The organism is Streptococcus pacificus, assembly GCF_016481305.1.
GTDB lineage: Bacteria > Bacillota > Bacilli > Lactobacillales > Streptococcaceae > Streptococcus > Streptococcus pacificus.
On record NZ_JAENBO010000004.1, the window covers coordinates 115,344 to 173,014 of the forward strand.

Consider the following 57,671-nt stretch of genomic DNA (forward strand, 5'->3'; position numbering starts at 1 on the left):
TTATTATCAATGAGATAAATAAAGCCATAGCTTGCTTTTGTTTTTGGGTTGTATTTTTCAAATGTTTTAACGTTTACTTTTTTCTCATCCGAAAAAGAATAGTGCTGTTCAGAGCCTGTTTTATCATCAATCAAGGTGAATTCACTTGGTTTTAGCACCATTTCTGAGTCATCAACTGGCTTGAGACTTATGTCGATAACATTAAATAAATGACTTTTTTCTTCCTGAGTATTCTTGTTAAAATTGTCAAAAATCTGAGACGTGTTGACATCCAAGAAAATGAATTCTTTAGTGGTTGTCGAGGGTTGTTCTTTTACTAAAGTCATTAAAACAATGAGGGCAATCACGGCTACAATGATTTCAATATAAAAGTAAAACCCTCTTGCTGCAAGCTTCATTTCCTTTATAAAGGTATGAAAGAGTCTCATATCAATTCAACCCCTTTCCTGTCACTTGAATAAAGATTTCTTCAAGAGTTGCTTCTTTTGAATGAAGGGTTTTAACCTCATAGGATGAAATAATATTGGCCAATCTTTCCTTTTCTTTCTGATCATTTGTTTTCAAGGTTTCCTTAATGAGCTCACCATTTTTATGGTATTCGACAACAACACTCTTTTGACCAAATGCTTGTTTGAGATTTTCTGGTGTATCAATCAATTTGATTTCGCCATCAATGATAAAGGCAACACGATCACACAACTCATCGGCAATGGTCATGTTATGAGTAGTTAAAAAACAAGTGGTTCCTTTTTCTTTTTCCTTTAAAATAATGTTTTTAATAGTCGCTGCAATAGCTGGGTCGAGCCCTGTTGTTGGTTCATCTAAAAACCATAATTCGGGATTATTAATCAAGGATCTGGCAAAAGTCAAACGATGCTTCATTCCTTTTGAAAAGGTGCCTGCTCGTTGATTTTTATGGTCTTCTAGCCCAACTAGTTTTAATAAGTCAAGGGGATCTCTTGTTGGCACATCAAAGAGACTGGCATAGTATTTGAGGTTTTCTAAAGCAGTGAGTTTACTATAGACATTGGATTGTTCAAAGGAAACGCCAATTTGATTAAAGCGTTCTTGATGGGATTGCTTTAAATCATAACCGTTAACACTAACATCACCAGTCTGTAGTTTTAAGAGCCCTGTTAGAATATTTTGTGTAGTTGATTTTCCTGCTCCAGAAGGGCCTAAAAAACCAAAAATTTCACCTTTTTTAACCTCAAAACTAATATTCTTAACGGCTAATTGGTCTTCGTTTGTGTAAGAGTGTGATAAATGTTTAACAGTAATCATGCTTAATTCTCCATTTCTGAGTCATAAAATAGCTCTTTTAAAACGGCTAGGTATCGATGGCTTTCTTTTAATGCTTCTTTTAAATCTATTTTTTGATTTAAAGTTGAATGCCAAAGTTTGGTACTTAGACCCTCAAAAGTCCAATTGATTATTTCCATTCCTGTTGCAAGATCAATGTCTTTTTTAAAAAGTGAAAAATCAATATTGTCACTGTAAATACGCTGAGCAAGGAGAGTAGCCTCTTCACCAGCTATTTTTAACATATCTTTTTGTGTTTTTCCTAGAAAAATTCTTTTTTGGAATTCATAGATGTAGGGATAATCCTCTACTAATTGAACTTTTAATAGCATGATTTGTTGGATACGGTTGAAAAAATCACGTTCTTTCCAATCAATATGATCACTGACATGCTCTTTAATCAGAACAATACTATAATCTACTAATTGATCATAAAGGCCTTTTTTATTACCAAAATAGTGAAAGAGAATACCTTTGGAAATGTTAGCGTGCTTGACCACTTGATTTGTCGAAGCATTGTCATAGCCATTTTTAGCAAATTCTTCAAAGGCAGCAATGGCAATACGCTTTCTTTTTTCTTTATCTATCTGTTCAAAAATTGTAGTCATAGAGCGTCCTCCTTCAAAATTGACCAATGTGGTCAATAATAGAATACCATTTTTGACCACATTGGTCAATTTTCATAAGTTTTAACGATAATAGCACTATTATGCTTTACATACTAGTTGAAAAGTGATATCATTTTATTAACTAGTAGGTAAAACATAGTAGTGGAGGAAAGTTGTGAAAGAAACACAGTTATTAAAAGGTGTTCTGGATGGTTGTGTTCTTCAAATCATCTCAAAAAAGGAAATTTATGGCTATGAATTGATTCAAGATTTGAGAGAATCAGGTTTTGATACAATGACTGGTGGGACTGTTTATCCCTTGTTACAAAAATTGGAAAAAAAAGAATTAATTAAAGGTCAATTAAAAACATCTTTAGATGGGCCTGATAGAAAATATTTTTCGTTAACTCCTAAAGGGGAACAATATTTAGAGGCATTTTGGAAGCAGTGGCAGGATTTAACGATAAAGGTAGGAAGATTAAACGAAATGACTAATAAAGGAGGAAAAAATGACATCTAAAGTAGACAACTATATCAGAAAAACAGAAGCCATTATTGCCCAAATGACTGAAGAAAACAAAGCATATTTTTCTGATTTACAATCCTATATGCTATTATCATCTCTTATTGTAGATGAAAATGAAATTCGTGAACAAATTTATAGTATGGCTCTTGATTTGTTGGAAGCAGAAAAAAATAAGATGACTGCTGAGTCTTATTTTGGGAAAAATCCTAAGGAGCTAGCAGATGATTTAATAAAACAAGCAAAGCCTGAATCAGTTTGGAAAATTTTAGGTCTAATCGTGATTATAACTTTCTATGGCTTTGGTTCTTTTTCCTTATATCAGTTTTCTAATGCTGGTTCGTTAGATATCAATGTTTTATCTTTCTTTATCTTTGGAATCTTGGGGTTTCTTTATATCTTTTTCTTGTTTTATTTATTGAAAAAAAGTATTTATACCCAATTTAAAAAATTTTTAACGTACGTGGTCACTGGTAGTATTTTTGTTATTTTCATAGTATTAGCGTTTATCTTAAAAATTGTAAATCAATTTTCCTATATTATCACTATTCCTAGGCCTTATGATTTATTACTACTGTCTGGTTTTCTTTTTGTGATATTATTTTCTTCATTCAAAATATCTTTTTTTAGACCAGTTTTTGTTGTTGCTTTATCCTTATTTTGTAGTGGAGTGATTAAAAAATATTATCTTTTAGGAGTCTTACAAGGAGAGCTATGGCAAAGATGGATTCCTTTAGCCTTACTGGTGATTAGTATGATAGTTTTTTATCTTTGGTTAAGGCTAATACTAAAGAAAAATTCGCAGGGAGAATAACAAAAGAGACACTAATAACAATTATATTTCAATCAAGTACTTTTGACAGCTTAATTAAACGAATACTATAAAGGAATTTATAAAAAGATAACTAGTAAACACAACAAATCCTTAGAGAATACAAGTTCTTTAGGGATTTTTTAATACCCAAAGCATTACTATGTTTTTAAAATCACTTTTGAATGAAAATAGTAAAAATTGATAAACTAAGGCGAAAACGATATAATGAAAGCGAATACATATGGTTTTTTCAGAAAACAGAAGGGAATATCAATGTTCAAAAAAAACAAACTAATAACCTTTATAGTAATCCTTTTAGTATTATCTCTTGGGATATTCTTCTTGTTTCAAAAACTGTTTGACCCGTCAAAATCATTTGCCGTGTCATCAGATGTAGATTTTTATATCGTTGGCTATAACAATATAGAAGGCTATCAACTTGGCAATAATGACGCTCAAAAAGTATCTGATGAGGAGGTTGAAATTGTAAAAGGACAAATCAATCAAGTGATTATGCGTGCTGAACTGTCAAATCGCTACCTAGTGTTTTCGGAAGAAGGTCGCCCTTTAGGTACTGTTGGAAGAATTATAGCAATTGATTTCAAGAATGGAACAATCAAATATAATAAAACCCCTGATTACGCCTATACTTCTTCTGGTGTATCATCAGATTATTATTTTTCTTCTGAGGCAAACACAGAGGATTCCTTTATTGCCGTTTTTGATGAAAATTTAGAAGAAATCGATAAATACACTTTTGAAAATGGTGTTTTAGCTAGTGATTTTTCTATTGATAATAATGATAACATTTACTTCATAGGAGTAGATGTTGCTGGTGATGAAACGTTTCCAGCCTATTTGTACACATTTTCTTTTAAAGATAAGACATTAAAACTGGAAAATAAAGAACTTCTATATGAAAATCCCGATGTTAGTTATTCTTTCATTGATAGTATTGTAAAAAATAATCACCTATACGCTATATCACCTGGGTATAGGATAAATGCCACCAAAGAAAGAGTAGTGTTAGGACAGATTTTTCATTATGATATGAATACAGGTCAAAAAGAAATGATAGATTTACCTGAAATTGCTCCTTATAATATTTTTGATTTAAGCTCAAATCTGTTAGCCATAGAACATGAGCCAAATGATTCTGGAAAAATTGGATTTAGTCTCTTTCATTTAAACGATAGGGCATCAACCTTTATTGATTTATCTCCGTTTGGTCTATCAATTGAAGGTGGTACGGATTACTTAAAAGATGTCAAACAAATTGATGACAACACATTACTCATTCTAGCAGGTGACAAATTGATTGGATACAATATTAGTGACAATACTGTTATTTTTGAACAACAAACGACAGATGATAGCTTCCATATCTGGGTAAATTAATTGTCTGTATGACAACTAATAAAAAAGGAAAACTGACAATAGTTCAGTTTTCCTTTTTTATTAATTTCATTTTTATTTAGTTAGGGTGCGATATTTGTTTTTAAGGTTTGAAAGATAATATCTTCTAAACAATCGGTACTATCATCGCAGATTCTGACAAATCAACAGTTAAGGTGTAATCACTGTTATCTCTGATAGTGTGCTCAAAGTCTGTTGTGTAAAGAATCACTCGAATGCTGTCTCCTTTTTTAAGGCGATAAATAGTGGGTTGTAAACTAAAGCTAAAGGTCATCCATTCCTCTGGTGTTACACTTTCAACGGTTAGAAGATTGGTACGGTTTTGCAAGTTGAGAACGCCTTTAGTCACCACACGGTAGGGACTTTCAGCAAATGGTAGTTCCATTAAGTGTTCTCTTGCAAAATCAATGCCATTATCAATACTCTTACCATCAATAATTCTAGGATTGTCGCCATGTCTTTTTGCCTTACCAAAATCCAAGACTTGTGCAGAGATTAGTCCCTTATTAATGCTTGATTTCACTTTTAAATCAAGTGTGATTTCACCATTAATATGGAGGTCTTTGTCTAATGTCATATCTATGACAATTTCATTAGCTTTATTATCAAATAAGTCAGACTTAAAGTTTCTAAACTGTTTGCTGTATCGACTAAAAGTGTCGTCATCATAGTAATTTTGAACAATAGCTTCTTTATCACCCAATGGCATACTTTCTTTTTTCTTTGAACCAAAAGTTTCAAGGGTTTCCCAACTTTGTGCTTCTTGGTTATTTTGCCAGATAACACTTGGTAGCGTATAGCCATTATCATGACCTAATAATTTTTGGCTCAAAAGGGCATTCATGCTTTCTCTAAAGTCAATGGACTGCCAGTTATTCATATAAACATGGGCACCGTGATGAAGAAAGACGTGTTTTTTGACCTGTTCAGGGAGGGCCTTTAGGATATTATAAACGTGGCGTGGTTTCACATTCCAGTCTTGGAGTCCATGAGTGTAAACCACTTCAGCAGTAACTTTATCAGCATGAATCACGTAGTTACGATTGTGCCAGAATTGGTTGTAATCGCCACTTTCTCTATCAAGTTCTTGAGATTGCTCTTTAAGAAATGCTTGATAACGGTCATTGTTTCTTAAGTAGTCACCGGCAACTAGATTACGTGAGTAGGTTAATTCTGTTAAGACATCCAAGTCTTCACCAGGATAGCCTCCAGGGCTACATACCAACCCATTTTCACGGTAATAGTCATACCAAGAAGAAATACCAGCTTCAGCGATGATCACTTTTAAGCCATCCACACCTGTTGTGGCAAGACCTGTAGAGAGGGTTCCTAGATAAGAAATCCCTGTTGTTGCAACAAGTCCATTTGCCCAAGAGGCTTTCACTTGTTTATCACGTCTATGGCTAGTATAGGCGTTAGCACGGCCATTAAGCCAATCGACAACGGCTTTAAAGGATGCAATTTGCTGATAATCACCACTCGTCATTAGTCCCGTTGAGTCTAGAGTTCCCACACCAGAAACATAGATATTCGCAAAACCTCTTGCAAGCAGGTAATCATTAAGGCTGTACGTTTTTGTAAAACTAAAGCTTTCCTCTGCATTTCCCTCCTCAAGGGGAGAAGGAGTTGTTTCTTTGAGAGTAATTTCTTCATTGGTTACTGAAATGCTATGAGGGTCTTTAACACTTAAGTCACCTTCCATCTTGTATAACTTTTTATTAGATGCAGGATCGTTAATGCCTTGATGATAAGGGCTTTGCATCATCATTGTTGGTAAAAGATGAGTTGTTGTTGGGCGAATAATTGTTGTTTTAATCAAATCTAGTTGCCCGTCTTGGTCGGTATCAACCGGCGCTTCTACATAAACAATCTCACGAATTAATTGTGTTGTATCAAACGTTGGCAAACTCTTTCCATTGAAAAAGAGATAGTCATTGGTTGATTTGATTAGTCCTTGACTAATCAAGTGATCAATAAGCGTCATCCCATTTTTACCACGTGTGTTTAAGAGGTGATAGAGGTTGTCAATCACATTTTCTTCATTATAAGTGACAGGGAAATCTATTTTTTTGATAAAGGTCATCGTGTCATCAAAGTCAACATTTGGAATAAAACCAAGTAATTGTAAAGCGACCGTATAAAAAACTTCATTAGTGAGAGGACTATCTCCTTTAAAAAAATGTAACAAATCAGTTTTTTTATCTGCGATAAGACGACTTAGGGCAAATTCCTTATCAGAGTAATGTAAAAAGGTCGTTTTCACAAAGTTTTTAACGTTTTCTTTTGGGGATAAATTAGTAGCAATATTAAATCCCAAGGCTTGTAATTCTTGTAATTGCTGCTCGTTAGTGGACTCAATATAGCTATATTGATTATATTTCATGGCTTCTTTCAAACTCCTTTTCATGTAAGCGTTTTAAATAATTATTATATCTTTACATTCTCTATTATACTTGATAGAATGTTACTTGTCTAAAAAAAGTTAAATAGCGAAAGGAATAAAAATAAAATGGATGTCACATGGACTGTGAAATACCTAACGGAGTTTATCGCAACTGCTCTTTTAATGATTTTGGGGAATGGTGCTGTTGCAAATGTTGATTTAAAGGGAACTAAAGGAAATAATAGTGGCTGGCTTGTCATTGCTTTTGGATATGGTTTAGGGGTAATGATGCCTGCATTAATGTTTGGGAACGTTTCTGGTAATCATATCAATCCCGCTTTCACTATTGGTTTAGCAGTATCTGGGCTATTTCCTTGGGAACATGTTCTTCCTTATATTATCGCACAATTACTAGGTGCCATGGTTGGCCAACTTATTGTTGTTGGGGTGTATCAACCTTATTATAAAAAGACAGAAAATCCTAATCATATTTTAGGCTCATTTTCAACCATATCAGCTTTGGATGATGGGACTAAAGAAAGTCAAAAAGCATCACTATTTAATGGTGTGGCTAATGAATTTGTTGGTTCTTTCATCTTATTCTTTGGTGCTCTAGCTCTTACCAAAAACTACTTTGGTGCTGAAGCCATTTCAAAAATTGTTGACCAGTATGGCGGAGCCGTTTCTAGCAAAGAGGCATTTGATTCTATTTCTCATATCCTTGGTGGTAGTTTATCGGTAGCTCATGTTGGCGTTGGTTTTCTTGTTTTAGTACTTGTTGTTAGTCTCGGTGGACCAACTGGTCCAGCTCTAAACCCTGCTCGTGACCTTGGTCCAAGAATTGTTCATCATTTCTTACCTAAATCAATTTTAGGAGAAGCAAAATCTGATTCGAAATGGTGGTACGCCTGGGTACCAGTTATTGTTCCTATCTTAGCAGGAGTTTTAGCGGTAATGGCTTTTAAATTATTGTACATGAACTAACAAGAAAAGAGGTTAACACCTCTTTTTCTATGTTATTGAAAATTAAAAGGTCATATTGATTGCAATTTTAGTGAAATAACGATACTGTAAGAGTATATCATTAACACATGAAAATAAACAAAAGAATTGAATAGAAAGAGAGAGTCATGGCTTTATTTGACCATATTAAATTTAAAACTCCTGTTTTACGAGTGAATAATCGTGATGAAAACATCAAGTTTTACCAAGAACATTTAGGATTAAGACTATTATCAGAAGAAAATGCCCTTGCTTTTTTTGGCAGTTTAGAACGTGCTGAAACTATTTTTACGATTGAAGAATCGCCGGCTATGCGAACCAGAGCTGTTAATGGTCCCAAAAAATTGCACAAAGTGGTATTAAAGGTCAAAAAGAAAGAAGACATAGACGCTCTTCTTGCTAATGGTGCTGATGCGAAGCGTGTGTATCAAGGAAATAATGGCTATGCTTTTGAGATTTTCTCACCCGAAAATGATTTAATCTTAATTCATGCTGAAGATGATCTATCTAGTCTAAAATTAGTTGATCGCCCAGCATTCGAGCAAGATAAAACCTTTACGGGATTACTTGATTATACTATTGAGGAAATCATTTTAAATGTTCCTGATCTTAAAAAGGCCAAAACTTTCTATCAAGAAATTCTAGCTAATGAATTGCCTCTTAAAATTGACTTTGTCCAAAATGAGGGTAAGGATTTAACCATTGAACCCCACATCGCCTGGGATATTGAAATTTTAGAGTTTAGTGTTCCTAGTGACTATGATTTGTCGTTTTTGAGTAATCATTTGAAAGAAAACGGCTTATCGATCTTTCTTGATAAGAAACAAAAAGTCTTAGTGGTTTCAGACCACAGCAATATCGAAATCTGGTTTGTAAAAGAATGAGTCATGATACTATCATTGAAAAAATCACAGAACAAATAAGTGATAATCTTTATCTCGGGGCTAGTTTAGCCATCTACGATAAGGAGTGGAAAGAATATTATCTAGGAGAAACAGTCCCTGGTGTTTTAACCAAGGAGGATCTTTCCTATGATTTAGCGAGCGTTTCAAAGGTTGTTGGTGTTGGGACCTTAATGATTTATCTTATTAATGAGGGTACCTTTAAGCTAGATGTGCCTTTTAAGACTTACTATCCTTTTTTCAACAATGATCAGGTGACGATTAGACAATTATTAACACATACCTCTGGTATTGATCCTTTTATCGCTAATCGTGATAAGCTGGGAGCAGAAGCATTAAAAGAAGCGATTCATCAGATAAAGGTGACTGACAACAAGGATTTTCTATACACCGATATCAATTTTCTTCTTCTTGGTTTTTTACTGGAGTATTACTATCAAGAATCTTTAGATAAGTTGTTTAATCAGAAACTTTTTCAACCTCTTGGAATGACCAAGACAGGTTTTTCTCCCAAAACGCAAAGTGTGCCAACGTCAAAAACTGCTCCAAAAGGACTTGTTCACGACCCTAAAGCGCGTGTTTTAGGAGTCCATTCTGGGTCTGCCGGATTATTTTCAACCCTAAAAGATTTGGAAATTTTTATGATGCATAATCTGACAGGTGATTTTGCTAAACACCTGACCAAGGGTTATGCTTTGGCTAACAAAGAACGTTCCCTTGCCTGGAATTTAAATGGCTATTGGCTAGACCACACTGGCTATACAGGTCCATTTATCATGTTTAATCGTGAAACGCAACAAGCGGTAATCTTTTTAACCAATAGAACCTATCTTTATGATGATAGGCCTTTATGGATTGCCAAACGAAGAGAACTAAGAGATGTGATGATCTCGTCCTTAGCAGCTTGTGATTCATTGTGATGATAAGTTAAAAACAATAATAAAATTAATAACACCAGTAGCTTTTGCTACTGGTGTTTTTGGTTTGTTAATAAAAAATCATATTATTGGCGACTGAATCTCTATAAAAAAAGATGATATAGGAAAGCCTTGTAAATGATATAATACTAGTGATACAAACAAATTTGAATTTGCAGAGGTGAAAAATGAATATACAAGACATACTTGCTCTATTTTTTAAAGCAGAAAATGAACGTGATTGGGAGTCTTATCAACAATTTCTTTCTCCTGATGTTGTTTGGGAACTTCATTCTAATGACATCACCAAAATTGAAGGGAAAGAAAAATATCTAGACACCATTAAATCTGCTTACGAGGGTAACACCAATTCTTTTGTTGTCGAATCGTTTTTCATGGGTCAGGATCCATCAAAGATTGTAGCAATTTTGAGGAATAATCTTGGTGAAAGATCCTGTGATATTTTCGAGTTTAAAGAAGGGTTAATTGTAAGAGAATATGAATTTATCTTGTGATAATCTAACAACTATTACTAGTTTGGTGAATTAAGAGATTAAACAATGAATTTAAAGAAAACAGTAGTTCAGATTACTGTTTTTATTTTTTCAAAACTTGAAGAGATATTAAGAGTGTCATAAAAACTGAAGGAAAATTAGAATGGTAGAAAAATCAGAAAAAAGATACCTGAAATAAAAATACTTATATATCTCACCAAAACAGATTATTTTCTATCTCGTCAGATATTTGTTATACTGTCTCTATCTTAGCAAACGGTTGTTTTTGCAAACAACGATTAATTTGTTAGAGGAGGACAGATGATGACAAAAAGAAAGCTTTTTATTCCTATTATTCTAATTTTAGCCTTGTTTTTAGTTGCTTGCACTAGTACTAATAAAACATCAACCCCATCAACAAAAGAAAATATGGAGGTTAGTGAAATGACAACTGATGTAGAGCCGAATCAACGTCCTGAAGTTAATGATGATCCGTCTGCACAAATTTTTAATACAGCTTATGAGAACAACCAATTTATAACAGCGACAACAAATGAATTGGGCAATCCAGAACCAACCACGCCTGCGGACTTAAAAGAACGCTTGGCTAAAGGGGGACTTGTTATTATTCATCGCTACACCGGATCTGGAGGTAGTGGAGGTGAGTCTATCCCTGGTTCTATTGATGACGGACAACGTATTTCTGAGAGCAGTATTGAGGCGATGACTCAACTTGGCAATGTTTACAAAACGTTGGAAGCTCCTGTTAGCTCTGTCTGGTCTAGTCAATACTATTTTGTCTACCAACATGCTGTGGCTGCTATGGGGGAACCAGTAATGATGAATCGTGATTTGACAGGCTCACTCAATTTTAGTGATACTGACGAATTAGAACGTTCTCTTCAAGGGTTAAGGAATTGGACAGTAACACCACCACCAGCCGGTGAGAATATTGTTCTTTTCACCCATCAAGGAAAGTTTGAGAAAGCTTATGGTTACTACTTAAATGCTGGTCAAACGATTATTTTTGAGCCAGATACCTCAGGAGTGCCAAATGTTATTGCTAGTCTTAGTTTAGAGCAATGGCTTGATTTAGCTTCTTAAGCTTATCAGAAGTATTAATCGAAGAACTGAAATGAAAAAACCTATCACTTTTAATGTGATAGGTTTTTTTTCATTGAGATGTGCTTAATGCCGGCTTCCTCAAAAATCTCACCAAAGGCTGTGAAGCCTAATTTTTGGTAAAATGCCTTGGCTGTTAATTGGGCATGCAAAATCATCTCTTGATAGTGTTGTTGACTAGCTATTTCAAGCATCTGTTTCAAGAGAATTTGCCCCCAATGTTGTCCTCTGAAGGCTTTTAGAACTGCCATTCTTTGTAAAATGACTTGGTGATTAGCGTTAGGGAATAAACGTGCTGTGGCAACAGCTTTTTGATCATCATTATAGAGAACAAAGTGGAGGCATTTATCTTCCTTATCATCAATTTCAATGGTTTCTGAGACTCCTTGTTCTTTGACAAAAACTTCCCTTCGAATCCTTAGAGCATCTTGATAAATGGTATTGTTTGTTTGTAAAGTATATTTTATTTCCATAGTGTCATTGTAACGAAAAAAACAACTTTGTCAAGACTGACAAAGTTGTTTGAGGAGTAAGGCTTAACCTTGCAAGGCATCATCCATTGAAAGAACTTCATGGAAGACACGTTGTGTTAATTCTGTTTTTTGTTCTGGTGTGAGGTATTTAGTGTTAACACAGTATCCTGAGATACGAACGATAACATCTTCACCAGCCATGATTTTATCATAGACATCGTTAAGGTCCATAACGTTTAGGTTAACGTGTTGACCACCATTTTCAAAATAACCATCAAGTACTGTGACAAGGTTTTCAACTTGTTCATCATAAGTTTTACCAAGTGCACGAGGTGATACTTGTGTTGTAAGTGAGATACCATCAGCAGCATAACTAAAGTCAAGACTAGCTAGTGAGTTAAGGTTTTGTAACCAACCACCTTTAGCTTTGTTTGATGGGTTAGCACCTGGTGAGAAGAATTCAAGTTTAGAAAGGTTTACTGAACCATCTTCATTTAAGTAAACACCTTTATGAACTGGAGAGTTACCAGTTTGTTTAGAGTAAGCAACGTTAGAAGTGATTGTAAGAAGTGACACAGTTGCTTCAGCATCTTTATAAAGTTTGTGGCTTCTTAAACGAGTTGTATAAGCTTCAATCAACCATTCTGCAAGTTCATTTGAACGAGGGTCATCTTCACCCCAACGAGGGAATTCACCAATTGTTTCATAGTCGTAGATGTAACCATCTTCGTCACGGATTGGTTTAACAGTAGCGTATTTGATTGCTGAAAGTGTATCAACTGTGTTTGCAAATCCACAGATACCAAATCCCATGTTAGCACGTTGATGTGATGGTAAGAAGGCCATTTGAACGGCTTCGTAGTTGTATTTATCAGTCATGTAGTGGATGATGTTAAGAGCATCTACATAAGTGTCTGTCAACCAGTCAAGAGATTTTTCAAAGTTAGCTTTTACTTCATCAAAGTCAAGGACATCTGATGTAACTGGTTCGATATCAAAGACTTTGTAGTCTTTATGAACATCGTCATAACCACCATTAAGACCAGTAAGAAGAGCCTTAAGGACGTTTACACGAGCACCAAAGTATTGGATGTTGTGACGTTTTTCTTCATTTTCAGGGTCAAGTGGTGATACACAACAAGAGATACATGACATTTCACCATAACCATCTTTAGCCATTGTTGTTACCCCTTCGTATTGGATAGAAGAGTGTTTGTGGCTCATGCTCATACAGTAGCGACGGAATGAGTATGGTAATTTGTCTGTCCAAAGAACGGTTAAGTTAGGTTCTGGAGAGTTACCAATGTTATCAAGAGTGTTTAGGAAACGGTAGTCCATCTTAGTGACACGGTGACGACCATCGTTACCCATACCAGCCATAGATGTTGTGATGAAAGTAGGGTCACCTGAGTATAATTGGTCATAAGCTTTAGTACGTGCAAATTTAACAGTACGAAGTTTCATAACGAAATCATCAACAAATTCTTGGATTTCTGATTCAGTAAATGTACCACGAGCAAGGTCACGTTCTGCAAAAACATCAAGAACGATTGGCACACGTCCAAGAGAAGTTGCGGCACCATTGATGACACGACAAACTGCCATGAATGCAATGTTTACCCATTGGATAGCTTCTTTAACGTTCATTGCTGGACGACGAACATCAACACCATAAAGATCACCAAGTTTAACAACATCACCAAGAGCTTGGTATTGAAGGTTGATTTCTTCACGAAGACGAATAGTTTCTTCATCGATTTCAGTGATAGCATTCCAGTCGTTAACTTTTTCTTGCATCAAGAAGTCAGCACCGTAAAGGGCTAGACGTGCATAAACACCAATGATACGTCCACGAGAATAAGCGTCTGGTAAACCAGTAACAGTGTGCGCGTGACGAGCACGACGGATATTTGAAGTGTAAGCACGGAAAATACCGTCATTAACTGTTGTGACATGTTTAGTAAAGATTTCATGAACTGCTGGATCTGGTTCATAACCATTTTCTTTCAAAGTGGTTTCTGCCATACGAATACCACCCTTTGGCATGAAGTTTAGTTTAAACAATTCATCATTTTGAATACCAAAAATAAGTTCATTTTCTTTATCGATAAATCCTGCTGGAATATCAGCAATAGAAGTTGGACGGTTATCGTATGGGAAACGAGTTGCTTCATAATGTGCTTTTGTTTCTTCAACAATTTTTTTGATGTGAAGCGAACGTTCAGTTGGACCAGCTAAGAAGCTCTCGTCACCATCATAAGGGGTGTAGTTAGCTTGGACGAATCTAGAAACACTTGCTTTTTCTTTCCAGTCAGTGCCTTTAAAGCCTTCCCAAGCTTTTTCAAAAATATCAGTATTTGTTTTTACAGTTGCCATAAGAATTCTCCTTATTATGTTTTAGCTAATCTGTTATATTTTACATCTTCATTTTATCATATAGTAATCGCTACCAACAAGAGAAAATGGCATAATAAAGGGATTTCTTTTATAATACAGTTGGATGAAACAGTAAATCTGTATTATAAGTTTAATGTTTTTCAGAAAATGAAATAAGCGGTATAATGGTGTAGGAGGTTTGTTATGTTAATTTACCCTTTGGTCAACGATTTATCACGGAAAATTATCCATATCGACATGGATGCTTTTTTTGCGTCCGTTGAAGAAAGAGATAATCCAAAATTAAAGGGTAAACCAGTTGTGATTGGTAGTGATCCCAGACAAACAGGTGGTAGAGGTGTGGTTGCAACAGCAAACTACGAAGCAAGAAAATATGGTATTCATTCAGCAATGAGTTCAAAAGAAGCTTATGAATTATGTCCAACGGCGATTTTTATTTCAGGAAATCATGAAAAATATAGAGTGATTGCCAAGCAGATTAGAAGCATCTTTAAACGTTACACAGATATTTTTGAACCCGTCAGTATTGATGAAGCCTACCTTGATGTGACCGAAAATAAACTGGGTATCTCTTCTGCGATAAAAATTGCAAAACTCATTCAATATGACATTTGGAAAGAATTACAACTCACCTGTTCGGCAGGTGTTTCCTACAATAAATTTTTAGCTAAACTGGCTAGTGATTACCAAAAACCAAAAGGTTTAACTGTCATTCTGCCAGAGGATGCCCAACGTTTTTTAGCTGATTTACCGATTGAAAAATTTCATGGTGTCGGGGTGAAATCCGTTGCGCAATTACAAAAAATGGGTATCAAAAAAGGGTCAGATCTCCTAGTCTACTCAGAACAAGAACTCATGGATACTTTTGGTCGTTTTGGCTATGAGCTTTTTCGCAAGGCCAGAGGAATCAGTAATAGCCCTGTCAAAACAGATAGGATTAGAAAATCCATTGGTAAAGAAAAAACCTATGCTAAACGCTTATATGCTGAAGAAGATATTCAGGCAGAGTTAACAAAGTTAGTTGTTCGAGTGGTTAAGGTCTTAGAAGAAATGAATAATTTTGGAAAAATCATTATTCTAAAAATTCGTTATTCTGATTTTGAAACCAAAACAAAAAGACGTAGCCTAGAAGAGGCTACGCAAGACAAAACGACTATAGAACAAGAAGTCTATCAATTATTTGAAAGCTTACCTGAAAATAAAACAGGTGTCCGACTATTGGGCGTGACAGTTAGTGGTTTTGAAGACACTAGTCATGATATTTTACTTGATTTGTGAGGGTCATTCACTGTGTTTCTCAACTGAAAGGTCACTTACAGGTTCATTTGTAATGGGCGAAGTCTTGTCTGTTTTGTTATTATTTTCTTCTTTTAATTTAAATGACTCTTCAACCAATTCATTGTATTGAGATGCTTTAAATAAAAAATAAAGATAAAGATTGGTCAATAACGATAACTTTAACAAAAGCGTAGCCAGTATAGCTACGCTTTTAGTATGTTTAAATCTCTTGTGTCTCTTCTTGAGTAGTATTATTTTCTAATTCAGTGACTTTATATAGAGTGAAAGAATAGAGAGCTATTAAAACAAATTGAACAATAAGACTTGGCATTGACATTTGGTTAGCTGATAACATAAAAACTAAAGAAGCTGCAATGTTTATTAGGTAATAACCAATTCCAATGTAGTATGGGAGTTTTTTTACCATTTCATTTTGCTTCAAACGTTTGAGATTCTGGAAACAAAGAAAAGAAATGACAATTAAGACAATAATTGCAATTATTATTGAAATAAAAAAGGTGGGTGTAGCACTTCCTTTAATGGTATCAGCGAGAACAGGGTCAGTAAGAGCAATTTGATCAATGTTATTCAAAGAGACAATCATGCCCCACGTGGTCAAAACAGATACAACCATTGCAAAAATATTAATACATATAATTGCGATTGTGCTAGTACGAATAGCTTGGCGAATTTTTGTTAACGATTTCATTTTTTCTCCTCATAATAAAATTAAACACGTTACATTATACCATATTTATTCAAAAAGACAATAGTGGAATGTAGCTAGGGAACGAGTTTTAGATGATTTTTATGGTTTATAAAATGTTATTGTCTATTTAAAAAATGTCTAAATGAACTGTATGAAATAAATTAAGAAACCTGTATGAGCTACTTAGTGACTTCTAAATTGATGCGGTAAGAGTAGTTTTGGTAAATCCAACGAGTTGCAATTCTGGTTTGATAGTGGTCAGCTAATAATTGTGAGATATTATTAGTATTTAAATAGTTAAGAGCTGCTTTATAATTGGCTTCGTTTGAAAAAGCTAATTCAATGACAGTTTTACCACTATCAATTTGATTGATAATATAATTATTAAATTGATTACTATCAAAAGTGTCAAGGGTTTGTCCCTGTCTTTTATAATAATCAAGAGAAGAGTCAGTAAATTGTGGGAATTGCCAAATGCCTTGAGACGTTTCAATGTGGTAATTAAAATAACTATCGAGATTGTTATCAAGTTGTCGTGAGCGATTGATAACGTCATCCGTCACACAAAGATAGCTGTAATCAATAGGATTTTCAGAGAATTTTATTTCAGGATGATCCATTGCTGTATCTCCCCAGGTTGTATCAACCCAATAGTAGTTGCCATTAATTTTAACACCATTCCAAGCATGGAAATCAAAACCTGAGCTTTCCATATCGCTTTGCAATGTTGAGTTTGTAAATTTTCCAACAGCTAAAAAGCTTTCAATTCCTGCTTTATCTGCTAAATATTCAAATGATAGAGAGTAACCCATACAAACAGAGGATTGAGTTAGAAAAACGCTTCTAATGTCTTGATTGTTACTGGCTTGTTCATTATATTCAGTATTAGTAATGACATATTCATAGAGGTATTTGACTTTATCATAGTCAGAACCATTTGGCATATTCTTGATCACATTATCAGCAATTGACTCAATTTCTTCTTTAGTGTCTTTGGCATTGTTTGGAATATCATAAACCATTTCCAAATATTCATTATCCAAAGTCTTGATTTGTTTTAAATTTCTACTCCAAAAATATTTGGGATTGTCAAGAGTTAATGCTTGACGAACTTTTAGGATACTTTCGTCACTAACTTTATTGATTTTAATGTTTGATTGATAGTTTTCAAATCCTTCTACTATCTGGATATAAGCATATTTTTCCTTATCATTTAATTGTTGAAAGTAAAACTTTTTTGTTAGCCCTAATTCCTGGCTTTTTTGCATAATAATAACAGGATTGGCATAATTCAAATCGAATTCATCGTCGTTTATCTGATTTGCTAGGTAACTATTAGATGAAATATCTTGTTTATTATAAAAGGGATTAGTATTAGAGCATCCTGATAGAACAATGGCTAGACACAATAATAAAACATATCTTAATTTCCTCATTTTGTTCTCCTTATTATCTTGTCATCACTCTTAATATAGCACAAGTTTAAGATAGAGTCTATTTATTGTCTAATCATAAATTTATAAGAACAATAAAAATTTTTTAAGTATTAAAATAAAAAAATAATATATTAACTTTAGACTATTATTTGATAATAAAAACATTTTATTCTTTGAATCTTTGTGAAAATCAACGTTTAACTGCTTTATTTAGTTTCTTCAAACACAATACAATCATTTACGAATTTACTTGATAGACAATGATTTTTCCATTTAATCTATTAATATACGAATTCGAAATAAATTGTGAATTAGGAGTGTTTTCTTATGTGTACAAATGTTTATTATCGTGTTAAAATATTTCCTGTAAACGTTTTCTAAAAAACTGATTAAAACAAAGGGAGATACAAAATGAAAAATTTTTCTTACTATAAAAGATTAAAATTTTCAATTAGACGTTTGTCTGTAGGTGTTGCTTCTGTTGCTATAGGAGCATCACTATTTGGTGTTAGTCCTGTTTTGGCTGATCAAATAGAAACAACAACAGTGACTACAGAAACAGTGACTAATGATGTCCAATCATCAGAGCAAGATAATGCTAATACAGAAAATATTAGTGAATCATCACAAGCTGTAGACAAAGCTGTTAACCTTGCTGAAAAACCTCAAGAGACGGCTGAAACTTTAGTGGTTGATACGGATAATTCAGGTGAAACAACTGCTGAAACAGTAGCAGATGTCCCTGTGTTCGCAACAGCACTTGAGGAGAATGAAGAAGCAGAAGTGACTGAAGTTTTTGAAAAACCACTCAATGCGGTTGGTGCTATTGATTCATTAACCTTTGAAAATGGTGTGGCTAACATTGTTTATCATACTGGTGAGAAAGCTAGAGTTAGCTTATATAATGACCATGTCTTTAGATACTATATTGATAAGACCGGTGAATTTGTAGAAGATCCAGCACCAAGCAGAGAAGATAGACCAGCAAAAATTGCGATTAAGACATTAGAAAACTACCGAGACACAAACAGTGCTTTGGGGAGTATGACTGAAGATGAGACTAGCTATAAGATAGCAACTGACAAGGTAGAACTAGTCTTTGATAAGCAAACGGCAAGAATGTCTATTTTTGACAAGATTTCTAACAATCTTATCACCAAAGAGGTTCTTCCAGTTCAAATCACTTCTAATAAGACAACGCAAACCCTATCTCAAGCTGATAATGAGTATTTCTTTGGTGGTGGGATGCAAAATGGTCGTTTTACTCATAAGGGTAACAAGATTAATATTGTGAATGAAAACAATTGGGTAGATGGTGGTGTGGCCTCACCAAATCCATTTTATTGGTCAACTAAAGGCTACGGTGTTCTTAGAAATACCTTTAAGCGTGGACAGTATGATTTTGGTACAGAAGAGCCATCACTTATGACAACCGCTCATGACGAAGATCGTTTTGATGCTTATTTCTTTGTTAATAACACCCCTGCCAATCTTTTAAAAGACTACTATGAATTAACTGGTTCACCTGCTGTTCTACCAGAATATGCCCTTTATCTAGGTCATTTAAATGCCTACAACAGAGATTATTGGTTAGAAGTGCCTAGCAATACCAGAGGCGCTATTTTATTAGATGGGAAGTATTACAAAGAATATCAACCCAACCAATTGCCTGAAGCTGACCGTCCAAATGCGATCAAAGAAACCTTAAATGGTGAAGGAAATAGTTATAAATTCTCAGCTCGTGCAGTGATTGATCGCTATAAAGCAATGGATATGCCTTTATCATGGTTCTTACCAAATGATGGTTATGGCGCAGGCTATGGTCAAACAGATAGCCTAGATGGTAACATTCAAAACTTAAAATCATTCGTTGATTATGCCAAAGAAAATGGTGTTAAGGTAGGATTGTGGACGCAATCTGACTTATATGATACTGATCCTAGTAAAGATGTGGTTCTTCATAGAGATATCGACAAAGAAGTCGGTGAAGCCGGCATTCGAGTGATTAAAACCGACGTGGCTTGGGTAGGACCAGGTTATTCCTTTGGTTTAAATGGTGTGGATAAGGGTGCTGAACTCATTACTGAAAAGAGTGAAGAACGTGCAAGACCATTTATCATCTCACTTGATGGCTGGGGAGGAACCCAACGTAGCGCGGCCATCTGGAGTGGTGACCAAACAGGAGGAGAATGGGAATACATTCGTTTCCACATCCCAACTTATATTGGTTTAGGTTTGTCAGGAAATCCTAATATGGGTTCTGATATGGATGGTATTTTTGGTGGTGCTAATCCGATTATCAATGCTAGAGAATATCAATGGAAGACTTTCACTTCAATCATGATGAATATGGATGGTTGGGGAGCAAAACCTAAGACGCCATTCTCATTTGATGATAAGACAACAGACTTAAACAGAATTTCATTAAAACGCAAATCTACTTTAGTGCCTTACGCCTATTCAACTGGTCATCAAGCAAGCACTGAAGGAAAACCAATTGTAAGAGCCATGCTCATTGATTTCCCAGATGAAGCTATCAATTATTCTAAATCTGTTCAATATCAATATATGTATGGTGATAACTTATTAGTGGCACCAATCTATCAAGACACTGCCATGCAAGAAAATGGTGATGATATTCGCAATAACATCTTCTTGCCAGATGCTTCTATTGAGTGGATTGATTTTTACACTGGTGAAAAATACCAAGGTGGTCAAGTCTTGAATGGTTTTGAAGCACCTCTTTGGAAAATTCCTGTATTTGTTAAAAACGGGGCAATTATCCCGATGACAAATCCTAATAACAATCCCACTGAGATTGATCGTACTAATCGTCTCATTACTTTCTACCCTCATAAGGACTCAAGCTTTACCCTCGTTGAAGATGATGGTTTAACCGTTGATTACAAATCAGGTAATGTTGCAAAAACACTGATTGAGAGTCATGCTGGTGACTCTAATGAAACAGGGACAGCTGTTTTAACCATCAATGCTACTGAGGGCAGTTTTGAAGGATTCAACAAAAACAAAACCACTGAACTTCATGTTAATGTTTCTGAAGATGTTGATAGGGTGACCGCAACAATCAATGGTGAAGCCATTACACTAACACGTGTCAATAGTTTAGAAGCCTATCAAAATGGTAGTAACGTTTTCTTCTATCATGAAGATCCAATTATGGAAACTTATAATCCTAAGAGTACAGAAGTTCAAGGATTACGTGTAACTCAAAATAGTCTTGTCAAGATTAAATTGGCAGCAAGCGATGTAACAGCCTCTAAAATTGTCGTAACAATTAATGGTTTCATTAATAAAGCCACAGACAAAGAAGTTCCAGAAGATTTAGCTGAACCAACTGTTCCAACTCAAGTGGAAGCACCAGAAGAACTCATTTCTGCCACTTCTATCACAGTTGTTTGGCAACCAGTGGATGATGCTGATACCTATGATGTTAAGAGAGATGGTGTTATCTATACAGACATTAAAGGCAACTCTTTCTTGTTTGAAGACTTAAACTATGGTAGTTCACACGAGTTTGCCGTTAGAGCAGTTAATGCTAAAGGCGTTTCTGCTTGGTCAGATGTGATTACTGCTAAAACTAGTGAAGACCCATTGATGAATGCTATTGAAGGAATTAGTGCCACTTCAAGTATGACTGCACAACCAGGTCAGGGTCTTGAAAAATTGTTTAACAAACAATTGGGAGATCAATTCCATAGTCAATGGCGTCAACCAGTAACCTTCCCAGCAACCATTACTATGGATCTTGGTGGGGTTTATCAAGTCGATTATCTAGAGTATCATCCAAGAACTGATGGTGGTTCAAACGGTATTATTACTAGACTCTTCTTTGAAACGAGTGAAGACGGTAAAAACTGGACAAGAGATGAGTATTACACCAATTGGAACAGAGATAAGCAAGTCAAAACATATCGCTTTACAGCTCCTAAAGCCCGTTACGTTCGTGCTAATATTGCTGCAGGATATAACAATTTTGTTTCCGGTGAAGAAATTTTAATCTTCAAAAAACCTGGAACAAGAATGGAAGTTGTGGGTGATATTAATCGCGATGGAAAAATCTCTGAAGATGATAAGACATCCTTCTTAAATTATACTGGTCTTCGCAAGGAAGATAGCGACTTTGATTATATCAAGCATGTTGATGTTAATAATAATGGTCTGATTGATGCTCAAGATATTAGTGTCATTGCTGTTCAACTAGAAGGTGGTGTGCAAACACCATCCACTCAAGCGCCTTCTGGCCGTGTCTTCCTAGAAGCTGATAAGTTAGAATTAACGGCTGGTGAACAAGTTAAGGTGAGATTGATTGCGGATAATTTAGACAATACCAATGCGCTTACTTCTGTCTTCCAATTTGATAATACAAAATATCGTTTGGTAAGCAATTCAGTGATACCAACTGACGTTATCAAGCAAGCAGAAAATTTCTCTCGTGTTCGTGCGCGTGATGAAAAAACAGATGTCGTATTCAGTTTTGTCAACTTTGGTCAAAAAGAAGCGATGACAGGTTCAGGAGAGATTGCTTATATCACTTTGGAAGCATTGAAAGATGTTATCGTAGATGAAAGCTCACTTGATACTATTTTAGTGGCCAATAATTTAAGAACGCAAACAATTTCAGCTATGCCAATTCGTCAAACCATTAATTACGAAGATAAGGCAGTTGTTCCAACTGAGGTTAAAGTAAGTAGAACAACTCAAGGTGGTGTTACACTTTCATGGCATAAAGATCCAAAAACAATGTGGTACATTGTTGAACAAGAAGTATCACAAGGTGGTCAAACACAGTTTGTTGAAGTTGATCGAACAGAAAACACCGTTCTTAATGTTTACAATCTTTTGCCAGGAACAAGTTATCGTTTCAGAGTGATTGGTAATAATCCAATTGGAAATTCAGAGCCGTCTGAAAATATTTTAGTACAAACAGTGACGAAAGATCTTTCTCATAAGATTGATGGTATTACTGCAACTGCAGAAGCTCCTGAACAACCTAATCAACCGTTGACATTATTATTTGATGGTGATGAATCAACGCAATATCACAGCCAGTGGTTTAATGACAAGGCTGTGCCATCATCAATGCTACTTGATATGGGTAGTGTAAAAGCTGTTGATCATATCATTTATGTGCCACGTAGAGATGCTGGAAACGGGACATTGACTAGCTTGACAATAGATACTAGTCTTGATGGTGAAAACTGGTCTAGTACTGGGGAAGTGATTAATTGGGTGAGAAGTAGTGGTGATAAAGTAGCTTACCTACCTCAGAATCATAAAGCACAATTTATCAGATTAAACTTCAAAGCTAGTGTTGGAGGTTTTATTTCAGGGCAAGAACTTTATGTTATCTCTGGTTCAGGTAATGATGGTCAAGTAGCTGTACCAGATACAGCACCAACAGCTGAAGACAAACCATCCATTGTGTTTACCAATGGAAAAGGGGTAGTCAACGAAGTGCCTGAATTAACCTTCTCAACAGAAAAACGAGAACTAAAAGATGACACATCAGGTGTCATGGTTCAATTAGAAGTTGGCGAAATCGCAGCTATCGAAGGCATCAGTGTTGGGCATAAAGAAACCAAAGACCCAAGCACACCAAATGTGCTTAAAGGCCAAGACTATGATCTCTTTGATATCTCATTAGTTGATGCTAATGGTAAAGCCATCAGTCCATTAAAAGACACACTTGTCATCATGCCAGTAGACGAAGGCAAAACCGTATCAAAAGTGGTTTACCTCCCAAATACAGATCAAGAAGAAGAGCTTGACTTTACGATGACAAGTTATGTGGATGCTAATGGTAAAACACAACAAGGCGTTGTGTTTGTGGCAAAACACTTCAGTGAATATGGTATTGTTTATCAGGCGAGAGAAACAAAAGTGCCATCAGACGCACCAACAGCACAAGATAAACCGGTCTTCGAAGGGAAACTTGAAAGTAAGGTGCCATCAGAAGCTCCAAGCTATCAGTTACCAGAATCAGATTTTGTTCCTGAAACTTCTGTACCAAAAGTGGCACCTAAAGCACAAGACAAGCCAATCTTTGAAGGAAGACTTGAAAGTAAGGTACCATCAGACGCGCCAAGCCATCAATTACTAGCCTTTGATGGCAAACCAGAGCCAATGAGTAAAGAAGATAAGCAAACAAAAGACAAAGTAGAGCAAAAAGAAGTGAAAAGCACTTCAGCTAATACTTTACCAAACACTGGTGATGCGACAAACTCAGCAGTGTTAGGCACCATGTTAGCTTTATCATCACTCGCTTTATATGGTTATGGCAGAAAAAAAGGTGAGCAAGAGTGATAATTATTAATCCAAGTGTTCACTAAACAAAAAGACAAATCAGTTAACTGATTTGTCTTTTTCGTTTAATAAGATAATTTCCCTCTTGACTTGTTAAAATAGTTTCATTATCAAAATACTTTAAGAAGATTTGTATTTCGGAAAGTATTTATTTTTGAGGTAGGATTACTAAAAGATAAAATACTTATTTTTGTTGTGTTTTATGGGATTTACATTGAATTAATAAATTAAATATGTTAATATATTCTTTGTAAAAACGCTTACAAATATAATGTTACTTTTTTAAATTTTAGGAGGGATTTATGAATCGACGTAAGGACTCAAATTGGAATAAACTTTTTCACTATTCCATTAGAAAAACAACACTTGGTGTAGGATCTGTTGTTGTTGGTGTTTTCTTATTTGGAGTCAATCCAGTAACAGCAATGGCTGATGCAACCGAATCAGCAACACCAGAGGTAACGGCAGTGCCAGAGGTGACTTCAAAAGAAACGCAGCCAGAAGTTTCAGAATCTGAAATCGTTCAAGCTTCTCCTGTAGAAGTTGAAATATCGCCTGAAGAATCAACTACCCCAGTTGCTGAAGCTGAAAATCTTATTCAACCAGCCGCAGAGGACGTTTCAGAAGAAATTACAGAAGAAACTCCAGCAACACCAACTAAAGAGGATAGCGCAGATAGTAACAATCAAGACGATTCTCAATCTACTAAAGGTGTCAGCACATCTCCTGAAGCGTGGCATAAATTCAATCACTTTACTAAAACAGATCAAACTGTTAATTTTGACAACGATTGGAAATTCCATCTAGGAGAAGTGGCTGGAGCATCGGGTAAAGAATTTGATGATTCTAGCTGGTTAATGCTTAATTTACCTCATGATTTTAGTTTAACACAAGATTATACTACAAATGGAGAAGCAGAAAGTGGTTATAAACCTGGTGGAACAGGCTGGTATCGGAAATCCTTCTCTGTCAATGAAGAGGTAGCTAATGGTCGTGTTAGTATTCAGTTTGATGGCTCATATATGGAGACAGAAGTTTTCATCAATGGCACATCACTTGGAGTTCATCCATATGGCTATAATGCCTTTAGTTTTGATTTGACACCGTATCTTAACGTAAATGAAGAAAACACATTAGCTGTTAAAGTTGTTAATAAAGTACCAAGTTCACGTTTTTATTCAGGAAGTGGGATTTACCGTTCGGTTCATTTAAATCTTGAACCTAAAGTGCATCTAGCAGAATATGGTATTTCTGTTAAGACACCTGATCTTGCGACGACTTATGAGTCTTCAGAAGGTGCAACAGTTGCTATTGCTGCTGAAGTTCTCAATGAAGATAGCAATTCAACCAATATTCAAATTAAAACGATTTTATTTGAACGTAATGAAGATGGTAGCTTGGGAACAAAAGTCCATGAAACATCATTGACTGATGAAGTGACTATCCAAGCGAATCAAACAGGTACAGTTAATAACACCTTTAAATTAGTTAATCCTAAACTTTGGTCTGTTGACAATCCAAATCTTTATGTTCTTCAAACAGAAGTTTATAAAGAAGGTCAAAAAATACAAACCAATCAACAAGAAATTGGTTTTAGATATATGTCATTTGATGCTGAAACTGGCTTCAAATTAAACGGTCAAGCTATGAAACTAAAAGGTGTCAGCATGCACCATGACCAAGGAAGTTTAGGAGCATCTGCATATTATGATGCCGTTGAAAGACAGTTTGAGCTCTTAAAAGATATGGGTGTTAATACCGTTCGTGTGACTCATAATCCTTCTGCGCGTGTCATGAAAGATATTGCTAATCGCAAAGGAATGATGCTAATTGACGAAGCCTTTGATACTTGGATTCATGCAAAAAATGGGAACACCTATGACTATGCTCGCTGGTTTAATCAACAATTAGGAACAACAGCGCAGCATTTAAATGGTGCTAAATCAGAAAATCAAACATGGGCGGAATACCATATTAAACAAATGGTTAAGAGTGGTCTTAATGACCCATCAATCATTATGTGGTCAACTGGTAATGAGGTCCTTGAAGGGCACAGTGGTAATCCTGCAAGTTACCCGCAAATCATTTCTAATTTGATGCAATGGGTTGATGAAGTGGATGGCACTCGACCAGCTACTTTAGGTGATAATAAACTTAAAAACAAACATCAAACCTCTATTAGTATGGCCAATGCTTTAACCAATAAATCTGAAGGACTACAAGGTATTGTTGGATACAACTATGCTAGCGGCAGTCAGTATGATGAAGGACATAGAACAAATCCAAACTGGATTATTTATGGTTCTGAAACAGCATCTGCTATTAATAGCCGTGGTATTTACAATGTTAAAGGCACAGAACGTCGCTCAGATAAACAATTGACAGCCTATGATCAAAGTACTGTTAACTGGGGTAAAGTAGCTAGTGAGGCTTGGTATGATGTTATTACTCGTGACTTTGTCGCTGGAGAGTTTGTCTGGACTGGTTTTGATTACTTAGGCGAACCAACACCTTGGAATAACACTGCTTCTGGAGCAGCATTTACAAATCCTCTACCGAAGAGCTCTTACTTTGGTATCATTGATACAGCAGGACTACCAAAAGATTCCTACTATTTCTACCGTAGCCAATGGAATACCAAGGATACAACGTTACATGTCTTACCAGCTTGGAAAGAATCAGTTGTTCAAAAAGATCATCAAAACAATGTTGAAGTAGTTGTTTATTCTAATGCTGCTGAAGTTGAATTACAATATATCAACAATGATGGTCAAGTCACTTCTCTTGGTAAGAAGAAGTTTACTAAGGAAACAACAAGAGCTGGCTATACCTACCAAATTTATAAAGGACAAGGTAAACAAGGAGCAGAGCATAGAAATCTTTATCTCACATTTACTGTTCCTTATGCTGATGGTACACTAAAAGCAATTGCTTACGATGAAAATGGTCAAATAATTAATGATACCATCGGAAATAAAGAAGTTAAAACATTTGGTACTGCTCATCAATTAGTAACAACAGTTACTAAACATTCTGAAAAAGTGACTGATCATTCTCTTGCTTATGTTGAAGTTACCGTTCAAGATGATCAAGGAAACTTTGTTGCTGATGCCAACAATGTGATATCAATTGCCGTTGAAGGACCAGCAGAATTGGTCGCTATGGATAATGGTGATGCTACTGACCACCAATCATATCAAGATAATAATCGTAAAGCCTTCTCAGGTAAAGTTGTTGCTATTTTAAGGATGACTGGTAAGAGTGGTACAGTTAAAATAGCTGCTTCTTCTGCAGGTTTAAGAGCTTCAAGTGCAAGCTTTACTGTAACTGGTCAGGAAAATACTGGTGATAGAAAAATTGATAGCTATTACCTTTCTAAGACTATGTACATTAAAAAAGGCACACCACTCTCTCTTCCAAAGAAAGTAACCGTTCGCTATACAGATGGTAGTGAAGAAGAAAAAGCAATAAGCTTTGATCAAGAGGCTATTAATCAATCTCTAGAAGCTGGAACCACTTTTGTTGCTAAAGGTATAATAGAAAATCTTGATGTAAATGCAGAAATTGTAGTTTCTGTTATTGATCAGGTTGCGGCTATTAAAAATATAAGCTTCGCTTCAGAAGTTGGTCAAAATCCTCAACTTCCAACTCAAGTTCAAGCCTATTTAGCAGATGGTACCCTATTAAGTGCTCAATTCCCAGTCACTTGGATAGTTTCTCAAGATATGACATTTGATAGAGAAGGTCTTGTAACAATTAATGGGACTGCTGATGTCTTGGGGGATAAATTACCTGTTACAGCAACGATTCGTGTGGCTAGAAAAACAGAACAGATTGATCAAAATGTTGCTCCAACAGTAGTTGAGTTGACAGAAGATACTCAAGGGAAAAAATCAGATAATCTACAGGCCATTAAAGATGGTAGTTTAATCGTTTCTGCTAACCCTAAAGGAGGACCAAATCAAACTATTTGGTCAAACTATGCTTCCGCACAAAATGGAGATAAGGACTCTACTTTAACCTTTAGATACGATACTGCCCAAAACATTTCACAAGTGGTAGCTTATTACCATCAAGATAGTGCTTCGCTTCGCCCTCCTAAAGCTGTTACTTTTTCTTGGAGTAGTGGTCCGGGTGCAGCAAATGTAGCTGTTAATGCTGATATTCTTAAAACAGAAACTGTTAATGGTCTAACTAAGATTACTTATCAGTTGGAAAAAATTACACCAGCCGTTATCTTTAATGTTCATATTGAAAACGCTGATGAGGCATTAGCTAATAATCGTAAACCATCAACTGGTATTGCAGAACTTCAGTTAATGACTGCGATTGAAACTTTCACTCAAAATTCAGACGCAAGTATCAATAGTCTAAAAATTGGTAACTATACTGTTCCTACAAATCAAATTTCTCAAAATATGGCTATTAAAGCAGAACCAGGAACAATTCTTGCAAGTAATACGGATAAAAATGTGGCGGTTACTATTCTTCCAATCAAAAATAATCAGTTTAGACTCTTTACTGAATCAGAAGATAAGTCGCGTCAATTGGTTTATGATTTAACTCTTATTACTGAAAGTCCAGCAACAGATTCAGATAGTCGCTATTTACCAAGAAATAGTATTACTTTAACAGCAGGTTCAACAGAACAAAGAAACGGTAATCAAGTTGAAAATGCAAAAGACTTTAATTTAAATAGTATTTGGCATAGTGCTTGGGCAGGAACGGCCAAAGAAAACTTGTGGATTCAATTAGATGCTGGTAGTGTCCAAAAAGTAAATGGTTTTGCTTACATGGCACGTCAAGATAATAGTAACAATGGTAAGGTGACTGATTATGAAATTCTAGTTAGCAGCGACAATTCAACTTGGACTAAAGTCAAAGAAGGTCGCTTTACTGATGCCAAGTCTTGGCAAGAAGTCACTTTTGAAGGTGTTGATGCACGTTATGTGAGATTAAAAGCTATCCACACTCTCGGAGACTCACAAGCACAAGCAGATCGCTTTATGTCTGCTAGCGAAGTTCGTCTTAGAGTCGTTTCAGATGGCACAACGCCTCCACCAGTAGATCAAGAAACACCACCAACTACTAATCCAGAATCGCTCAAAGCACAACGCATTAACCTTGCAATTGGAGCTACTGCATCTGCTAGTGATACAGAACGAGACTTCTGGGGTGCAGACAAAGCAATAGATGGCATTGTTAACCGTCAAGAAAGCAATAAACCATCTCAATCACGCTGGTCAACAAACCGTGGTGAAACACCTCGTATTCTTAATATTGATTTGGGTGCTCAAAAAGCGATTGATTCCTTTGTTATCAATTGGGAAAGAACCAATATTAAAGGTTTCCATATTGAGTACTCTACAGATGGGGCTAGCTATCAAACGGCTTATCGTAAGACTGACGATTCATACAATGAATTAGATACTACTATTAGTCTAGCGACACCAATTACTGCTCAACATGTTCGTCTCACTGTTGATCGCTTTGACGGTGGTGCTAACAACTGGCCTTCTGTCTCACTTTATGAATTCCAAATTATTGGTAGTGAAAATATTGAGGATTTGGCTCATCAAAAAGTAGCGACTTCAAATGGTGATGAAGTTGCAAGCTTTAGTGCAGATAAGGCAGTTGATGGCGATTCAAGTACTCGTTGGGCAAGTAGTGTTGGCCAAGGAACTAAATCCATTCAAGTTGACTTAGGAGCCGTTAAAGAAGTGGCTTCGGTGGTTCTCAATTGGGAACGTCAAAATGCTAGTCAATACAAGATTCAAATTTCACATGATGGCCAAGATTGGACAACGGTTAAAACGTTAACAAGAAAACCAAGTGAATTGAAAGAAATCATTAACTTGGATGCTCCACAAGAAGCTCGTCATGTTAAAGTGTTGATTGAAGCATTTGATTCACGTGCAGAAGATCGTTCAGGTCAAATGGTTGATTGGGCAACGGTTTCTCTTTATGACTTTGAGGTTTATGCTAAACCACTTGTGACTAAGGCTGTGAAGTCATTAAGAGACATAGCGTCTGCCTTAGAAATTCCAGAACTCTCTAAAGGAATGACGAAATGGAGTTTACCAGCTGTTCCATTCGATGTTGAGATTAGCTTTATCGGTGCTGACTTCGAACAAATCATTGATCATGACTTAAGTGTTTATCAACCTCTTGTTGACACCACTGTTCAGGTTAACTACAAGTTGACTAGAGGTGATGAGACATACGAAACACCGGCTTACTCTATTCTTGTCAAAGGGCAATACGAAGTAACTGACGAAGACAATGCCGTGCTTCCAGTTGTTCCAGGTATTGCCGAGTGGAAAGGCCATACAGGTCACTTTGCAGTAACTGATGGTGCTCGCATTGTTGTTCAACCAAAAGACCAAGAAGCCCTTCGTTATGCCGTTGAGAGCTTCAAAGAGGACTATGAAGCAATCACTGGTAAGAAGATCACTATTGTTTATGACACTACACCAGTTGCAGGAGACTTCTACTTTGAATTAAATGATAGCCATCCAGGTCTTAAAGAAGAAGGCTACTTAATGACCATCGATGATGTTGTTAAGGTAGAGGCTAGTCATAAGACAGGTGCCTTCTGGTCAACACAAACCCTTCTTCAAGTCTTAAAACAAGACTCAAGCCAAATTGCCAAGGGTATGGCTAGAGATTACCCTAAATACGCTCGTCGTGGCTTTATGCTTGATGTTGGCCGTAAACCAGTTCAATTATCAACGCTTAAAGACATGATTAAGACTTTGTCATGGTACAAGTATAACGATTTCCAACTACACTTGAATGATAACTACATCTGGGTAGAAGAGTATCAAAATACAGATAACCCTTATGGTGCTTACTCTGCTTTCCGTCTAGAATCAGATATTAAGGCAGGTGGAAATAATGGCCTCAATAAGGCTGACTTGACAGCTAAAGATTTGTATTATACTAAAGCGGAATTTAAAGAATTAATGGCTTTTGCCAAGAATCGTGGTATTCAAATAGTTCCAGAATTTGATGCTCCAGCACATGCTTTGGCCTTTACTAAGGTAAGACCAGACCTAACAATGACTGATAAGAGTGTTAGACGTTGGGTTGACCATTTAGAAGTAAGTAATCCAGAAGCATTAGAATTTATCAAGAGTGTTTGGGACGAATATCTTGATGGAGAAGATTCGGTCTTTGGAGACACTAATGTCATTCATATGGGTGTCGATGAATTTGAAGGAAATAACGAAGCCTTCCGTGCTTTCACAGATAGCCTTTTGAAATATGCTATCAGTAAAGGGAAAACACCTCGCTTCTGGGGAAGTCTAACGGCTAAACCAGGTAAGACTCCTGTTCATGTGGACGGTGTTGAGATGAACATCTGGAGTTTAGGATGGGCCAAACCAACGGATATGTATCAGGCAGGTTATAAGCTGATTAATACGTTAGATTCCTCACTTTATTGGGTTCCTGGGGCAAATTATTATCAAAACTTATTAAATAGTGAAGCTCTTTATAATAACTGGGAAGCTAATAAGATGGGTAATACCGTTATCCCAGCCGGTTCTAAACAAATGCTTGGGGCAGCCTTTGCCATTTGGAATGACATGATTGGCAACCGAGCTAATGGTTTCCAAGATTATGACATCTATAAAGGCTTTGAGCAATCCCTTCCAGCCTTAGCAGCTAAGATGTGGGGTAATCGGGCAGTCGGAAATTACCGTGATTTAACTGCTAGAGTGGAAGCTATTGGTAAACCAGCCAAACAAAATCCATACAAAGAAGTTACTTCAGAATCATCCGTAATCACTCGTTATCGCTTTGATTTAAGTAACTTAGAAGACCTATCTGGAAACAACAATGATGGTGTAACAGCCAAGAATGTTGACTATGAAGCAGGTAAGAACAAGACTGCAGTTCGTTTCAATGGTGGGGAAAGCTATATTGAAACACCAATCACATCAGTTGGACCAAATAATAGTTTTTCTGTCTTAGTAAAATTAGATGCCGATGCAGATGGGGAACAAATCCTAGCTGAAAATGGGCATACAGCTCTTAAACTAGTTCAGAAAGAAACTGGTAAAGTAGGCTTCTCAGCTGAAAACTATGATTATTCATTCAACTACACCTTACCAAAAGATGAATGGGTACAATTAACCTTTAGAGGTTATGAAGGTCGTACAGAATTGTATGTGAATAACCAATTAGTTGATACTCTTTCTCAATCACAAACAGGTCGCCTCTTAGCTACCTTAGTCTTACCAACACAATACATTGGTAGTCAAACAAAAGCCTTTAAAGGGATGCTTGATGACCTTGTGATTAGTCAGTACCAAGAAGAAGAGAATTATCTAGATAGAACTAATTGGCAAGTGGCAAGTGATAATGAAAATGCTGATGGTACTGCAGATAAAGCTTTTGATGGTGATTTATCAACCATTTGGCATACAAAGTGGTCACCAAGAAAGCAAGAACTACCAGCAAGTGTGACGATTGATATGACTGCATCTCACTTTGTGGATAAATTAATTTATGTGCCAAGAAAAGGTGTTAAAAATGGTAATATTACCGAATACAAACTTTACGGTAAGCTAGCTGAAAATGATGAGTATCATTTACTTAAAGAAGGTAGTCTTTCAGATGATGCCTCAACTAAGATTATTGGCTTTACAGCAGAAGCACTACGTTATCTGAAATTAGATGTTCTTTCTGGTTTTGGAGGTTTTGGTTCTGCAGCGGAGATTATGGTGAGTCAAAGTGATCTTAAAAAACCATTAAGAGAACTGGCTCTAGAGGGACAAGCTCATCAAGAATTGGCAAGTCACTATAAGACAGACTCTGTGACCGCTCTCGTACAAGCTTTAGAAGAGGCTCAAACGATTTTAGCAGATTCAGAAAATAATCCACAAGCAGTTAAAGAGGCTATGACAAATCTTCAAGCAGCTATTGATGCACTTGAGATTCGTCAAGATGAGAGACTTTCTAAGGTGCCAAGTACAGCACCGACAGCCGAAGACAAACCATCCATTGTGTTTACCAATGGAAAAGGGGTAATCAACGAAGTGCCTGAATTAACCTTCTCAACAGAAAAACGAGAATTAAAAGATGACACATCAGGTGTCATGGTTCAACTAGAAGTTGGTGAAATCGCAGCTATCGAAGGCATTAGTGTTGGCCATAAAGAAACCAAAGATCCAAGTACACCAAATGTGCTTAAAGATAAAGACTATGACCTCTTTGATATCTCATTAGTTGATGCTAATGGTCAAGCCATCAGTCCATTAAAAGACACACTCGTTATCATGCCAGTAGACGAAGGCAAAACCGTAGGAAAAGTGGTTTACCTCCCAAATACTGACCAAGAAGAAGAACTTGACTTTACGATGACAAGTTATGTGGATGCTAATGGTAAAACACAACAAGGCGTTGTCTTTGTGGCAAAACACTTTAGTGAATATGGTATTGTTTATCAGGTGAGAGAAACAAAAGTGCCATCTGATGCGCCAACAGCGAAAGACAAACCGGTCTTTGAAGGAACACTTGAAAGTAAGGTACCATCTGATGCTCCAAACTATGAGTTACCGGAATCAGATTTTGTTCCTGAAACATCTGTACCAAAAGTGGCACCAAAAGCACAAGACAAACCAGTCTTTGAAGGAACACTAGAAAGTAAGGTACCATCAGACGCGCCAAGCCATCAATTACTAGCCTTTGAAGGCAAACTAGAGCCAATGAGTAAAGAGGATAAGCAAGTTGAGAAGAAAGCAGACCAAGCCTCTTCAACAACACAAGCTAAAGCCTTACCAAACACTGGTGATACGACAAATTCAGCAGTGTTAGGCACCATGTTAGCTTTATCATCATTAGCTTTATATGGTTATGGCAGAAAAAAAGGTGAGCAAGAGTGATAATTTATAATCCAAGTGTTCACTAAACAAAAAGACAAATCAGTTAACTGATTTGTCTTTTTTTATTTGCTTGCTGTTGTCAAGAAATTAAGTTTTAAAACCTAAAAAAAAAGGACAATAATTAGCCTTTAAAATGCTTAAAATCATTGACAAAATAAGGTAATCAATATATTATTATATTGAGTATAAAAACGCTTACAAAGAGCGGTTATTTTTAAGTTGCTTTTTATATACTATGAATTTATAGTACATAAAGGTTATTGTTTTTAATAATAGGAGGGATTTATGAAGCGACATGAGGACTCAAATTGGAATAAACTTTTTCATTATTCCATTAGAAAAACAACACTTGGTGTAGGATCTGTTGTTGTTGGTGTTTTTTTATTTGGTGTCAACCCAATCATAGCTCAAGCTGATGAAACAGCTGACACAACAACAGTAGTAGAAACCAATAGTCTTGAGAAAGTAGCCGAACAACCACAAGTACAGGCGAACTCTTCAGATGAAAGACTTTCTAGTACTGAAGAGAATACACTTGATCAAGAGACGTTTAGTGACTCAGTGACAGCAGATGATGCATCAGATATCGTAACAACTGATACTAATCTGGCTCTTAATAAGACATACACCAGTTCAGGCGTTGAAGCAAGTACTGATTACACAGAAAATCTCGCATTTGATGGTAATCTTGATACTCGTTTTTCTTCTGCAAAAATGAAAACAGGTCAATCAGAGACTGCCGAACAAACGCCCCAGTGGTTGCAAATTGACTTAGGCAAAAAAGCTGAAATTAAATCAATTGAAGTTGATTTCTTTAAAAAAGTTTATGCGACCGATTATGTGATTGAAAGTTCAGCTGATGGTCAAAATGATTGGCAAACCATTAGTCATCGAACAGATTTAAAACCAAATGCCACCCTACAAGATCCTAAAGATAACATCACTTTTACACAACCTGTCATTAGTAATCGTTATTTAAGATTCTACTTTAATAAAGTTAATCACTTTGCAGGTGGTAATGCCGTTTCTGTCAAAGAGATTGCTATTATGGGGAAACTTTTAGAAAAAGAACCTGCCACCAATCTAGCACTTAACAAAACTTATAGCAGCTCAGGAATCGAAGCGAATACTCCTTATACTGAAAATCTAGCCTTTGATGGTGATTTTGACACCCGTTATTCTTCAGCCAGAATGAAGACCGATCGTACAGCAACGTCACAACAAACACCACAATGGCTACAAATTGATTTGGGTAGAAATGCTGAAATCGAGTCAATAACTGTTGATTTCTTTAAAAAAGTTTACGCGACTGATTATGTGATTGAAAGTTCAGCAGATGGTCAAAACAATTGGCAAACCATCAGCCATAGAACAGACTTGGTAGCTAATGAGAATCTTGAAGAACCACAAGATTTAATTATTTTTGACACACCAGTTACAAGCCAACGCTATCTAAGATTCCATTTCAATAAAATTAATCATTTTGCAGGTGGTAACGCAGTTTCTGTGAAAGACATTGCGATAATGGGCCGATTACTAAAAGAGGCACCTGTGACAAATCCTGCTACTAATTTAGCCCCAAATAAAACTTATAGTAGTTCTGGTATTGAAGCGGGAACAAGCTATACAGCAGACCTTGCGTTTGATGAAAATACAGGTACTCGTTATTCTTCAGCTAGAATGAAGACAGATCGTACAGCAACGTCACCACAAACACCACAATGGTTACAAATTGATTTGGGTAGAAATGCTGAAATTGAATCGATTACACTTGACTTCTTTAAAAAAGTTTATGCCACTGATTATGTGATTGAAAGCTCAGCGGACGGTCAAAACAATTGGCAAGAAATTAGTCATCGAACCACTTTAGCACCAGATGCTAACCTAGAAGACCCTAAAGATGTGGTTACTTTTTCTAGTCCTGTTAAGAGTCACCGTTTCTTGAGATTCCGTTTCAATAAAATTAATCATTTTGCAGGTGGTAATGCCGTTTCAGTTAATGAGATTACCATTATGGGAAGATTGACTGGTGAAGCACCAGTTATTATTAATCCACAAGAAAAGTTAGAACAAGCCACTCTTGCTATTGATGGCAACCGAGTAGTCTTGGCTAATATTTCTGAAGATGATGTCTATAGCTATGAAATTATCGGATCAAATAACCAATACCTTGTTGATAATCAAGGCAATATCTCTTCTTATCGCTTAAATGATCAAACGGTAACTCTTTTAGTTGCTGCAAGAAATAAAGCAACCTCAGAATTAGTGACAACCACTAAGCTAAATAAAACTATTGCGATTTCGGCTCACCATCAAGAAACAGTTGTTGGTAGCAATCAAAAACCACAGTTAGCGATTGATATTCAAGAATTTTTAGCAGGAGAAGGACTTCTTTCTATCGCAAAAGGTGACACAGTTTATGTTGACCCTAGTTTCCAAAAACAAGTGGATTTATTTAACGAAGACCTTGAAAACATTCTTGGCTTTAAATTGACTGCTGGCACACAAGAAAATGCAAAAATTAAATTTATTTTAACCAATGACTATAATTTGAAAGAAGAAGGCTATCTTCTTCGTGTCCTAGACGATACTATCGAGGTTTATGCTCATGAGGCTAAAGCCTTTAACTATGCTGCTGTTACTATGGCACAAATGTTGCAAAAAGATCAGGCCTTAACGCGAGGCGTTTATCGAGATTATCCTAATTATGAAATTAGAGGAATGGTGCTTGATGTTGCTAGAGTTCCAATGCGCATGGACTTCCTTCAAAAAGTGTCTAAACTCTTTAGATGGTATAAATTAAATGAATTGCATCTTCATTTCAATGATAACCAATGGCCATCAGGGTCTAGAGCCAATCCAGAAAATTGGAAGGTTACTGAAACAGCTCATCGTCTTGAAAGCCCAGCTTTCCCGTCGTTAAACAAGCAAGAATTCAAACACGATCGCTATGAGGGAGAGTATGACTTCTATCGTAATGTCTATGGCAATCCTGCCTATAGTATCGAAGACTTTAAAGCATTCCAAGAAGAAATCAAGTCTTATGGTGCTCATATCTTGGCAGAATTCGATAATCCTGGACACTCAGCGCACTACAGTTTATATGCTTTAAATAATCCAGATAATATTGATTATCTTGGTAAACCAATTCATCACCCATCTGACCTAGAGGCTTTAGCCATCAATGAACAGGCTTATCCAGAACAAACGAAACGTGCTAAACGCTTTATAAAAGATTTGATTGATAGCTACTTAGACAATGATATTTTAAGCTATTCACAAATCCATCTTGGTGTCGATGAATATTGGGAGAAAAATGGGAATATTGAAAGCTTCAGAAACTACTTAAATGAGTTAAATCAATTGGCCAAATCACATGGTAAAACGCTGAGAACTTGGGGTGCTCTAACACAATTTAATGGTCAGACACCAGTTGACAAGGATATTATCTTTGATGAATGGGCTCAGTATGAATCTCTCACTGTTGATCGTATTAATGAAGGCTATCGTGTGGTCAATGTTCCTCAACCATTTACCTACGTGACACCAGGACGTTACCACAAAGATATTATCAACGAGCAATATGTTTTTGAACACTGGAATCCTAGAGTCTTTAATCTTGCCAATAATATTCCAGTTAATAAGCGTGTTGCCCTAGAAGCAGAGCCATTAATCTTAGGAGCAAAAGGCGCACTCTGGGGAGATGAACACCGTGAAGGGATTGAAGAGAGTGATTTATACGACCGTTTAGAAAAATCACTTGCCATGATTGGGTTTAAGACATGGTCAGGAAATGCTAATAGAAGCTTTATTGATTATCAAAGAGCGCTAGAAGCAACCAAACTAAAAAATAACTATCTCCCATTAAAAACGTCATCAGAAGTTCTAGTTAATATTGATGCAAGCCGTGTCGCAGATAATACTGTTTATGATTTGAGTAATAACAGTCACACTTTCCAAAACGTTAACAATGTCGAAGTGGTTGAATTAGAAGATAATGACAAGTGGTTTGCCTTTAATGGGGATAATTATCTTGAAAGTGATATTGAAACCATTTCATTGCCATACACTTTAGAGATGACTATTCGTCCTACTGACAGTAATAGTGGTAGTTTACTGGCCAGTCGTGATGGTGCTATTTTCCTCAATAAAAAAGGACGTCGTCAGTCTGGTGAAGTTGTGGATGGCTTCATGTTGAATCGTTATTTCTACAGTCAAAACATCACTAATCCACTTGAAGCTGGTAAGGATTATAAGCTAACCTTCACTGCAACAAGAGAAACCCTTATTGTCTATATCAATGGTCAAGAAGTAGCAAGTTTTGCCCACCAAGATGAAACAGCAAGAAATTCAAACACTGAAGGGAACTTTAGAACCAGCTTTAATTTACCATTCAATAAAATTGGTGAAGGCTTTAAAGGTTATATCAAAGACATTAAAGTTTATAATCGCTTTAGCGAGTCTGATGAAATAGGTAAAGAAACCCTTGAAAAAGTTAACATCGCACTTCATAAGCCAGTCTACTCTCAAAGAAACAATTCTGCTTTCTTTGAACAAGGCATTCGTTCATACAGTCGCTTCAAATTAACTGATGGTGATCTTGTTGCTGGAGATGGTCGTTGGAATTCAAGTAATACCGATAGCGATTTCTTCATTGTTGATTTAGAAAACCCACAAGAATTTTCAAGTGCAGAAGTTATTTTTGATAGTAGTCGTATCGCAGATTCCTTTAGAATTTTAGTTTCTGATGATTTGACCAAATTTACAGAATTAAAAACGGTGAGAGGTAATCAATCTGATCGTGTCGCTGTTGATTTCACCAACCAAACAGCACGCTATGTTAAGTTTGAAACTCTCAAGCGTCAAGCAGGTAAAAATGAAATTGGTGTCAGAGAATTCAGAGTTTATCAAACAAGAGACTCTAAAGAAGAATTAGCAACAGCCTTCAAACAAAAAGCAGTGGCTTTGACTGATAGCAAGTGGTTAGCCATCAACAATGTCTTAAACAATAAGTATGCTAGCAATCAAGCTATTCTGGATGCAAAAAAACAATTAGGTATTAATTCTGATACTAATGATAACCCTGATATAGAAGATGATGTTAACGAAGAAACAGTTATTGAAAACTTTGGTGCTGTTCCATCTCAATCTCAACTAGATTATCATAAACAAGAATTAGCAGCCTTTATCCATTTTGGCATGAATACCTATACAAACCGTGAATGGGGAAATGGTAAAGAAGATGTTAATCTATTTAATCCAACTGAACTGGATACGGATCAGTGGATTAAAACATTAAAAGACACTGGCTTTAAACGTACAATTATGGTTGTTAAACATCATGATGGTTTTGTTCTTTATCCAACCGAATATTCTAATCATAGTGTTGCTTCAAGTCCATGGAAAAATGGGAAAGGCGATGTTTTATTAGAACTTTCAGAATCAGCAACAAAATATGATATGGATTTAGGTGTCTACCTTTCTCCGTGGGATGCTAACCATCCTAAATACTCTGTTGCAACACAAGATGAGTATAATGCTTATTATCTCAATCAATTAAAAGAAATTTTAGGAAATAATAAATATGGAAACAACGGTAAATTCGTTGAGGTCTGGATGGATGGTGCTAGAGGTAGTGGTGCTCAAAATGTGACCTATACATTTGAAGAATGGTTTAATTACATACGTGAGCAAGAAGGTGATATCACAATCTTCTCAAACCAACCAACAAATGTTCGCTGGATTGGTAATGAAAGAGGCATCGCAGGTGATCCAATTTGGCATAAAGTGACTGCCGAAGCTATTAAAAATGGTCCAACAAATGCTTATCTTAACACTGGCGACCCTAATGGTGATTTGTATTCAGTAGGTGAAGCAGATGTTTCCATCAGACCAGGATGGTTCTATCATGCTAATCAACAACCAAAATCATTACGAGATTTAATGAGCATTTATTTCAAATCAGTAGGTAGAGGAACTCCGTTACTACTGAATATTCCACCGGATCAACGTGGTAAATTTGCTGATGCTGATATTGAAAGATTGCATGAGTTCCATAATACGATTGAAGAGATGTATGCAACTGACTATGCTAGAAACGCTTCAGTGACTGCGTCCTCAACTAGAAAAAATACAAAATATAGTACAACTCATCTCACTGATGGTGATGATAATACCACTTGGGCTTTATCAAATGATGCAACCACTGGTTCATTTATCGTTGATCTTGGTCAAGAACAAACCTTTGATGTTGTAGAATTAAAAGAATTTATTCAACAAGGACAAAGGATTGCAGGTTTTAGAGTTGATGTTGAAGTTGGCGGTCAATGGGTTGAATATGGCAAAGGTAGCACAGTTGGTTATCGTCGTTTAATTCAAGGAAAACCTGTAACCACAAGTAAAGTCAGAGTGACTATTACGGATGCACTAGCTACCCCAATTTTAAGTAATTTCTCACTTTATAAAGTACCAACCAGTATTGAAGTAACAGATGGCTACCCACTTGGTCTTGAGTATAAGTCTAATGATATAGCAGACACTAAGAATTCAACATGGCATAAAGAAACAGAAGGTGTTCGTGGAACATCTATGTGGACTAATCAACAAGGTGCGAGTGCTGAGTATACTTTTAGTGGTACAAAAGCTTACGTTGTTTCTACAGTAGATCCTAATCACGGTATTATGGAAATCTATATCGATGGTCAAAAAGTTGATGAAGTCAATACACAAAGTTCTGTGAGAAAGAGAAGTCAACTAGTTTATGAAACATCTGATTTAACTAATGGTGAGCATACCATCAAGTTAGTTGCTAAAACAAATCGTGCTATCGCAACAGAAGGTATCTTTGTTTTAAATAATGATGGTAATGGTATTTTTGAAATTGAACAAGCGACTTACCATGTTGCGAAAGGTGAAAACGTTAGCCTTGTTGTCAAGAGAAATGGTTCATCTGATAAAACATCTTCCATCAAGGTGATAACAGAACCAGGAACAGGTGTCCATGGTAAGGTTTATCAAGATACTACTCAAACCCTGACTTTTGCTCCAGGTGAAACAAGTAAAACAATTGACATACCAACGATTAAGTATCCAGACTCAGATGGTAACTTATTTGATTTCTTTGTTAAATTAGTGACTCCTTCAGAAAAATCACTTTTAGGTTTCACAACAACAGCTACCATCAATGTTGTACCAGAAACAGGTTTACCAGATTATCGTAGAGAAGTAGCTGATGATGCTAGTGAAATCATCTACCATGGAACATGGTTTAATAAAACTGGAACTAACAAATGGAGTAACTTCCCTAAAAATACTGACGAAGACAAACAAGATATTAGTCTAAGTATGTTCTTTGAAGGTGAAGGTATCGAAGTTATTGGGCATGTCGATCCAGGTCATGGTATTTATATCGTTGAGTTAGATGGAAAACCTCTTGAATTTAAAGAAGGTTACGGTCATTCTACTATTGTAGATGGTGTAGCATATTTTAGTGGTAAAGCTAACCAAAGACAAGGCAATCAAAAACTAGTCAATTTAGCTAATCTTTCAAAAGGTGTTCATTCCCTAACAATTCGCTTAGATCCAAATAAAAATGATAAAACACAAAATATTGGTATTCAAGTTGATAAATTTATTACCTTGGGTAGACAGTCACGTATTTTATCTAAAGTAGATGCCTTGAAAGATAAACAAGCAGCCTATGACGAATTGCTTGGATATACTCATCTAGCCAGTGATAAAGAGTTGTATCAAGAAAAGCTAAATACAATGAAATTAGAGCTAGAAGCAATTCTTCCTCGACTAGCTGTTATAGATGAGTTAACTCAAGATTTGATAAAATTGCTTGGAAATGATTCATCAAGCGATGACAAAGAAACACGCATTCCAAATGACTTCCCAAGCTATGAGTTACCAGAATCAGATTTTGTTCCTGAAACGAAGGTACCAAGTAAAGCACCGACAGCTGAAGATAAACCATCCATTGTGTTTACCAATGGAAAAGGGGTAGTCAACGAAGTGCCTGAATTAACCTTCTCAACAGAAAAACGAGAACTAAAAGATGACACATCAGGTGTCATGGTTCAACTAGAAGTTGGCGAAATCGCAGCTATCGAAGGCATCAGTGTTGGTCATAAAGAAACTAAAGACCCAAGCACACCAAATGTGCTTAAAGATCAAGACTATGACCTCTTTGATATCTCATTAGTTGATGCTAATGGTGAAGCTATTAGTCCATTAAAAGACACACTTGTCATCATGCCAGTAGACGAAGGTAAAACCGTAGGAAAAGTGGTTTACCTCCCAAATACTGACCAAGAAGAAGAGCTTGACTTTACGATGACAAGTTATGTGGACGCTAATGGTAAAACCCAACAAGGCGTTGTGTTTGTGGCAAAACACTTCAGTGAATATGGTATTGTTTATCAAGTGAGAGAAACAAAAATGCCATCAGACGCACCAACAGCACAAGATAAACCAGTCTTTGAAGGAACACTTGAAAGTAAGGTACCATCAGACGCGCCAAGTTATCAATTACTAGCCTTTGAAGGCAAAGTAGAGCCAATGAGTAAAGGGGATAAGCAAACAAAAGACAAAGTAGAGCAAAAAGAAGTGAAGAGTGCTTCAGCTACTACTTTACCAAACACTGGTGATGCGACAAACTCAGCAGTGTTAGGCACCATGTTAGCTTTATCATCACTAGCTTTATATGGTTATGGCAGAAAAAAAGGTGAGCAAGAGTGATAATTATTAATCCAAGTGTTCACTAAACAAAAAGACAAATCAGTTAACTGATTTGTCTTTTTTTTATGATTTAAAAAAATAATCGAAATCTGCTTGTGTCAAGCCAATCATAGGGTCAATGCTCATTAAATTTTCTTGTGTCAATCTTGTTGACTGAGTTTCATCAGTCTCAACACTAGTTTCTACAGTTGTATCAGATAGAGATTGCTTGAAATCGGTTAGTTGCTCAGTAGTCTTTTCAGGTTTAAAGCGTTCAATCAAAAAAGTATTCCTTTGGCTACCAATATGTTGTGTGGCATATTGAAAGGCACTGTAATCGCCCAACATGACAAGTTTATGTTTAGCTCTTGTTATAGCCGTATAAAGAAGATTTCTTTGCAACATGCGACCACTTTGTTGTGTTATCGGCAGAATCACAACTGGGAACTCACTTCCTTGCGCCTTATGGATGCTCATGGCATAAGCAAGGGTCAATTTATTCCAGTCATTACGCGCATAAGTCACCTCGACACCATCAAAATTAATAGTCATTTCGTCTTGTTTAGAGTCAGTGTACTTAGCAGGCATCAATTCAGTAATGTAGCCGATATCACCATTAAAGACACTAGCTTCTGGGTCATTCACCAAATGAAGGACCTTATCTTTCACTCGAAAACGAGTGTCATTAAATAAAAACTCTAATTGGTCATTCAAAGGATTCACTAATTCTTGCAGTAACTGATTAAGATGGGTAATCCCAGCTTGTCCTCGATACATTGGTGCAAGAATTTGGATATCTTTGGCAGCAATACCACTTTTAAGAGCAGCAGAAACAATTTTTGCCACGCTCTCAGGAATAAATGGCGTCTGACATTCAAAATAACTACGATCTGCTTTTTTTGTGGTGAAGTCACTAGGTAAAAGGCCTTCTCTAATTTGGCTAGCTAAGTCAACAATAGTGGATTGATTGGATTGTCTAAAAATCTTCTTTAATCTTACTTTAGAAAAGTCATCAATCTTTAGTAAGTCAGCTAAGACTTGACCTGGACCGACAGAAGGAAGTTGATCACTATCACCAACAATGATGACCTGAGTTGATGAGGCAATCGCAGAAAATAATTGATTGGCTAGCCAAGTATCAACCATCGAAAACTCATCAATAATAATCAGATGGGCATCTAGATAATCATCAAGGATTTGATAGTCGTTATCGCTATTTAAACCAAGATGTCTATGAATCGTGGCACTAGGTAATCCTGTTAACTCATTCATTCGCCTAGCAGCTCTACCTGTTGGTGCTGCTAGAATAATTGGAGAGTTATTATCAGTCAGAGATAGCTCATGCAAGTTAGCAAAACTTTGAATAATGCCATTAATGATGGTTGTCTTTCCTGTTCCAGGGCCACCAGTCAAAAAGAAAACTTTACTGGTCAGAGCTTTTTCAATTGCTTCTTTTTGACTGTCATCATAAGTCATATGATGGCTTAATTCAACTTTTTTAATTTCCTCTTTAATCGCTTCTACACTTGGAAAAGGTAATGAAGGAGGATTATCTAAAATCCTTTCTAAATGCTTTTTGATACCTGATTCAGCAAAAAATAAACTGTTATCAAAAATTTTGGTATCACTATTTTGAATTTTACCCGAGATAATCAACTGCCTTAACTCATCGGCAACAGCTTGATCAGAAATGGGAGTTTTTCTGGCTTCTTCTAAAAGAAGCAAACTTTTTTCCAATAATGTTTTGGCTTCAACGTAAGTATCACCTGTTTCAAGAGAAGTTTCAAGTAAGGTATGTAAAATGGCCGCCTGAAAACGTTCAGAAGCATCATCAAGAATACCAAGTTGCTGAGCGAGTTGGTCTGCCATTTTAAAGCCGATACCTTTAACATCTTCTACCAATTGGTAGGGATTTTTTGCGATAATATCCAAGGTTTGTTCTTTGTAAGCATCAAAAACTTGAAAAGCCATCTGGTTTTTTAGTCCATACTCAGCTAATTTGGCTAAAATTTGTTCTGTGCCATAGTTGATTTTTAACTTGGCTAGAAAGGCTTCTTTATTAACCTTTGACAGGCCACTGATTGTGTCAAGATGAGAAGGATCTTTTAAAATACTATCAATAGGATCATCTCCATAAAGGTCGATAATCTTTTCTGCTGTTTTTTTACCAATGCCTTTAAAGTGTTGACTAGAAAAATAGTTAATAAGACCAGCTTTTGATGGTTTTTCACGTTCATAACGTGACATTTTCAACTGCTCACCGTATTTAGGGTGCTTTGTCAGCTCTCCCCAGAAGGTATAGTTTTCTTCTTCAAAAATATCCGCCATAACACCTGTGACGATGATTTCAAAGTCATCAAACTCGCTATCTGTGTCCTCTATTTCAAGAAGAATGATTTTAAAAAAATTATTGGGATTGTCATAAATAATCCGTGTGACTGTGCCAGAAAAAAAGTATGTCATTGCTACCTCAACTAATTCGTTATTTGATGATAGAGAAAAACACGGCTTCCCGTGTTTTAATCATTATTGAATGTTCCAATCCTAGAAAATGGCCAATAGCGGAATTTCACCTCACCAATAATGGACTCTTTTGAAAAAGTGCCCACTTCACGACTATCTTTAGAGACAATCCTATCATCACCAAGGAGATAGTACTGGCCTTCAGGAACCGTAATGCTAAAGCTTGGGTTACCAGCGTTATTAGTAGTAAAGGCTTTAGAATTTAAAGCAAGTTCCTTAAAGAGTGCACTGTAGGAATATATTTTTTGTAACTTATCCTTTTTAAACGCTTCTTGATAATCTTCAAGATATGGTTCTTCAACGACCTCACCGTTAACGGTTAATACATCATTATCGTAGCTAATAGTATCTCCTGGGACACCAATGACCCGTTTAACAATTTTTTTATCGCCTTCTTCTTTAGCCACTACAATATCAAAACGATCAATTTTAGCCACTTTAACAACAAAGAGCCGCTCACCATTTGATAGAGTAGGATCCATCGAGTGCCCATCTACCAAAACATTGGCCCATAAAAATAGCCAAGAGAGAAAAAATAGTGTCATAAAGAGGATAAATCCTCCCCATTCTTTTATAAAACGTTTCATTGATATGCCTTTCTTTATCAAAAGTTAAGTAACTTTTTAGCTTTTTCGGTATTTTTAAAATGTAGTTTTGCTAGTTTCGCTAGAGTAGTTAGGCCATGTTTTTTGATAATCTGACTGGCGACGTCATCCGCTTTTGAACCTGCACCACTTGGCAAGCTAAAACCAACCGTCTGACCTAGTTCATCTAGATTCTTTAAAAACAGGTATCTTGCGATAATGGAACTAACGGCAACTGCTAGGAATTTTCCTTCAGCTTTTTCCTCAAAAGTTAAGGGATTAGAGAAATGGTTTTTTTCCTTTTTGACATAGCTCTCATAATTTTTTTGACTGGTAAAAGCATCGATAACAATCTTTTTTGGGCTCACGCCTTGCTGTAAAAGAAGGTAAATTGCTTGGTTGTGAAGAGCTACCTTGACAGAAACTGCATTGTGTTTTAAGCCTTTGCCGACCACCTCATTATATTTACTAGGAGGTAGCAGTAAAGATTTATGTGCTATCTTCTCTTGTAGAAGCGGTGCTATTTCTCTGATTTTACGATCTGTCAACGTTTTTGAATCATTGACTCCCAATTCTTTTAAAAAAGGATGATCTTTTGGGTCAACAAAACTTGCAACAACAGTAATGCCTCCAAAATAAGAGCCGTTTCCAACTTCGTCTGAACCAATCATGGCAAGGTTTTGATTGCTAATGGACGATGTTTTTTCTTCATTCTTTACCACTGAAAAGCCTAAAGTTTTAACTAATGGCTGTGGGTTTTTACCTTGAAAAACTACCTTACCAGAGGTGTAGATGAGAACACTAACGCCTTCTTTTTTAGCAGCAAATACAACATAAGGGTTAGAACTACTCATTTGATAGCTAGCTAATTCTTTTTTAATTCTTGTAAGTTGTTTTGTTTCATCAACTTGAATGACAATAGTATCCATATAAGATATTTTATCATAAAAAAGCTTTTTTAGGTCTTAGAGACTTTCAAAAACAGTAAATTCATCAGCAATAAGTAAAAAACATCACCCATTGATAGATGATGTTGAAGTAATATAATTTTGAAGTTTATTTAAATAAGTTGTTTAACATTAAAAAGATGCAACCACTTTTTCTTAAAAATAACAGTGAATGTGATGATCTAGAAAAATCTGCTGATAATCTACTAAATCCTCTGGGTGATAGTTGGCAATACCTGTCATTTCATAGGAGCGCCCTAATAATTCATACTTTTTCTCTCCAAATTGATGAAAAGGAAGTAATTGCACTTCGTTTATTTGTAACTTTTGAAATAATTCAGAAAAAGCTTTGGCATCCTCTAAGGAATCGTTGAAATTTGGTATTACTGGAATTCTAAGAACAATTTGTTTATTGTGTTGAAAAGCATAGGTGATATTTTTAATGATGATATTATTCTTCACGCCAGTTGTCATAGCATGCTTTAAAGAATCATAATGTTTCAAATCTGTATAGATAAAATCGACATATTGTATCAAGTCAACAAAGTTTTCATGCTTTGCAAAAGCAGTTGTTTCTATAGCTGTATGGATTCCTTTTTCTTTTGCAGCCTTTAAAATCGCTTTAGCAAATTGAAATTGAGCAAAAATTTCACCACCAGAAAGTGTTAAACCGCCACCTGATTCTTCATAGAAATCCTTATCTTTTAAAACTTCATCAATGATATCAGAGACACTTTTTTTCTCACCAATAATTTCTGGTAGCTTGGTAGTAGCGTTTAAAATTGTCTCGGGAGTTTTTCTTTGAGATTCGGGATTAGAGCACCATGGACATCTTAAAGGGCAGCCTTTCAAGAAAACAGTTGTTCTGATTCCTGGGCCATCATGTAAACTAAAATGTTGAATGTTAAAAATAATGCCAGCTTCTGTCATGATAATATCTCCTTCCTAGACCATTATATCATTCGAAAGAAGAAAAAACAATTACGAACGAAACAAAAGTGTTTCTTTATTTTTAACCCAAAAACTGTTAAAATGTAACTTGAGGTGAAAAAATGAAACGGTTAGATAAAATAGTTGATTTGGTTTCAAAGCATCAAAAAATTGATGTTAATACTCTTTCAGAAACATTGGGAGTTTCCAAGGTAACCATTCGTAAAGACTTAGACAAGTTAGAAAACAAAGGATTATTACATAGAGAACATGGATTTGCTGTTTTAAATAGTGGTGACAACTTAAATGTGCGTTTATCATATCACTATAATATTAAAAAAAGAATTGCTCAAAAGGCTGTTGAACTGATTCATGATAATGATACTATCATGATTGAATCTGGTTCTACTTGTGCTTTACTAGCTGAACAAATTTGTCAAACAAGACGAAATGTAAAAATTATCACCAATTCATACTTTATTGCTAACTTTATCAAGCAGTATGATAATTGCCAAATTCTTTTGCTGGGGGGAGATTATCAAACTGACTCAGAAGTTACAGTTGGTCCACTATTAAAAGAAATGATTTCTTATTTTCATGTTGACAGAGTTTTTGTTGGGACTGACGGCTTTGACATAAAAAGTGGTTTTATGGGTAAAAATATGATGCGATCTGAAGGGGTTAGGTGTATGGCTGATCATTCTGAAGAGCTGATTATTCTAACGGATTCCAGTAAATTTTCAAAGCATAGTTTGGTTCACCAATTCTCTTTAGAACGTGTTAATCGTGTTATTACGGATAACAATATTGACACTAATATCGCTAATTTGTTACTTTCTAGTGATATTATTCTAGAAAGGGTTTGAGAAAAATGAGTAGGTTAAATCCAGAAAGAAAAAGGTTATTAGCCAAAGTAGCCTATCTTCACTTTGTTGAAGGCAAAAATCAAACAGAGATTGCTAAAGAATTAAATATTTATCGTACAACGATTAGCCGAATGATCGCAAGAGCAAAAACTGAAGGTATCGTAAAAATAGAAATCGCCGATTATGATTCAAATTTATTTGCCCTAGAAGAATATGTAAGAAAAAAATATCATTTAAAAAAAATAGAAATTGTTGATAGTAGTAAAGAAGATGATTTTGTAGACACTCTAGTCCGCGTGGGACAAGTGGCTTCAGAAGTTGTTAGAAGCAGTATCAAAGACAATCATCGTATTGGTATTTCATGGGGAAAATCATTGAGTTATATGATTAGTTCAATAACGCCAAGAGCTGTTAATGATATCACTGTATTTCCTCTGGCAGGTGGTCCAAGTTATATTAATGTTGAATATCATGTTAATACCTTAGTTCATCAGCTGGCACAAGCTTTTCACGGAAAAAGTATTTTTATCAATGCAACTGTCATTCAAGAAAATAAAGAACTGGCACAGGGTATTTTAAAATCAAAATATTTTGAAGCGATTAGATCAGATTGGAAGTGTCTTGATGTCGCTATTGTTGGTATTGGAGGAGCACCAAATAAGGATCTTGAGAGTCAATGGAGAGATCTTCTTTCTGAAAAAGATTATAAAATCCTAAAAAAAGAAAAGGCAGTCGGAGAAGTTTGTTGCCGCTTCTTTAATGAAAAGGGAGAACCAGTTTATGAACAGCTGCAAGAAAGAACAATCGGTATCAGTCTTGAACAATTGAGACAAGTCCCTTTGACGATTGCTATTGCCTGTGGAGAGTACAAGTCACAAGCTATATTAGCTGCCATCAAAGCCAAATTTATTGATTATTTAATTACCGATAAACAAACTATTTTAGCCTTATTAGCTAATGATGGCGATAATAATAATCAACGATTTTAATAAAAAAGATTCCTGAGATAATCTCAGGAATCTTTTTTATTTGCACAATCGTGCAATAATAAATAAACAAGCACAATTGTATTGACGCCAAAAAAATAAAATGGTAAATTTAATTTAAGATAATGAAACCGGTTACATATACAAAGCATTAAAGAAAGGATTGCCAATGGAACTTATTGTTGCAGATCAAATAATCATGGGGTTGATTTTAAATGCTGGAGATGCTAAACAACACATTTACCAAGCTTTGAAATTAGCGAAAGAAGGAGCGTTCGAAGATAGTCAAAAAGAAGTAGAATTAGCTGACAATGCCCTATTAGAAGCTCATAATTTACAGACACAATTTTTGGCACAAGAAGCAAGAGGAACAAAAACCGATATCACAGCCTTGTTTGTTCACTCTCAAGATCACCTAATGACCACTATTACGGAAATCAATTTAATCAAGGAAATCATTGAATTACGTCAAGAGTTACAAATGAAAGGAGCAAAAAAATGATAAAAATTGGATTATTTTGTGCAGCTGGTTTTTCAACAGGAATGTTGGTAAACAATATGAGAATTGTTGCAGAAAAAAAAGGTATTGAGGCAGAAATTGAAGCTTATTCTCAAGCAAAGTTAGCTGATTATGCGTCTCATTTAGATGTTGCTTTATTAGGGCCACAAGTCGCTTATACTTTGGATAAATCACAAAAGATTTGTGAAGATTGCCATATTCCGATTGCAGTCATTCCAATGGCTGACTACGGTATGTTAGATGGTGAAAAAGTTCTTAACTTAGCTCTTGGTATTTTACATACAAAAGCATCATAAGGAGTTTAAAATGGCTAAAGTAAACTTTGAAAAAATTATTACGCCTATTATGCGTTTTGTTAATATGCGAGGGATTATTGCTCTTAAAGATGGTATGTTAGCTATTTTACCTTTAACAGTAGTAGGTAGTTTATTTTTGATTGCCGGACAAATTCCTTTTGAAAGTGTTAACCAATCTATAGCTAACATTTTTGGTCCTAACTGGACAGAACCTTTTATGCAAGTTTATTCAGGAACGTTTGCAATCATGGGACTAATATCTTGCTTTTCAATTGGCTACTCTTACGCTAAAAATTCTGGTGTAGAACCATTACCTGCTGGAGTACTCTCGCTATCATCTTTCTTCATTCTACTAAAATCATCTTATATCCCAGAAAATGGAGAAGCTATTGGAGATGCTATCAGTAAAGTTTGGTTTGGCGGACAAGGTATTATAGGAGCTATTATCATCGGTCTGGTCGTTGGTGCTATTTATACAACTTTTATTCAACGACATATCGTTATTAAAATGCCTGAACAAGTCCCTCAAGCTATCGCCAAACAATTTGAGGCCATGGTTCCAGCCTTTGTCATTTTTGTTCTATCAATGCTGATTTACATTATTTCTAATGCAGTGACAAAAGGTGGCACTTTTATTGAAATGATTTATGATGTTATCCAAGTCCCATTACAAGGATTAACTGGTTCTTTATATGGTGCTATTGGAATAGCTTTCTTCATTTCATTTTTATGGTGGTTTGGTGTCCATGGTCAATCGGTGGTCAATGGTATTGTGACAGCTTTATTACTGTCTAATTTGGATGCCAACAAGGCTTTACAACAAGCTGGTAATTTATCACTTGATCAGGGAGCACACATTGTTACCCAACAATTTTTAGATAGTTTTTTAATCATTTCAGGTTCAGGAATAACCTTTGGTTTAGTGATTGCCATGTTATTTGCTGCAAAATCAAAACAATATCAAGCCCTAGGAAAAGTTGCTGCTTTTCCAGCTATTTTCAACGTCAATGAACCAGTTGTTTTTGGGTTTCCAGTTGTTATGAATCCTGTAATGTTCATACCATTTGTCCTGGTGCCTGTCCTTTCTGCCATTATTGTTTATGGTGCAATCGCTATAGGTTTCATGCAACCTTTTGCTGGTGTCACATTACCTTGGAGCACTCCAGCAATTATTTCAGGATTTATGGTTGGTGGCTGGCAGGGAGCTGTTATCCAAATATTGATATTAACTTTATCAACAATCATTTATTTCCCTTTCTTTAAGTTTCAAGATAAGTTGGCCTATGAAAAAGAAGAAACAACGGAGTAACACTTGCTTGCACATTCGTGCAATTCTATTTCATTTTAAAATTCTCACTGCCTTTCGTGATTAATACTGCTTTTTGTGATAAAATAGTTACGAAAGAATATAAAATGATTACGAAAGAAACAAAATGGAGGAAGAATCATGGAAAAAGGACAAACATCTTATTTTGGTCAACTTACTGAAAGAATGCAAAAATATCGTGAAGCTGTCTTGGATAAAAAGCCATATATTGATGCTGAACGTGCTATTCTTGTCACCCAATCGTATCAAAAACATTTAAATAAACCCTCTAATTTAAAGCGAGCCTACATGCTTCAAAATATTCTAGAAAATATGACTATTTATATTGAGGATGAAAGTTTGATTGCTGGAAATCAAGCATCATCCAATAAAGATGCACCGATTTTCCCAGAATATACTTTGGAATTTGTTTTAAATGAACTTGATCTATTTGAAAAACGTGACGGGGATGTCTTCTACATTACTGAAGAAACCAAAGAACAATTGCGTTCTATAGCTCCGTTTTGGGAAAATAATAATCTTCGAGCAAGATGTGGTGTCTTGTTACCAGAAGAAGTACAAGTTTATATGGAAACAGGCTTCTTTGGTATGGAAGGTAAAATGAATTCAGGTGATGCTCATTTAGCTGTCAACTATGACAAATTATTGAAGTACGGTCTTAAAGGATTTGAAGAAAAGGCTCGTGCTGCTAAAGCTTCTCTTGATTTAACCGTCCCTGAAAATATTGATAAGTATCATTTCTATGATTCTGTTTTCATTGTTATTGATGCTGTTAAAACCTATGCCAAACGTTACGCTGATTTAGCTAGAGAATTGGCAAAAACAGCGAATTCAAAACGTAAGGAAGAATTGCTTGAAATAGCAAGAATTTGTGATAAGGTGCCTTATGAACCAGCAGAAACTTTTGCTGAAGCCGTTCAATCCGTGTGGTTTATCCAATGTATTCTTCAAATAGAATCAAATGGTCATTCTTTATCATATGGACGATTCGATCAATATATGTATCCTTATGTTAAAGCTGATTTGGAATCTGGACGTGAAACAGAAGATTCCATTGTTGAGCGTTTAACGAATTTATGGATTAAGACACTAACCATTAATAAAGTTCGTAGCCAAGCACATACGTTTTCATCTGCAGGTAGTCCACTATATCAAAATGTCACAATAGGTGGACAAACTCGTGATCAAAAAGATGCTGTTAATCCACTCTCTTATTTAGTTCTTCGCAGTGTCGCACAAACAAAGCTACCCCAACCTAATTTAACTGTTCGCTATCACCAAGGGTTAGATAATCGCTTTATGAATGAGTGTATTGAGGTTATGAAACTTGGTTTTGGTATGCCAGCGATGAACAATGATGAAATCATTATTCCATCTTTCATCAAAAAAGGGGTTGCCAAAGAAGACGCCTATGATTATTCAGCTATTGGCTGTGTAGAAACAGCAGTTCCTGGTAAATGGGGATACCGTTGTACAGGTATGAGTTATATTAACTTCCCTAAAATTTTATTAATTACTATGAATGATGGCATTGATCCAGCCTCTGGTAAACGTTTTGCCACAGGGCATGGACATTTCAATGACATGAAGAGTTATGAGCAATTTAAAAAAGCCTTAGATGAGACACTTCGAGAAATTACACGTATGAGTGTTATTGTAGAAAATGCTATTGACCTTGGTTTAGAGCGTGAAGTACCAGATATTTTATGTTCGGCGCTAACAGATGATTGTATTGGCCGTGGTAAGACGATTAAAGAAGGTGGAGCAGTTTATGACTACATTTCTGGTCTTCAAGTTGGTATTGCGAATTTATCTGATTCATTAGCAGCAATGAAAAAATTAGTCTTTGAAGAAGAACGTCTAACAACCAAAGAACTTTGGCACGCTCTTGAAACAGACTTTGCTGGTGATAGAGGAGAAGCTATTCGTCAAATGCTAATCAATGATGCTCCAAAATATGGAAATGATGATGATTATGCTGATAACTTAGTTGTCGAAATTTATAACACTTATATTGATGAAATTGCTAAATACCCTAACACACGTTACGGTAGAGGACCAATTGGAGGCATTCGCTATTCAGGAACCTCATCTATTTCAGCAAATGTGGGACAAGGTAGAGGCACATTAGCAACTCCAGATGGACGTCATGCAGGCACACCTTTAGCAGAAGGATGTTCCCCAGAACACAGTATGGATAAAAAAGGGCCAACTTCTGTTTTGAAATCAGTGTCTAAATTACCGACAGAAGAAATTGTTGGTGGTGTGTTACTAAACCAAAAAGTTAATCCACAAACACTAGCAAAAGAAGAAGATAAAATGAAATTGATGGCTTTGTTGAGAACATTTTTCAATCGTCTACACGGCTATCATATCCAATATAATGTTGTCTCTCGTGAAACATTGATAGATGCCCAAAAACATCCTGAAAAACATCGTGATTTAATTGTCCGCGTTGCAGGGTATTCAGCCTTCTTCAATGTACTGTCAAAAGCAACTCAAGATGACATTATAGAACGTACAGAACATACCTTATAAATATCAGAGGAAATAAAAACATGGAATTTATGTTAGATAGTTTAAACTTAGATGCTATTAAAAAATGGAATCGCATTTTACCGCTTGCAGGAGTAACTTCCAATCCCTCGATTGCCAAAAAAGAGGGAAAAATAGATTTCTTTCAACGGATTAAGGACGTTCGGTCCATTATTGGTGATAAAGCATCTATTCATGTGCAAGTCATTGCCCAAGATTATGAAGGGATTTTAAAAGACGCTGCTGAGATTCGTAAGCAGTGTGGCGAAAATATTTTTGTTAAGGTTCCTGTAACAACAGAAGGTCTTGCTGCCATCAAAACCTTAAAAGCCAAAGGTTATCATATTACAGCAACAGCTATTTATACCACCTTTCAAGGATTGTTGGCTATTGAGGCTAGAGCCGATTACTTAGCACCTTATTATAATCGAATGGAGAACCTTAATATTAATCCAGAAGCAGTGATTGGACAATTAGCAGAAGCTATTGACAGGGAATGTTCAGAAAGTAAAATTTTAGCGGCTAGTTTTAAAAATGTCAGTCAAGTCAATAAGTCATTGGCTTTAGGTGCGCAGGCTATTACCGCAGGGCCAGATGTTTTTGAATCAGGTTTTGCTATGCCATCTATTCAAAAAGCAGTAGATGATTTTTCTAAGGATTGGGAATCTATATACCAAACAAATAGTATTTAAAAACGTCATATCATTATTATTTAGCTTTTCAAGACATAATAAATAATAAAGGAGAACCATTATGAGAATATTTGCTAGTCCGTCACGTTATATTCAGGGTAAGAATGCTTTGTTTGAAAACGATAAAGCAATTTTAGAATTAGGGTCAAGTCCAATTTTATTATGTGATGAGTTTGTTTATGATATTATTGGTCATGATTTTGAAACTTACCTACACCAATATGGTTTGTCAGTGACTCGTGTCAATTTTCAAGGCGAGGCTTCAGATAATGAAATTAATCGTGTTGTTGAAATTGGTCTTGAGAAAAAAAGTGATTTAGTCATTGGTCTAGGTGGGGGTAAAACGATAGATAGTGCTAAATCTATAGCTGACATACTAAATGTTCCTGTTGTGATTGCTCCAACTATTGCTTCAACAGATGCTCCTACATCTGCTTTGTCAGTTATCTATACTGATGATGGTGCTTTTGAAAAATATATTTTCTATTCAAAAAACCCAGAATTAGTTTTAGTGGATACTAAGGTGATTAGTCAATCACCAAAAAGATTGTTAGCATCAGGCATAGCAGACGGATTAGCAACCTGGGTAGAAGCACGCGCCGTTTCTCAAAAAAATGGTGCCACCATGCTCGGTTCAGGACAGACCTTGACAGGACTAGCTATTGCACAAATGTGTGAGAAAATCTTGTTTGAAGATGGTGTTAAAGCCTTACTGAGTTGTGAGCAAAAAGTGGTTACAAAACCACTAGAAAATATTATCGAAGCAAACACCTTACTCAGTGGATTAGGTTTTGAAAGTGCAGGACTCGCTGCTGCTCACGCTATACATAATGGCTTTACCGCTTTGTCTGGAGATATTCATCATCTGACTCATGGAGAAAAAGTAGCTTATGGGACTTTGACACAATTATTCTTAGAAAATAGACCAAAAGAAGAATTTGATAAATATGTCCGCTTTTATCGCGAAATTGGCATGCCAACCACATTGAAAGAAATGCATTTAGATAATGCTGATTATAAAGAACTTTTAAAGGTTGGTAAACAAGCTACCGCTAAAGGAGAAACAATTCATCAAATGCCGTTTGAAATAACTGCAGAAGATGTGGCAAATGCTCTTTTAGCTGTTGATGCTTATGTTAAAGCATTACCTTAAAGTGATTATCCGTCTAAACAAGATAGTTTAGGCGGTTTTTTAGCTTTATCATATCTGAAAAGACAAAAGTACTAATAGATATGATAGAGCTTTTTTGTTGATAAAAAATCATTTATAGTAAAAAGAAATCACATTAATAGTGACAAATGATAAGCTGTCAAACACAAAAAATTAAAAATAATGCACAATATCGATTGCCTCGCTTTAATTTCCTAGTTGAAAACGTTATAATAGAGATATGAATAAATCAAAAAAAATTAAGTGGCTAGTTGGTCTTATTGTCAGTGTTCTAGCAATTCTGTTTTTTGTATTACTTTTACCTCAAATCAATTCTCAAAAAGAAAATGTTTCAAAAGAATTGCCAGACAAAACGGCAGTAACCACAAAAGACAAAGCAGTAGAAAAAACAAAAGCCAAAGTCACTTACAAACTATCTGACGCAGAAAAAGAACAGTTAAAACAACGCTTTGCTCCCTTAAAAGCAGTGAATGAAGAAGTTATCGCTTATATCTATGCGCCAGGAACGCAACTTGATGAGCCGGTACTTCATACGGGAGATAATCATAAATACTTGGAGCAGACTATTACTGGTGAGTACTCACCTTATATGGGTGCGGTGTTTATGGATATGGACAATCATCCAAATTTTCAAGATCGTTTGACTTGGCTGTTTGGTCATGCTAGAGGAAGTACTGTTCCTGATCATAGGATGTTTAATGATGTCAATTTCTACGATGATAAAACCTATTTTGATGAGCATCCTTATCTAGTGATTGAAACGCCTGAGCGCTATTATTATTATGAAGTTGCCTTTATGATTATTGTGCCAGAAACAACTGCCTTTTATAGAACGAGTTTTGAAAATGACCAAGTCTTTTTAGAACAATTAAGAGAGGTTCAAAAAGAGGCTATTGTCAAAAATGACGCCATTAAAATTAAGGCTTCAGATCGCTATTTAGTACTTTCAACTTGTCGAGAGGAAGATGAAACGATTAGATCTAATCTCTATTTAAGACAAATACCTGATGCTGAACTACCTGAATTTTTAGAAAAAAATAAAGAAAAACTAACCTATGTGCCAACAAGATGAACTCATCTGGTAGAAAATAGCTCTGAGATTGTCAAATTTGAAAAATTCGATATAATAAAATGTAAGAGGTGACGTATGGATAATAAAAATCGTTATAAATTTACTTTTGGAGACAAATCATTAACTCTAACAACAGATAAAGATAATCTATTTATGGAAGAAGTTGAACGTGTTGCGAGAGAAAAATATGAGGCCATTAAAGAAAAATTACCACAAGCTGACAATGAAACCGTGGCTATTTTGATGGCTATCAACACCTTATCAAAACAGTTGGTCAGAGAAATTGAGTTTGACAAAAAAGAAAGAGAATTAGAAGAATTACGTGGCAAATACATGGGTGACTTGCAAGAAAAAATCAACGCCAGTGAAGTAGGTGAAGACTACTAATGTTATCACTTATCATTTTATTAATACTAGCGTGGCATTTCTACATTGGCTACTCGCGCGGAATTATTCTTCAAGGCTATTATTTTTTGGCAACTATTGTGTCACTTATTATTAGTAGTTTGTA

At 35.8% G+C, this 57,671-nt stretch carries 35 protein-coding genes and 2 pseudogenes (2 of these 37 cut by a window edge); 25 read left to right on the forward strand and 12 right to left on the reverse strand.

Annotation, left to right across the window (positions count from 1 at the left end):
- The 3 genes in view from JHK62_RS06090 to JHK62_RS06100 are tightly spaced (at most 2 nt apart) and all read right to left on the reverse strand, a layout consistent with a single transcriptional unit that may run on beyond the window.
- On the reverse strand, nt 1–428 hold the 5' portion of the coding sequence (locus JHK62_RS06090; RefSeq protein ID WP_199575876.1) for an ABC transporter permease. The gene continues 793 nt to the left of window position 1, outside the view; 428 of the gene's 1,221 nt are visible here — the first part of the coding sequence; the start codon lies at nt 426–428; its stop codon lies beyond the left edge, outside the window.
- Nucleotide 429: 1 nt separating this feature from the next.
- Entirely contained in the window at nt 430–1,284 is an 855-nt protein-coding gene (locus JHK62_RS06095; RefSeq protein WP_199575877.1) for an ABC transporter ATP-binding protein, read from the reverse strand.
- A gap of 2 nt (nt 1,285–1,286) precedes the next feature.
- A complete protein-coding gene (locus JHK62_RS06100) occupies nt 1,287–1,910 on the reverse strand; it encodes a TetR/AcrR family transcriptional regulator (protein WP_199575878.1) in 624 nt (207 codons plus the stop codon).
- 175 nt (nt 1,911–2,085) lie between these two features.
- Here JHK62_RS06100 and JHK62_RS06105 point away from each other — a divergent pair, with 175 nt between their 5' ends.
- The 3 genes from JHK62_RS06105 (at nt 2,086) to JHK62_RS06115 (ending at nt 4,645) form a co-directional block, all read left to right on the forward strand.
- Nucleotides 2,086–2,430 (forward strand): helix-turn-helix transcriptional regulator, encoded by a 345-nt coding sequence (locus JHK62_RS06105; protein ID WP_199575879.1) that lies wholly within the window; start codon nt 2,086–2,088, stop codon nt 2,428–2,430.
- A complete protein-coding gene (locus JHK62_RS06110) occupies nt 2,420–3,247 on the forward strand; it encodes a DUF1129 domain-containing protein (RefSeq protein ID WP_199575880.1) in 828 nt (275 codons plus the stop codon). The genes JHK62_RS06105 and JHK62_RS06110 overlap by 11 nt, the downstream gene beginning before the upstream one ends.
- A gap of 273 nt (nt 3,248–3,520) precedes the next feature.
- Nucleotides 3,521–4,645, forward strand: coding sequence for a hypothetical protein (locus JHK62_RS06115; RefSeq protein ID WP_199575881.1), 1,125 nt, complete (start codon nt 3,521–3,523; stop codon nt 4,643–4,645).
- A gap of 124 nt (nt 4,646–4,769) precedes the next feature.
- Here JHK62_RS06115 and JHK62_RS06120 read toward each other — a convergent pair whose 3' ends face one another.
- Nucleotides 4,770–7,046, reverse strand: a complete 2,277-nt coding sequence (locus JHK62_RS06120) for a Xaa-Pro dipeptidyl-peptidase (RefSeq protein ID WP_199575882.1) — start codon at nt 7,044–7,046, stop codon at nt 4,770–4,772.
- Nucleotides 7,047–7,172: 126 nt separating this feature from the next.
- Between JHK62_RS06120 and gla the strand changes: the two genes are divergently transcribed.
- The 5 genes from gla to JHK62_RS06145 all read left to right on the forward strand — a co-directional run bounded on the left by gla (nt 7,173) and on the right by JHK62_RS06145 (nt 11,465).
- On the forward strand, nt 7,173–8,030 hold the full coding sequence (gla, locus tag JHK62_RS06125; RefSeq protein WP_199575883.1) for an aquaglyceroporin Gla: 858 nt from the start codon (nt 7,173–7,175) through the stop codon (nt 8,028–8,030).
- 146 nt (nt 8,031–8,176) lie between these two features.
- Nucleotides 8,177–8,932, forward strand: coding sequence for a CppA family protein (locus tag JHK62_RS06130; RefSeq protein ID WP_199575884.1), 756 nt, complete (start codon nt 8,177–8,179; stop codon nt 8,930–8,932).
- Complete coding sequence (locus JHK62_RS06135; protein WP_199575885.1) at nt 8,929–9,870, forward strand: serine hydrolase domain-containing protein; 942 nt, start codon at nt 8,929–8,931, stop codon at nt 9,868–9,870. The genes JHK62_RS06130 and JHK62_RS06135 overlap by 4 nt, the downstream gene beginning before the upstream one ends.
- Nucleotides 9,871–10,055: 185 nt before the next feature.
- Nucleotides 10,056–10,382, forward strand: coding sequence for a nuclear transport factor 2 family protein (locus JHK62_RS06140; RefSeq protein ID WP_199575886.1), 327 nt, complete (start codon nt 10,056–10,058; stop codon nt 10,380–10,382).
- Between the two features lie 300 nt (nt 10,383–10,682).
- On the forward strand, nt 10,683–11,465 hold the full coding sequence (locus tag JHK62_RS06145) for a histidine phosphatase family protein (protein ID WP_199575887.1): 783 nt from the start codon (nt 10,683–10,685) through the stop codon (nt 11,463–11,465).
- Between the two features lie 50 nt (nt 11,466–11,515).
- Here JHK62_RS06145 and JHK62_RS06150 read toward each other — a convergent pair whose 3' ends face one another.
- Together JHK62_RS06150 and pflB are read right to left on the reverse strand one after the other, a co-directional pair.
- A complete protein-coding gene (locus tag JHK62_RS06150) occupies nt 11,516–11,956 on the reverse strand; it encodes a GNAT family N-acetyltransferase (protein WP_199575888.1) in 441 nt (146 codons plus the stop codon).
- Between the two features lie 63 nt (nt 11,957–12,019).
- Entirely contained in the window at nt 12,020–14,332 is a 2,313-nt protein-coding gene (gene pflB, locus JHK62_RS06155) for a formate C-acetyltransferase (RefSeq protein WP_213087414.1), read from the reverse strand.
- 204 nt (nt 14,333–14,536) lie between these two features.
- Between pflB and dinB the strand changes: the two genes are divergently transcribed.
- Entirely contained in the window at nt 14,537–15,631 is a 1,095-nt protein-coding gene (dinB, locus tag JHK62_RS06160; RefSeq protein ID WP_199575889.1) for a DNA polymerase IV, read from the forward strand.
- Nucleotides 15,632–15,851: 220 nt separating this feature from the next.
- Here dinB and JHK62_RS06165 read toward each other — a convergent pair whose 3' ends face one another.
- Nucleotides 15,852–16,340: a hypothetical protein gene (locus tag JHK62_RS06165; RefSeq protein WP_199575890.1), complete on the reverse strand. Its 489-nt coding sequence runs from the start codon at nt 16,338–16,340 to the stop codon at nt 15,852–15,854.
- Between the two features lie 179 nt (nt 16,341–16,519).
- The gene (locus JHK62_RS06170) at nt 16,520–17,776 is read right to left on the reverse strand and encodes a transglutaminase domain-containing protein (protein ID WP_199575891.1); all 1,257 of its coding nucleotides are present in this window, start codon (nt 17,774–17,776) and stop codon (nt 16,520–16,522) included.
- A 411-nt stretch (nt 17,777–18,187) separates the two neighbouring features.
- Here JHK62_RS06170 and JHK62_RS06175 point away from each other — a divergent pair, with 411 nt between their 5' ends.
- From JHK62_RS06175 to JHK62_RS07915, 5 genes and pseudogenes are all read left to right on the forward strand, one after another.
- Nucleotides 18,188–24,100, forward strand: coding sequence for a discoidin domain-containing protein (locus JHK62_RS06175; RefSeq protein WP_199575892.1), 5,913 nt, complete (start codon nt 18,188–18,190; stop codon nt 24,098–24,100).
- A gap of 302 nt (nt 24,101–24,402) precedes the next feature.
- On the forward strand, nt 24,403–33,990 hold the full coding sequence (locus tag JHK62_RS06180) for a discoidin domain-containing protein (RefSeq protein WP_199575893.1): 9,588 nt from the start codon (nt 24,403–24,405) through the stop codon (nt 33,988–33,990).
- A 285-nt stretch (nt 33,991–34,275) separates the two neighbouring features.
- Nucleotides 34,276–38,862: pseudogene (locus JHK62_RS07905) on the forward strand (discoidin domain-containing protein); the annotation flags it as partial.
- A 150-nt stretch (nt 38,863–39,012) separates the two neighbouring features.
- Nucleotides 39,013–41,403, forward strand: a pseudogene (locus tag JHK62_RS07910) (alpha-L-fucosidase); the annotation flags it as partial.
- A 1,149-nt stretch (nt 41,404–42,552) separates the two neighbouring features.
- The gene (locus tag JHK62_RS07915; RefSeq protein ID WP_246447920.1) at nt 42,553–42,732 is read left to right on the forward strand and encodes an LPXTG cell wall anchor domain-containing protein; all 180 of its coding nucleotides are present in this window, start codon (nt 42,553–42,555) and stop codon (nt 42,730–42,732) included.
- 63 nt (nt 42,733–42,795) lie between these two features.
- Here the strand turns inward: JHK62_RS07915 and recD2 are convergent, their stop codons facing one another.
- The 4 genes from recD2 to JHK62_RS06205 all read right to left on the reverse strand — a co-directional run bounded on the left by recD2 (nt 42,796) and on the right by JHK62_RS06205 (nt 47,695).
- A complete protein-coding gene (gene recD2 / locus JHK62_RS06190; protein ID WP_199575895.1) occupies nt 42,796–45,174 on the reverse strand; it encodes an SF1B family DNA helicase RecD2 in 2,379 nt (792 codons plus the stop codon).
- Nucleotides 45,175–45,230: 56 nt separating this feature from the next.
- Nucleotides 45,231–45,821, reverse strand: coding sequence for a signal peptidase I (gene lepB, locus JHK62_RS06195; protein WP_199575896.1), 591 nt, complete (start codon nt 45,819–45,821; stop codon nt 45,231–45,233).
- 17 nt (nt 45,822–45,838) lie between these two features.
- Nucleotides 45,839–46,747 carry a ribonuclease HIII gene (gene rnhC / locus JHK62_RS06200; RefSeq protein WP_199575897.1) on the reverse strand — a complete coding sequence of 303 codons (909 nt, stop codon included), beginning with the start codon at nt 46,745–46,747 and terminating at the stop codon, nt 45,839–45,841.
- A 174-nt stretch (nt 46,748–46,921) separates the two neighbouring features.
- Complete coding sequence (locus tag JHK62_RS06205; RefSeq protein WP_199575898.1) at nt 46,922–47,695, reverse strand: glycyl-radical enzyme activating protein; 774 nt, start codon at nt 47,693–47,695, stop codon at nt 46,922–46,924.
- A gap of 122 nt (nt 47,696–47,817) precedes the next feature.
- Between JHK62_RS06205 and JHK62_RS06210 the strand changes: the two genes are divergently transcribed.
- From JHK62_RS06210 to JHK62_RS06260, 11 genes are all read left to right on the forward strand, one after another.
- Nucleotides 47,818–48,561, forward strand: coding sequence for a DeoR/GlpR family DNA-binding transcription regulator (locus tag JHK62_RS06210; RefSeq protein ID WP_199575899.1), 744 nt, complete (start codon nt 47,818–47,820; stop codon nt 48,559–48,561).
- A 5-nt stretch (nt 48,562–48,566) separates the two neighbouring features.
- Entirely contained in the window at nt 48,567–49,550 is a 984-nt protein-coding gene (locus JHK62_RS06215) for a sugar-binding transcriptional regulator (protein ID WP_199575900.1), read from the forward strand.
- A gap of 166 nt (nt 49,551–49,716) precedes the next feature.
- Nucleotides 49,717–50,049, forward strand: coding sequence for a PTS lactose/cellobiose transporter subunit IIA (locus tag JHK62_RS06220; protein ID WP_199575901.1), 333 nt, complete (start codon nt 49,717–49,719; stop codon nt 50,047–50,049).
- Entirely contained in the window at nt 50,046–50,363 is a 318-nt protein-coding gene (locus JHK62_RS06225) for a PTS sugar transporter subunit IIB (protein ID WP_199575902.1), read from the forward strand. Before JHK62_RS06220 ends, JHK62_RS06225 begins: the two co-directional genes overlap by 4 nt.
- Before the next feature lie 10 nt (nt 50,364–50,373).
- Nucleotides 50,374–51,672, forward strand: a complete 1,299-nt coding sequence (locus tag JHK62_RS06230; protein ID WP_199575903.1) for a PTS sugar transporter subunit IIC — start codon at nt 50,374–50,376, stop codon at nt 51,670–51,672.
- A gap of 138 nt (nt 51,673–51,810) precedes the next feature.
- Nucleotides 51,811–54,228 carry a glycyl radical protein gene (locus tag JHK62_RS06235; RefSeq protein ID WP_199575904.1) on the forward strand — a complete coding sequence of 806 codons (2,418 nt, stop codon included), beginning with the start codon at nt 51,811–51,813 and terminating at the stop codon, nt 54,226–54,228.
- Between the two features lie 20 nt (nt 54,229–54,248).
- Nucleotides 54,249–54,917: a fructose-6-phosphate aldolase gene (locus tag JHK62_RS06240; protein ID WP_199575905.1), complete on the forward strand. Its 669-nt coding sequence runs from the start codon at nt 54,249–54,251 to the stop codon at nt 54,915–54,917.
- Nucleotides 54,918–54,978: 61 nt separating this feature from the next.
- Nucleotides 54,979–56,070 carry a glycerol dehydrogenase gene (locus tag JHK62_RS06245; protein WP_199575906.1) on the forward strand — a complete coding sequence of 364 codons (1,092 nt, stop codon included), beginning with the start codon at nt 54,979–54,981 and terminating at the stop codon, nt 56,068–56,070.
- 238 nt (nt 56,071–56,308) lie between these two features.
- Nucleotides 56,309–57,160 carry a class B sortase, LPKTxAVK-specific gene (gene srtB / locus JHK62_RS06250; RefSeq protein WP_199575907.1) on the forward strand — a complete coding sequence of 284 codons (852 nt, stop codon included), beginning with the start codon at nt 56,309–56,311 and terminating at the stop codon, nt 57,158–57,160.
- Between the two features lie 75 nt (nt 57,161–57,235).
- On the forward strand, nt 57,236–57,547 hold the full coding sequence (gene zapA / locus JHK62_RS06255) for a cell division protein ZapA (RefSeq protein ID WP_199567223.1): 312 nt from the start codon (nt 57,236–57,238) through the stop codon (nt 57,545–57,547).
- Nucleotides 57,547–57,671, forward strand: partial view of a CvpA family protein gene (locus JHK62_RS06260; RefSeq protein WP_199575908.1) — the 5' portion only. Its footprint extends 421 nt past the window's final position; only the first 125 of its 546 coding nucleotides appear in the window; the start codon lies at nt 57,547–57,549; the stop codon falls past the right edge of the window. Before zapA ends, JHK62_RS06260 begins: the two co-directional genes overlap by 1 nt.

Coding starts and splice junctions, on each gene's coding strand:
- recD2 (WP_199575895.1), bottom strand. CDS start 45,174: ATGACATACTTTTTTTCTGGCACAGTCACACGGATTATTTATGACAAT.
- JHK62_RS06120 (WP_199575882.1), bottom strand. CDS start 7,046: ATGAAATATAATCAATATAGCTATATTGAGTCCACTAACGAGCAGCAA.
- JHK62_RS06140 (WP_199575886.1), top strand. CDS start 10,056: ATGAATATACAAGACATACTTGCTCTATTTTTTAAAGCAGAAAATGAA.
- JHK62_RS06205 (WP_199575898.1), bottom strand. CDS start 47,695: ATGACAGAAGCTGGCATTATTTTTAACATTCAACATTTTAGTTTACAT.
- JHK62_RS06150 (WP_199575888.1), bottom strand. CDS start 11,956: ATGGAAATAAAATATACTTTACAAACAAACAATACCATTTATCAAGAT.
- JHK62_RS06145 (WP_199575887.1), top strand. CDS start 10,683: ATGATGACAAAAAGAAAGCTTTTTATTCCTATTATTCTAATTTTAGCC.
- JHK62_RS06220 (WP_199575901.1), top strand. CDS start 49,717: ATGGAACTTATTGTTGCAGATCAAATAATCATGGGGTTGATTTTAAAT.
- JHK62_RS06115 (WP_199575881.1), top strand. CDS start 3,521: ATGTTCAAAAAAAACAAACTAATAACCTTTATAGTAATCCTTTTAGTA.
- dinB (WP_199575889.1), top strand. CDS start 14,537: ATGTTAATTTACCCTTTGGTCAACGATTTATCACGGAAAATTATCCAT.
- JHK62_RS06135 (WP_199575885.1), top strand. CDS start 8,929: ATGAGTCATGATACTATCATTGAAAAAATCACAGAACAAATAAGTGAT.
- JHK62_RS06130 (WP_199575884.1), top strand. CDS start 8,177: ATGGCTTTATTTGACCATATTAAATTTAAAACTCCTGTTTTACGAGTG.
- JHK62_RS06110 (WP_199575880.1), top strand. CDS start 2,420: ATGACATCTAAAGTAGACAACTATATCAGAAAAACAGAAGCCATTATT.
- lepB (WP_199575896.1), bottom strand. CDS start 45,821: ATGAAACGTTTTATAAAAGAATGGGGAGGATTTATCCTCTTTATGACA.
- JHK62_RS06170 (WP_199575891.1), bottom strand. CDS start 17,776: ATGAGGAAATTAAGATATGTTTTATTATTGTGTCTAGCCATTGTTCTA.
- JHK62_RS06230 (WP_199575903.1), top strand. CDS start 50,374: ATGGCTAAAGTAAACTTTGAAAAAATTATTACGCCTATTATGCGTTTT.
- JHK62_RS06210 (WP_199575899.1), top strand. CDS start 47,818: ATGAAACGGTTAGATAAAATAGTTGATTTGGTTTCAAAGCATCAAAAA.
- pflB (WP_213087414.1), bottom strand. CDS start 14,332: ATGGCAACTGTAAAAACAAATACTGATATTTTTGAAAAAGCTTGGGAA.
- JHK62_RS06215 (WP_199575900.1), top strand. CDS start 48,567: ATGAGTAGGTTAAATCCAGAAAGAAAAAGGTTATTAGCCAAAGTAGCC.
- JHK62_RS06240 (WP_199575905.1), top strand. CDS start 54,249: ATGGAATTTATGTTAGATAGTTTAAACTTAGATGCTATTAAAAAATGG.
- JHK62_RS06165 (WP_199575890.1), bottom strand. CDS start 16,340: ATGAAATCGTTAACAAAAATTCGCCAAGCTATTCGTACTAGCACAATC.
- JHK62_RS06245 (WP_199575906.1), top strand. CDS start 54,979: ATGAGAATATTTGCTAGTCCGTCACGTTATATTCAGGGTAAGAATGCT.
- JHK62_RS06100 (WP_199575878.1), bottom strand. CDS start 1,910: ATGACTACAATTTTTGAACAGATAGATAAAGAAAAAAGAAAGCGTATT.
- JHK62_RS06095 (WP_199575877.1), bottom strand. CDS start 1,284: ATGATTACTGTTAAACATTTATCACACTCTTACACAAACGAAGACCAA.
- JHK62_RS06235 (WP_199575904.1), top strand. CDS start 51,811: ATGGAAAAAGGACAAACATCTTATTTTGGTCAACTTACTGAAAGAATG.
- gla (WP_199575883.1), top strand. CDS start 7,173: ATGGATGTCACATGGACTGTGAAATACCTAACGGAGTTTATCGCAACT.
- JHK62_RS06175 (WP_199575892.1), top strand. CDS start 18,188: ATGAAAAATTTTTCTTACTATAAAAGATTAAAATTTTCAATTAGACGT.
- JHK62_RS06225 (WP_199575902.1), top strand. CDS start 50,046: ATGATAAAAATTGGATTATTTTGTGCAGCTGGTTTTTCAACAGGAATG.
- zapA (WP_199567223.1), top strand. CDS start 57,236: ATGGATAATAAAAATCGTTATAAATTTACTTTTGGAGACAAATCATTA.
- JHK62_RS07915 (WP_246447920.1), top strand. CDS start 42,553: ATGAGTAAAGGGGATAAGCAAACAAAAGACAAAGTAGAGCAAAAAGAA.
- srtB (WP_199575907.1), top strand. CDS start 56,309: ATGAATAAATCAAAAAAAATTAAGTGGCTAGTTGGTCTTATTGTCAGT.
- JHK62_RS06180 (WP_199575893.1), top strand. CDS start 24,403: ATGAATCGACGTAAGGACTCAAATTGGAATAAACTTTTTCACTATTCC.
- rnhC (WP_199575897.1), bottom strand. CDS start 46,747: ATGGATACTATTGTCATTCAAGTTGATGAAACAAAACAACTTACAAGA.